Raw genomic sequence first — 54,374 nt, 5'->3', positions numbered from 1 at the left:
TGTCCGCCTCCGCCTCGGTGGACACCGGCTCGCTCAGCGGCTCCACCGCCTCCCTGGTGAGCTTCCTCAAGGCCCAGGTCGGCAAGGCGTACGTGAGCGGCGCGACCGGCCCGTCCGCGTACGACTGCTCCGGCCTCACCCAGGCCGCGTTCCGGCAGATCGGCATCGACCTGCCGCGCGTCTCCCAGGACCAGTCGACCGCCGGCACCCAGGTGGGCCTGGACAACCTCCAGGTGGGCGACATCCTCTACTGGGGCAGCGCGGGCAGCGCGTACCACGTCGGGGTCTACATCGGCGGCGGCCAGTTCATCGGTGCGCAGAACTCCAGCACCGGCGTCGTGCAGCGCGACATGAGCTACGACCAGCCGACGGGCGCCGTCCGCGTCCGCTGAGGCACTTCGGGCTCACCGGCCTCTCCCAGGGCCGCACACACGGCGAAAGGGCCGTCGTTCCCCCGCTCGGGAACGACGGCCCTTTCGCCGTACTCCGCACCTTACGGGCGGATTTGCGCGGCTACGCGCGCGGCGTGACCTCGGCCATCTCGCCCCAGCCGGTGCCCTCGGTCTCGACGTTGATGATCTCCGGGGTGCTCGCGACGAGGCCGGACATCAGCTCGATGGCGTCCTTGAAGTGGTCGGACTGCACGTGCGCGGCGCCCGCTTCCTGGCCGGCGAACGCCTCCAGCAGCACGAACTGGTGCGGGTTCTCGACGCTCCGGGACCACTCGAAGAAGATGTTGCCCGGCTCGGCGCGGGTGGCGAGCGTGAAGGGCTCGGTCAGCGACAGCCACTCGTCGCTCTTCTCCGGCCGGACGGTGAACTTCACAGCGATGAAAATCATGCGACCACTGTGCGCCGGAGCGGGCGTCACCGCGAGCCGGCACGGCCGCCATTCCACCGATGCCGGAAAACCCGCCGCCCGGCCCGCGCCCCGTGCCGGTACGGCCGCTCAGGCCCCGGCCGCCGCGCGGAGCAGCACGGACGCCAGCTCGCCCCGGCGCGCGGGGTAGTCGGCGGTCGGCAGCGAGACCGACAGCGCGCGGACGGAGCCGTCGGGGCCCTCGCCCGGGAGGCGTACGGCGAGGCAGGTGTGTGCCGGGTCGGTCTCCCCCACCGACACGGCGATCCCGTCCCGGCGCACCCGCGCCAGCTCCGCCTCGAAGCGCTCGGGCGAGGTGATCGTACGGTCCGTCAGCCGGGGCAGGCCGTGCGCGGCGACATAGCGGCGGCGCGCGGGCCGCTTCAGGGCGGCGAGCAGGACCTTGCCGTGCGCGGTGGCGTGCGCGCCGTGGTCGGGCCCCACCGCGAACGGGCCGCCGGCCGCCGACACCGGGAGCGTGCTGTCGACGACCGCGATCCGGCCGCGTCCCACCGCGCTGAGGTACGCGTGCGTGCCCGTGGCGCGCCGTACGCCCAGCAGCAGCTCGCGCGCGCCGTCCTCGATGCCCGTCTGCCGCTGGAAGGCCCGGTGCAGCGCGGGCACTCGGGGCCCCAGGGCGTAGCCGCCGCCCGTGCGCGTCAGATGGCCGCGCGCGGTCAGCGGCGCCAGCAGGTTGTAGACCGTGGACAGCGAACAGCCCAGCCGGCGGGCCAGCGCCTTGGCCGTCACCGGCCCCGCCGACCCGGCCACCGCGTCGAGCACGTCCAGCGCCCGGTCGACGGAGAGCGGTCCGCCGGTGGCGCCGCCCGCACCGGCACCGCCGGCGGCATCGGGTCCGTTGACGGGTGCGGCGGACATGACGGATCCCTTCGGACGTGCCGGACGGCGGCTGCTGTCCCTCCAGGATCCCTCACCTCGGCCGGAGCCTGCTCTGCCGGTTGGCCTCGCGCACCCTCGCGCGCAGCTCCGCGTTCCGGTCCGGTACGCCCTTCGCGTCCGCCGGCGGTGCCGCCGGTTCGGTGCGCTCCATGGCCTCGCCCCGTTCGTCGCCCTCCCGGACGTCACTCATGGCTCCCCCCTCAGCATCCGGCGCCATGCCCTCGGCATCCCCATGGTTCACGCTCCGTGGTCAGCTCGGGACTTTCCGTGCCACCAGCCTGACCGCAGGCACGGCGCGAAGACAGCAGGCACAATCCGCCAACTTGGCGTGTCAAGACGCATGCTCGGTCAAACATTCGATACGAGTACGCCCCGCACGCCCCGGAGCAGAGCGGCGTGGCGGCGCAGGGCGGCGGAGGCGAGCAGCACGAAGCCGCCACCGGCGGGGCCGATGGCGGCAGGTCGGGCGGGGTGCGCCCGGTGTCAGGCCTTCGGGGCGACCTTGCTCAGGCCGTTGATGATGCGGTCCATGGCGTCGCCGCCGGTGGGGTCCGTCAGGTTGGCCAGCATCTTCAGGGTGAACTTCATCAGCATCGGATGGGTCAGACCGCGCTGCGTGGCCATCTTCATCACCTTCGGGTTGCCGATGAGCTTCACGAAGGCGCGGCCGAGGGAGTAGTAGCCGCCGTAGGTGTCCTTGAGGACCTTCGGGTACCGCTGGAGAGCCAGCTCGCGCTGCGCGTACGTGGCGCGCGCGTGCGCCTGCACGATGACGTCGGCGGCGATCTGGCCGGACTCCATGGCGTACGCGATGCCCTCGCCGTTGAACGGGTTCACCAGACCGCCCGCGTCACCGACCAGCAGCAGACCCTTGGTGTAGTGCGGCTGCCGGTTGAATGCCATGGGGAGCGCGGCGCCGCGGATCGGGCCCGTCATGTTGTCCGGGGTGTAGCCCCAGTCCTCCGGCATCGAGGCGCACCAGGCCTTGAGGATCTCGCGCCAGTCCAGCTCCTTGAAGGAGCTGGAGGTGTTCAGCACGCCGAGGCCCACGTTGGAGGTGCCGTCGCCCATGCCGAAGATCCAGCCGTAGCCGGGCAGCAGACGGTCCTGCGGGCCGCTGCGGTCCCACAGCTCCAGCCAGGACTCCAGGTAGTCGTCGTCGTGGCGCGGCGACTCGAAGTACGTACGGACCGCGACGCCCATCGGCCGGTCCTCGCGCCGGTGCAGGCCCATGGCCAGCGACAGCCGGGTGGAGTTGCCGTCCGCGGCGACCACGAGCGGGGCGTGGAAGGAGACCGGGGTCTTCTCCTCGCCGAGCTTGGCGGTCACGCCCTCGATGCGGCCGGTGAGGTCGTTGATGATCGGCGCGCCGACGTTGCAGCGCTCGTACAGCCGGGCGCCGGCCTTCTGCGCCTGCCGGGCCAGCTGCTCGTCGAAGTCGTCGCGCTTACGGACGAGTCCGTAGTTCGGGTACGAGGCGAGGTCCGGCCAGTCCAGCTGCAGCCGTACGCCGCCGCCGATGATCCGCAGGCCCTTGTTGCGCAGCCAGCCGGCCTCTTCGGAGATGTCGATGCCCATCGACACGAGCTGCTTGGTGGCACGAGGAGTGAGGCCGTCGCCGCAGACCTTCTCGCGCGGGAAGGCCGTCTTCTCCAGCAGGAGGACGTCCAGGCCCGACTTGGCGAGGTGGTACGCGGTCGCCGAGCCGGCCGGACCGGCCCCCACGACGATCACATCGGCGGTGTGCTCGGAGCGGGCCTGGGTGGGCGCGTCGGCCTCGGTCACGTCGGTCACGGCGTAATCTCCCGGAACTCGATATCTGGGTGCCGACCGGCACTGGACCCGTGCAGTCTATGCAGGCCGATGTGATCCGAACCCGAAGGGTTGGCCCATGCAGCAGCCGCTTCCGCCCCTCCCCCCTGTCGAGCTGCGCGTCCCCACCGAGGAGGACGCGTGGAACTGGCACGGGGTGTTCGACGACCCGGAGGTCATGGAGTTCCACGGCGGCACGTCCGCCGAACTGTCGGTCTACGAGGAGCTGACCGCGCGCCAGCGCCGCCACCACGCCGAACGCGGCTACTGCTTCTACACGATGCTCGACCCGGCGGACGGCGCGGTGATCGGCTTCACCGGCGCGCAGCCGTGGCCGAGCACGGAGTGGGGTCCGGTCGGCGAGACGGAGATCGGCTGGCGGCTGGGCCGGAAGTACTGGGGCAGGGGCTACGCCACCGCCGCCGCCCGGCTCGCCCTGACGGAGGTACGGGCGGCCGGGGTACGGCACGTCGTGGCGATGGTGGACGCGCGCAACGCCCGCTCGATCGCGGTGACCCGGCGCCTCGGCATGCGGCAGGCGGAAACGTTCATCTCCCCGGTGTCGAAGGTGACGGGCCTCTGCCACCGGCTGGACCTCTGAGCACCCGCCGACGGGCCTAGGCCGCCGGCTTCGTCCCCCGGTGCAGCGCGACGATGCCGCCCGTGAGGTTGCGCCAGGCGACCTTCGACCAGCCGGCGCGCTGCAGCCGGGCGGCCAGCGCGGGCTGGTCGGGCCAGGCGCGGATGGAGTCGGCGAGGTAGACGTACGCGTCGGGGTTGGAGCTGACCGCGGTCGCGACCGGCGGCAGCGCGCGCATCAGGTACTCGGTGTAGACGGTCCGGAAGGGCGCCCACGTCGGGTGGCTGAACTCGCAGATGACGACCCGGCCGCCGGGCTTGGTCACGCGGTACAGCTCGGCCAGCGCGGCGTCCGTGTCCTGGACGTTCCGCAGCCCGAAGGAGATCGTCACGGCGTCGAACACGCCGTCCGCGAAGGGCAGCTTCATCGCGTCACCGGCGGTGAAGGGCAGCCACGGCTGCCGCTTCTTGCCCTCGCGGAGCATCCCGGTGGAGAAGTCGCACGGCACGACGTACGCGCCGGTGCGGGCGAACGGCACGGAGGAGGTGCCCGTACCGGCCGCGAGGTCCAGCACCCGTTCGGCCGGGCGCGCGGCCACCGCGCGGTCCACGGCCTTCCGCCACAGCCGCGTCTGCCCGAGGGACAGCACGTCGTTGGTGAGGTCGTACCGTTCCGCCACGTCGTCGAACATCGAGGCGACTTCGTGCGGCTGCTTGTCCAGGGATGCTCGGGTCACGCATGCCATTGTTCACCACGGGGTGCGGTGCCCTGCGGGCGGCACTTCAGAGCCCGACTACGCCAGCGAGGTCGATGGTGATCGGGAAGGGACGGTCGGTCTCCAGCTTGAGATTGTGCTGAGGGTGTTCTGGGGCAGAGATGTACGCACCCGTAGCAGTGTGCAGCCAGAACTCATGCACTTCGGGGATGTCGTCGCAGTCGCGTTCCACCCGCCAGTAAAACGGCACCCCTGCCGCCGCGTAGAGGGCCGGCTTCCGCGCTCGGTCATCAATCATCGAGTTGGGGGACACCACCTCGACCGCCAGCTTCACCCTCTCCGCCGGCGTGCAGTCCATGGTGAAGAGGTCCAGGTCGCGTACGTCGTACACGAGGACGTCAGGCTTGACGACGTTGTGCTCGTCGAGCTTGACGCAACGCTCGGCATTGACTCCGTAGTGTGCCTCCGGCAACGCCTGACTCAACCGGATGAGTAGCTGATCCCGCACCTGGTCATGCCACCACTTGGCCATCCCCCGCACCACGATTACTCCGTCCACAAGTTCCCAGTCGAAGGGCACCTCCAAGTCCTTCACCTGGTCATACGTCCAGCCTTCAGCAGGCGGGAACATCCAGGTTTCAGGAGTTGCCTTCACCATCCGGTCAGTGCTCATCACTGCTCCCATGGACGCGGGTGTGGACGCGGGTACGAGTCGCGGTCCTGTATATGACCGTACCGTCGCCCGAAGGGATGGGCCGGGATTCAGCGCCGCCGGTACACCAGGCGGCCACCGAGGGCCGTGGCCAGGCAGGTGCCGTCCGCCGCGAGGACCGTGAAGTCGGCGGGGGCGCCGGGGGCGAGGGTGGTCGGACGGTCCCGCAGGCCCGAGCGGGTCACCGCCGTGCGGACCGACGGGCGGGTGAAGGGGCCCGTGAGGGACGTCGTACCGGTGGACAGCAATCGCTGGAGGCCGCGGCGGGCGCTGCCGCCCCAGCGGGTGTCGGTCAGGTCGAGGGCGGCGAGGTCCGCGCCGCGGATCGGCTCGGTGCCCAGCTCGGCGGCCTCGCGCGGGTCGGGGTGGTAGGCCGCCTCCAGATACGCGGCGCCGTCGGGCTCGTGGCGGCCGGGGGTCAGTACGCCGTCCCACTCGCGCACCCGCGCCCGCTCGCCGTACTCGGCGGCCAGCTCCCCGTACGGTCCGATGGCCTCGATGCGGGAGCCGGAGACCAGCACCGCGTCCGCGCCGGGGGCCGGGCCACCGGGCGGGGTGCCGGCGGTCGAAGCGGCCTCGACCGCGCGGACGTGGTGCAGGGTCAGCATGGCGGGCGGCTCAGTTGGCTTCGACGAGCTTCAGCTCGGGGTGGGCCTTGGCCTTGTCGAACGCCGTGGAGGAGATGTGCGAGGTGACGCGGTCGTCGACCGGGTCGTTCGCCGGGTCGTCGTGGACGACGAGGTGCTCGTACGTCGTGGCGCGCTGCGCCGGGACGCGGCCCGCCTTGCGGATCAGGTCGATGATCTCCTGGCGGTTGGAGCGGTGCTTGGCACCGGCCGAGGAGACGACGTTCTCCTCCAGCATGATCGAGCCGAGGTCGTCCGCGCCGTAGTGCAGCGACAGCTGGCCGACCTCCTTGCCGGTGGTCAGCCAGGAGCCCTGGATGTGGGCGACGTTGTCGAGGAAGATCCGGGCGATCGCGATCATCCGCAGGTACTCGAAGAGCGTGGCCTGGGTGCGGCCCTTCAGCGCGTTGTTCTGCGGCTGGTAGGTGTACGGGATGAACGCGCGGAAGCCGCCCGTCCGGTCCTGTACGTCACGGATCATGCGGAGGTGCTCGATGCGCTCGGCGTTGGTCTCGCCCGTACCCATGAGCATGGTGGAGGTGGACTCGACGCCCAGGTTGTGGGCCTCCTCCATGATCTCCAGCCAGCGCTCGCCGGACTCCTTCAGCGGGGCGATGGCCTTGCGGGGGCGGGCCGGGAGCAGCTCGGCGCCGGCGCCCGCGAAGGAGTCGAGACCGGCGGCGTGGATGCGCTGGATCGCCTCCTTGGTGGAGACCTTGGAGATACGGGCCATGTGCTCGACCTCGGAGGCGCCGAGGGAGTGGATGACCAGCTGCGGGTACGCCTTCTTGATCGCCGCGAAGTGCTCTTCGTAGTACTCGACGCCGTAGTCCGGGTGGTGGCCGCCCTGGAACATGATCTGGGTGCCGCCCAGCTCCACGGTCTCCGCGCAGCGGCGCAGGATGTCGTCGAGGTCCCGCGTCCACACGTCGGGGCTCTTGGGCGCGGCGAAGAAGGCGCAGAACTTGCACGCCGTCACGCACGAGTTCGTGTAGTTGATGTTCCGCTCGATGATGTACGTCGCGATGTGCTCCGTGCCGGCGTAGCGACGGCGGCGCACGGCGTCGGCGGCCTTGCCGAGGGCGTGCAGCGGAGCGTCCCGGTACAGCTCGACGGCTTCCTCGGGGGTGATCCGCCCGCCTTCCGCGGCGCGGTCGAGTACGGACTGGAGGTCGGCGTTCTCGGTCACCGGGCGTCCCTTCGAGGTTCTTGAACGGGCATGCGTCACGCCCGATCCAGCGTACGCCAGGGGTCCGACGGGGCCGCTGGCGGTCGGCCGGTTCGTCCGGTACGCGCGGGCCCGGCGTCAGCCGGCCCGGGAGAGGCGGGCGGTCGGGCGGCCGCCCCGCTCGTCGTCGGAGGCGTAGGCGAGGCCGTCGCCGTCCCGGGTGAGGGTGACGGTCGCGGTCTGCCCCGTGCACAGCGCGCCCGCGTCGGCGTCCGCCGTCTCCTCGAGGGTGAGCCGGCGGGCGGTGGCCGCGCGCAGCTCGCCGGAGGCATGACACTTCGCGATCATCACGTCGTACGTCAGCTTCGCCACCTTCTCGCCCACGGCCCCCTTGCCGACGGTCACCAGGACCGAGCCGTTGGGCGAGCCGTCGTCCTGCCGGACGGTGCCGGTCCAGGTGCCGAGGAACTCCTTGGGCACGGCGCCCGCCGGGCCGGACGGGGTCGCGGCGGGCGGCGGCCCGGCCTGGTCCCCGCCGCCCTTCCCGCCGCCGCCCGGCAGCAGCTGGAAGACGAAGGCGGCGGTGGTCGCGGCGGCCAGCGCCCCGGCGACGGACAGCACCAGCGTGCAGCTCAGCCGGCGGGGCCGCACCCGGCCGCCGACCATGCCGGTCAGCGAGAGCCGGCGTTCCTTCCCGCCGGACGGACGCGAGGGGGCGGAGCCGGTGCCCGCTCCGGGGCCGCCGGCCGCGGGCGCCGGCCACTCCGGGCGCGGCGGAACCACGGCCCGGGAGTCGAAGGGCACGGGCCCGGAGGCGGGCCCGCCGGCCGCCCCGGGGCCGTACGCGGGACCGGCGGCGTACGGCAGGCCGGCCGCGTACGAGGGGTCCGGCGGGCCGAAGCCGGCGACGGGAGCGGCGGGGGCCGGCCCGAGAGGCGGCCCGCTCCCCGCCCCCGAAGGCGGGCCGTCCCGGCTCTCCGCCTCCAGGTTCAGCACCTCGACGGCGCGGCGGCTGACCTGTTCGACGACTCGCGGCGGCAGCCATCCCGCGCGCGCCAGGGCCGCCGCGCCCTGCTCCCCCGCCAGCCGCCGGGCCAGCGCGGCGGGCGACGGCCGGTCCCCGGCCCGCTTGAGCAGGCAGTCCGAGACCAGCGCGCGCAGGTCGCCGGTCAGCTCGGGGCCGAGGCGCGGCTCCTCGTGCACGACCTTGTAGAGCAGCGCGGCCGAGCTGTCCCCGGGGAACGGGCTCTCCCCGGTCGCCGCGTACGCCAGGACCGCGCCCAGCGAGAAGACGTCCGAGGCGTCGGTGACGCCGTCGCCGAGGATCTGCTCCGGCGCCATGTAGCCGGGCGAGCCGACCGAGACGCCGGTGGCGGTGAGCGAGGAGGTGCCGTCCGTGGCACGGGCGATCCCGAAGTCGATGAGCAGCGGGCCGTCCAGGGTGAGCAGCACGTTGGACGGCTTCACGTCCCGGTGGACCAGGCCCAGGCCGTGCACGGCGGCCAGCGCCTCGGCCAGGCCCGCGCCCAGGACCCGTACGGAGTGCTCGGGCAGCGGGCCGTGGCCGGTGACGGCGGCGTCCAGCGCGGGGGCCGCGACGTACGCGGTGGCGACCCAGGGGACGGCCGCTTCGGCGTCGGCGTCCAGGACGGGCGCGGTCCAGGTGCCGCCGACGCGGCGCGCGGACGCCACCTCGCGCCGGAACCTGGCCCGGAACTCGTCGTCGGCAGCGAACTGCGGGTGGACGGCCTTCACCGCGACCGTCCGGCCGCCGGGGCTGCGCCCCAGGTAGACCCGGCCCATGCCGCCCGCGCCGAGCCGGGCGAGCAGCTTGTACGTGCCGATCTCCGCCGGATCCTCCGCTGCCAGCGGCTGCATGGACTCCCGCCTCCCCCTCGCATCCCACCCGTTCGCCTCAGCTTAGGACGGCGGCGATCCGGCCACCGGAGGAATGGGGTCGGCCGGCGCCGGGCCGCCGCCCGGAATGCGGGGTGTTTTCCGGCCGCGGGCGGGGCGCACGCCCACCGGAAAATCGGCCCTCAATTCCGGGCGTCACCCATTCCGGGAAATGCCGCCGTGTCGTTCGCGCAGAGTTCACGAAGAATTCCCGGCGGCGGGAGAGCCGGGAAGCGGGATCGGAAGGGGCCGGGAGGGCGGGACCGGAAGGGCCGGAAGGAAGAGGGCGCGGGAAGAGAAGAACAGCAGAAAGGTGTATAGGGCATGAAAAATGCGAGGGCCCGGCGCCGCCCACCGGCGACCGGCCCCCGCATCCCGGACCGAGCGGCCCGGCCACCGGGCCCGCGAGGCCCGGTGATGGATCACACGTCCAGCAGGTCCACCCGGACGTCCGCGGGGAAGCCCGTGGTCGGGCCCGTGCGGCGGGCGAATTCGGTGACGCCGCGCAGCTGGTCGGGGCCGAAACGGAAGTCCAGCGTGGTGAAGTACTTCGCGAGGACGTCCTCGTCGAAGTGCTCCCAGCGGGCCGCCTGCTCGGCGACCTTGCCGACCTCCTCCAGGGACAGGTCACGGGAGGCCAGGAACGCCTCGTGCACCTTCTGCACGACGACCGGCTCGCGCTCCAGGTAGTCGCGCCGGGCCGCCCACACCGCGAAGACGAACGGCAGGCCGGTCCAGTCCTTCCACATCTGGCCGAGGTCGTGGACCTCCAGGCCGAGCCGGGGCGCCTCGTGCAGGTTGGCGCGCAGCGCGGCGTCGCCGATGAGGACGGCCGCGTCCGCCTCCTGCATCATCACGCCCAGGTCGGGCGGGCAGGTGTAGTAGTCCGGCGTGACACCGACCTTCTCCGCGAGCAGCAACTGCGCCAGCCGTACGGAGGTGCGCGAGGTCGAGCCGAGCGCGACCCGGGCACCGTCCAGCTGCTCCAGCGGCTTCTGCGAGACGATCACGCAGGACATCACCGGACCGTCGCAGCCCACCGCGATGTCGGGGAAGGCGACCAGCTGGTCGGCGTGCTTGAGGAACTCGACGAGGGTGATCGGACCCATGTCCAGCTCGCCCGCGACCAGCTTGTCGTTCAGCTGGTCGGGGGTGTCCTTGGTGAGCTCCAGATCGAGCAGGGTGCCCGTACGGGCCAGGCCCCAATAGAGGGGCAGGCAGTTCAGAAACTGGATGTGGCCCACCCGCGGCCGGGTCCGGCGGTGGCCGGCGGTCGGTGCGGGTGCGTCTCCTACGGTTGAATTGTCCACATGTGGAGGCTAGACCCGGGGAACACGCCACAAGGCGGCGGGGGCCTCCGTATGGCCTGAGAGCGCCACGCGCGCACATCCACAGCGCATCCCGACGCTTCGGATGCGGCGCTCCAGGAGTGGCCTGAACCCCGGCACGACGATAAACGTGATCTTTGGCTCTTCCGCCTTCTCAGCGCACCGTGCTAGGCTCAGCGCAAGTTGCAGTTTGGTTTCCCTTGCAGTACAGAGCCTGCGGATCATGTGACCCGCAGGCATTTGTAGTTTTCAGACTTGTTTGCAGGTTCTGGAGCAGGGCAACCCTTTGGCCCAAGGAGGGCTTATGGCTACCGGAACCGTCAAGTGGTTCAACGCCGAGAAGGGCTTCGGCTTCATCGCCCAGGACGGCGGCGGCCCCGATGTCTTCGTCCACTACTCCGCGATCAACGCCTCTGGCTTCCGCTCCCTTGAGGAGAACCAGCAGGTGAACTTCGACGTCACGCAGGGTCCGAAGGGCCCGCAGGCGGAGAACGTCACCCCGGTCTGAGTTGCCCGGGCCGGCCGGTCGCGGCCGTAAGTAGCAGTACCCAAGGAGCCCTGCTCCGCCACTCCGGTGGCGAGCGGGGCTCCTGCCTTTTTCCGGTGCCTTTCCGGCGCCTTCGCCGGCACCCGGCCCGTCCCGGCCGGGGGCGACCAGGGTCGACCGGCCCGACAAACCGGGCACAAAGGGTGGAGCCCCGCGCCGCCTCCCCCACAGAGGCGACACGGGACTCCAGTCTGACGCGCCCGGTTCGACGTACGACGGGCGGGGGTCGGTTCCGCGCTCAACTACTTTCGTACAGCGCCTCGATGTCTTTCGCATAGTCCCGTGCAATGGCCACTCGCTTCAGTTTCAACGAAGGAGTGAGGTGGCCGGCCTCCTCGGTGAAGTCGCCCGGCAGCACGGCGAAGCGCCGGACGGACTCGGCACGGGACACCAGCCGGTTGGCGTCGTCCACCGCGCGCTGCAGGTCGGCGAGGAGCCGTTCGTCGCGGACCAGCTCCGCCAGGGGCACGTCCTGCTTCTTCTGCATCCGGCGCCAGTGCGCCAGCCCGTCCGGCTCCAGGGTGATCAGCGCGGCGACGTACGGGCGGTTGTCGCCCACCACCAGGCACTGGCCGACCAGCGGATGCGCGCGCATCCGGTCCTCCAGGGGCGCCGGCGCGACGTTCTTGCCGCCGGAGGTCACGATGATCTCCTTCTTGCGGCCGGTGATGGACAGATAGCCGTCCGCGTCCAGCGCGCCGAGGTCGCCGGTGGCGAACCACGCCTGCGCGTCGGCGGCCGGCACGGCGGTCCCGCTCGCCGCGTCCCAGTAGCCGGTGAAGACCTGCCCGCCGCGCAGCAGCACCTCCCCGTCGTCGGCGATGCGGACCGCGCTGCCGGGCAGTGGCCAGCCCACGGTGCCCAGGCGCGGCTTGAGCGGCGGGGTGACGGTGGCGGCCGCCGTGGTCTCCGTCAGGCCGTAGCCCTCGAAGACCTGGATGCCGGCGCCCTCGTAGAAGGAGGCCAGCCGGCGGCCGAGCGGGGAGCCGCCGCAGATCGCGTACCGGACCCGGCCGCCGAGCGCCGCCCGTATGCGGCGGTAGACCAGCGGGTCGTACAGGCCGCGCGCCGCCTTCAGGCCGATCCCGGGGCCGGATCCGGTGCCGTGCTCGGCGGCCTCGACGGCCTGGCCGTACGCGCGGGCGATGCGTGCGGCGCGGTCGAAGGACGAGGCGCGGCCCATCTTCTCCGCGGTGGCCCGGCCGGTGTTGTAGACCTTCTCCAGCACGTACGGGATGGCCAGCAGGAACGTCGGGCGGAAGCCGGCCAGGTCGGCGAGCAGGTCCTCGGTCCGGATGCTGGGCGCGTGGCCGAGCTTCACCCGCGCCCGCAGACAGCCGACCGCGACCATCCGGCCGAAGACGTGCGAGAGCGGCAGGAAGAGCAGGGTCGAGGCGGGGTCCTTGCTGACCGACCGGAAGACCGGGTGCAGCAGCTCGATGGAGTTGTCGACCTCGGCGAAGAAGTTGCCGTGCGTCAGGACGCAGCCCTTGGGGCGCCCGGTGGTGCCGGAGGTGTAGATCAGGGTGGCGGGGTCGGCCGGGCCGCGGCCGGCGCGGCGCTTGGCCACCTCGTCGGGGAGCAGGTCGCGGCCGGCCGAGGTGATGTGCGAGACGGCTCCGGCGTCGAGCTGCCAGAGGTGGTTCAGGGCGGGGAGTTCGCCGCGTACGCCGCTGATCATGCGGGTCTGCTCGACGTGCTCCACGACGCAGGCGCGGGCCCCGGAGTCCTGCAGGATCCACTGGGCCTGGTGGGCCGAGGAGGTCGGGTACAGGGGCACGGTGACCAGGCCGGCCGCCCAGGACGCGAAGTCGAGCAGGGTCCACTCGTAGCTGGTCCTGGCCATGATGGCGAGGCGGTCGCCGGGGCGCAGGCCGTGCGCGATCAGGCCCTTGGCGAGGGCCAGCACCTGCTCGGCGAACTCGGCGGCGGTCACGTCGCGCCAGCTGCCGTCGTGCTGCTTGCGGCCGAGGACCACCTCGGTGGGGGCCTGGGCGGCGTTGTCGAAGGGGATGTCGCCGAGGGAGCCGGTGGGGACGGCGGGGGCGAGCGGGGGGACGGAGACCTCGCGCACGGTGCCGTCCTCGACGGTCATGTGCGGCGGTATCAGTACGGGTTTCGTGGGTGGTGCGGCTTCCTGGCGGGACACGAGCGGCTCCTCAGGCGGGCGGGCGCCCCGAGGGGGCGGGGCGCCCTGGACTGTCCGGCGGAACTTCCGTGGTGCTGGGGTGCTGCGGTGGTGCGTGGGGGGGGCTGGCGCAGCCGTACTACGGCCGGTGCGTGGGGTGGGCCGGTGCTTCGGTACCGCGGCCGGCCGGTGCGGGCGTCAGGCGCGTTCGAGGATCGCCGTGACGCCCAGACCGCCCGCGGCGCAGATCGAGATCAGGCCGCGTACGGGCGTGCCCTCGGCAGCGGGCTCGCGTGCGGCCAGCAGCTCGGCGAGGGTGGCGACGATGCGGGCGCCGGTCGCGGCGAAGGGGTGGCCGGTGGCGAGCGAGGACCCGGCGACGTTGAGCCGGTCGCGGTCCACGGGGGCCAGCCCCTGCTTCTCCCAGGCGGCGAGGGTGGCCAGTACCTGGGAGGCGAACGCCTCGTGGATCTCGACCAGGTCGAAGTCCTCGATGCCGAGCCCGGCCCGCTCCAGCATCCGCGGCACGGCGTACGCGGGCGCCATCAGCAGCCCGTCGTCCCCGTCCACGAAGTCCACCGCCGCCGTCTCGTACGCGGTGAGGTGGGCCAGCGGCTTCAGGCCGCGCGCGCTCGCCCACTCCTCGCTCGCCAGCAGCACGGTCGCCGCGCCGTCGGTCAGCGGGGTGGAGTTGCCCGCCGTCATGGTCGCGTCGCCGTCCCGGACCCCGAAGACGGGCGTGAGCCGGGCGAGCTTCTCCGCGGTCGAGTCCGGCCGGAGGTTCTGGTCCCGGTCCAGGCCGCGGAAGGGCACGACGAGGTCCTTGAGCAGGCCGCCGTCGTACGCGGCGGCCAGCCGCTGGTGGCTGGTGGCCGCCAGCGCGTCCTGGTCCTCGCGCCGGATGCCCCACTTCTTGGCCGTACGGGCCGCGTGCTCGCCCATGGAGAGGCCGGTGCGCGGCTCGGCGTTGCGCGGGATCTCGGGGACGAGGTGGCGCGGCCGGATGCGGGACAGCTCCTTGAGGCGGGCGCCGGCCGACTTCGCGCGGCGGGTGGCCAGCAGGATCCTGCGCAGCTCTTCGTTGACGCCGAGCGGGGCGTCGCTTGCGGTGTCGGAACCGGCGGCTATCGCGCTGTCGAGCTGACCGAGGGCGATCTTGTTGGCGGCGGCGATCACGGCCTGGAGGCCGGTGCCGCACGCCTGCTGGATGTCGTACGCGGGCGTGCGCGGGTCCAGCCCGGAGCCGAGCACGGTCTCGCGGGCGAGGTTGAAGTCGCGGCTGTGCTTGAGCACCGCGCCCGCGACGACCTCGCCGATCCGCTCGCCCTCCAGGTCGAACCGGCCGACCAGGCCGTCCAGCGCCGCGGTCAGCAGCTCCTGGTTGGAGGCGGTGGCGTACGGGCCGTCCGAGCGGGCGAAGGGGATGCGGCTGCCGCCGATCACCGCGACCCGCCGGATGCCCGCGGTGTTCTCCTGCGTACTCATCCTCGACCAGCTCCTGACCCTTGAGTAACCTTACTCGGAAGTAAATTTACGCGAGAACCAGGAGCCGGCCAATGCCCGATCGCTACCTTCGTTTCACGCAATCCGGTCCGGGCCGCTTCGTGACCCGGCGGCTGGGGCTGCCGCAGCCGGCCCCGCTGCACCGCTGGAGCGCGGAGCGGCCGGTACTGGAGGGCCCGCTCCTGCACGTCACGGCCGGGAAGAGCACGGCCGACCCCGCGGCCGTACTGGCCCGCACCGGACTGCCCGTGCACACCTCCCGCGAGGAAGGGGCGCGGTACGCGGCGGTCGTCGTCGACGCCACCGGCGCTGCGGACGTGGCCACGCTGCGCGAGGTGCACGACGGGCTGCATCCGGTGATGCGGTCGCTGACGGACGACGCCCGGCTGATCGTGCTCGGCTCGGCGCCCGACCCGGCGGACCACCACCAGGCCGCCGCGCAGCAGGCCCTCGAAGGGTTCGTACGGTCGCTGGGCAAGGAGGCGGGCCGCGGCCGCACGGCCCAGCTGCTGCGGCTGGCCCCGGATGCCGCCGAGGCGGCCGAGTCCACCCTCCGCTTCCTCCTCTCCCCCCGCTCCGCGTACGTGAGCGGCCAGGTCATCGGGGTCGAGGCCGCCGAGGTGACCGCTGCCGAAGACCGGGACCGGCCGCTGGAGGGGCGTACGGCGCTGGTGACCGGTGCCGCACGCGGGATCGGCGAGGCGGTCGCGGAGACGCTGGCCCGGTACGGCGCGCGGGTGGTCTGCCTGGACGTGCCGCAGGCCGAGGCGGAGGTACGGGCGGTCGCCGAGCGGCTGGGCGGGCAGGCCCTCGCGCTGGACATCACCGCGGCGGACGCGGGCGAGCGGATCGCCGCGGCCCTCCCCGACGGCCTGGACGTCCTCGTCCACAACGCGGGCATCACCCGCGACCGGCGGCTGGCCAACATGGCGGCCGACCGCTGGGACGCCGTACTGGACGTCAACCTCGCCGCGGTGCTCCGCACGACCGACCAGCTGCTGGCCGCGGGCACGCTGCGGCGCGGCACGGGGCGGATCGTCGCCACCGCGTCCATCGCCGGGATCGCGGGGAACACCGGCCAGACGAACTACGCGGCCAGCAAGGCCGGCATCATCGGCCTGGTCCGCTCGCTGGCGCCGCGCGCGGCGGAGGAACACGGCGTGACGGTCAACGCCGTGGCACCCGGCTTCATCGAGACGAAGATGACCGCCGCCGTCCCGCTCTTCATCCGGGAGGCCGGCCGCCGGATGAACTCGCTCGGGCAGGGCGGCCTGCCGGCCGATGTCGCCGAGACCATCGCCTGGCTCGCGGACCCGGCCTCCGGAGGCGTCAACGGCCAGGTCGTACGGGTCTGCGGGCAGAGCCTGCTGGGGGCGTGATGGCGGACACGAGGACGGACCTGACACTGGCGCGCGCGCCGCGCCTGATGCCGGCGCTGGGGAAGGGGGTGCTGACCGGGATCGGCAAGCGGCCCCGGCCGGACGCGCCGCTGCCCGCCGTACGGCTCACCCTGCCCGGCGTACGGGCCGACCCCGCGCGTACCGCCGCGTACGCCGAGGTCTGCGGCTTCGCCGCGCACGCCCCCGTACTGCCGGTCACCTACCCGCACATCCTCGGCTTCCCGCTGGCGGCACGGCTGATGAGCGCCCGCGCCTTCCCGCTCCCGATGCTCGGCCTGGTCCACACCACGATCGAGATCGTCCAGCACGCGCCGCTCCCCGCCGACGAACCGCTGGACCTCACGGTGTACGCGGCGGAACTCCGGCCGCACCGGCGGGGCACCGAGGCCGTCATGGTCACGGAGGCCCGGCGGGACGGCGAGCCGGTCTGGGAGGACCGCAGCACGTACCTGGCCCGGCACCGCACGGAAGCGGCGTCCGAGCCGGCCACTCCCCCGCCGGCGGCCACTCCCGCGCCGACCGCCCCTTCGCCGGCCGCCCCGGCGCTGCCGTCCCGTGCCGAATGGCGGCTGGCCGGCGACCTCGGCCGCCGCCACGCCGCCGTCTCCGGCGACTACAACCCGATCCATCTGCACCCGCTGACGGCCCGCCCCCTCGGCTTCCCCCGCGCCATCGCCCACGGCATGTGGACCTTCGCCCGCTGCGCGGCCGAGGCCGTGCCCGCGGACGCCCGCGCCGTGCGCATCGCCTCGGAGTTCCGCGCCCCGGTACTCCTCCCGGCAACGGTGACCTACGCCGCCGCAGGCCCCGCCTTCGAACTCCGCGCCGGCCCGGACCACGAGAACCGGCTGCACCTGACGGGGGAGGCGGAGATCAGCACCTGAGCGAGCCGCTGCCGCAGAACACGCACGCGTTCCCCTGCGGCAGCCCGCTCAGCGCCCGGTGCCGCAGACAACTCGCGCTCGCCGCCTCCTCAGGGGCGGGGAAATCGGCACAACCGGCCCGGCCTCAGGGGCGCGGGGAACTGCGCGAACAACCACGACGGCGCGGCAGCCGCCCGGCACACCGTGCCGGGCAGCACCGGGCGCTCCCCGCCCGCCGTGAAGACGTTGCCCGCCGGCTCACCCGCCCGGTGACCAGCGGACCCCCGACATCAGGGGGCCCAGGCCCGTCCAGGCGAAGTTCATGAGGGTGGCGGCGGTTTCCTTGGCGGTGGGGCGGGATTCGGCGGGGCGGGCGTTGGCCCACTCGGCGAGGGACTCGGCGGCGCCGACGAGGGCGTGGGAAAGGCCGGAGACCTCGCGCTCCGCCAGGTTCCCGTCGCAGCCCGCCTCCCGCGCGGCGGCGCCGATCAGACCGGTGACGAACTCGGTGATCTCGGTCCGCATCGCGGCCACTTCGAGGGCGAACGGCTCGCCGTGCGTGCGGGCCTGCTGGTGCAGTACCGCCCAGCCGTCCGGGTGCTCGGCGGTATGCGCGAAGAAGCCCTGTACCCCGCTCCACAGCTGCCGGTCGGCCGGCGCCCCGGCCTCCACAGCGGCCCGTACCGCGGCGACCAGGGCCGCGGCCTCGCGCCGGATGACCGCGCTGAACAGCTCTTCCTTGGAGTTCAGGTAGAGGTAGACCAGCGGCTTGGAGACGCCGGCGACCTCGGCGATCTCGTCCATGGAGGCGGCGCGGTAACCGCGCCGCGCGAAGGTCAGCACGGCCGCGTCCATCATCTGCTGCTCGCGCACCGCCCGCGGCACCCGCTTGCTTTTCACGTCACCCACACCGAACATCCTTCCGCCCCGCCCTCTTACCGCGAAGTAAGTTTACGGATCCGCCCGCACGGGGTCCGTCCTTCGCGGGCGATATTGCGTTGACGTGGCCGTCGACATTGCGAGACGGTACGGTTCGTTTTGCGAGACGTTGCGTCTCGCGGTGAAAGAAGGGGGTTGCCATGGATGGCGGACAGTACGTGGAGGTGGCGCCCGGCGTGCGCCTGTGGGCCGAGGAGCGCGGCCCGGCGGACGCCCCGCCGCTGCTGCTGATCATGGGCGCGCAGGCGTCCGGACTGGGCTGGCCCGACGAACTGGTCGACGCGCTCGCCGCCCGTCACCGGGTCATCCGCTACGACCACCGCGACACCGGGCGGTCCCCCTGGGCCTTCGACGAGCGGCCGTACCGGATCGCCGACCTGGCCGAGGACGCGATCGGCGTGCTCGACGGGCTGGGCGTGGCCCGGGCACACCTCGTCGGGATGTCGCTGGGCGGGATGCTCGCGCAGCTGCTGATCGCCGACCATCCGGACCGGGTGCTCAGCGCGACGCTGCTGGGGACCTGCGCGCTGAGCACGGCGGATCACGTACGGCCCGACGGCACCCGGGTGCCGGCCGCGGAGCTGCCGGGCATCGCGCCGGAGGTCCTGGCGGCCTGGGCGCAGCCCGTCGAGGACCACGGCCCGGAGGCCGAGCTGGACCGGCGGGTCGCGCACTGGCGGCTGCTCAGCGGCGGCGGCATCCCGTTCGATGCGGCGTACTTCCGCGCGCTGGAGCGGCGGATCATCGCGCACACGGGGCGGTACGGCACCAACAGCGCGCACGCCCGCGCCGACGACTCGGGGATGCTGCGGACGGCGGAGCTGGCCGGGACGGAGGTGCCCACGCTCGTCGTGCGCGCGAGCGCCGAGCCGGTGTTCCCACCGGCGCACGCGGAGCACCTGGCGCAGGTCATCGGACGTGGCACCACCCGGATCGTGGAGATCCCCGGGATGGGGCACGCGCTGCCCCGGGAGGTGCTCGGGCCGCTGGCCGACGCGGTGCTGGAGCACACCCTTCAGGTGCGTACGGCCCCCTGACGCACGGACGCCCCGGAGCCGGGTGGCTCCGGGGCGCTGTGCCGTACGGGGGGGGGCCGGTGCGGCCCGGAGGGGTCAGCCGGCGGCGGGTGCCGGGACGCTGACCTTCTGCTCCGCCTCTTCGGCCGCCGCGGCCGTCCCGGCGTCGCCGTCCAGGCCGACGCCGGTGGCCGAGGCGTACGCGTCGCGGTCCAGGATCTTCTCCTTGGCGGAGACCAGGATCGGGACGACGACCTGGCCGGCCACATTGGTGGCGGTACGCATCATGTCCAGGATCGGGTCTATCGCCATGAGGAGGCCGACACCGGCCAGCGGCAGGCCGAGCGTGGACAGGGTCAGGGTCAGCATGACCGTGGCGCCGGTGAGGCCGGCGGTGGCGGCCGAACCGATGACCGAGACGAACGCGATCAGGACGTAGTCGGCGATGCCGAGGTGCACGTCGAAGATCTGCGCGATGAAGATCGCGGCGAGCGCCGGGTAGATGGAGGCGCAGCCGTCCATCTTGGTGGTCGAGCCGAAGGGCACGGCGAAGGACGCGTACTCCTTCGGGACGCCGAGGCGCTCGGTGACCTTCTGGGTGACCGGCATCGTGCCGACCGAGGAGCGGGACACGAAGGCCAGCTGGATCGCGGGCCAGGCACCGCGGAAGAACTGCAGCGGGTTGACCTTGGCGACCGTGGCGAGCAGCAGCGGGTAGACGCCGAACATCACCAGCGCGCAGCCGACGTAGATGTCGACGGTGAAGGTCGCGTACTTGCCGATGAGGTTCCAGCCGTACGTGGCGATCGCGTTGCCGATGAGGCCGACGGTGCCCAGCGGGGCCAGCCGGATGACCCACCACAGGGCCTTCTGCAGCAGCTCCAGCGCCGAGCGGCTGAGCTTGAGGACCGGCTCGGCCTTCTCGCCCAGCTGGAGCGCGGCGATGCCGACGACGGCGGCCATGAACACGATCTGCAGGACCTGCAGCTCGGTGAACGGCGTGATGATGTCGGTCGGGATGATCCCGGTCAGGAAGTCGATCCAGGTGCCGGCGTGGTCGGGCTTGGAGCCGTCGGCGGGCGTGAGGCCGGTGCCGGCGCCGGGGTTGGTGACCAGGCCGATGGCCATGCCGATCGCGACCGCGATCAGCGAGGTGACCATGAACCACAGCAGGGTGCGGGTGGCGAGCCGGGCGGCGTTGTTGACCTGCCGCAGGTTGGTGATCGACACCACGATGGCGAAGAAGACCAGCGGGGCCACGGCCAGCTTCAGCAGCTGGACGAAGAGCTCACCGATCTTGCCGAGGGTGGTGACCAGCCAGCCGATGTCGCCGCTCTTGGCGATCCAGCCGAGGAGCACACCGAGGACGAGACCCAGCAGGATCTGCGCCCAGAAGGGGACTCTCGGTATGCGGGAGGTCTTGGGAGAGGTCTCGGAAGACGTGGACAACGGGCACACTCCGGGTGCGTACAGGCTTCGGGAAGAGGGCGTGGAGCGCCAGGAGGTCCGTTTGCGGGATCTCCGGCCGCTGGGCTGGACGTCCGGGGACGTCAGCGGCGGCAACAGGCCGCGGACACACAGCGGCAAAGATCGACGTGCAGGCGCGCCACGAGCGTGATGCTCATGGGGAACTGGTGCGCTACTGCTGTCTTCATGTCCATTACGTTAACACTTGAACTTTGGGGTACTCAAAGAAAATCTTTGGCACCCGTCGGCCCTCGGCCGGACGGTAAACGTCAACGCCCGCCCGTGGAGCGGAAACTCCACGGGCGGGCGTGAACGGTGTGTGAGCTGTCTTACAGGCCGTCGGGCCGGCCGGGCGGCACCCTCAGATGCCGTCCTCCTGGCTGCGGCTGGCGGCGAGCCGGGCCTTCTGGCGGTCCACCTTGGCCACGATCTGCTGGGACATGGCGTCCCGCTGCTTGCGCAGCAGCACGAAGCTGAGCGGCGCGGAGATCACGATGGCGAGCAGCAGCATCCAGACGGTGTTCGAGGCGCCCACGGCCAGCGGGATGACGTGGAGGTACGCGAGGGCCCAGACGACCGCGAAGCACACGACGAAGATGCCCACGCGGGAAGCGGTGTACAGGAGTGCGGCGTGCTTCTGGCTGCTCACGGTCGGACCTTCTTCTCAACGACAACCGAAAGGGTCTGCATCCAGTCAAGCACAGCGCTCCGGACGATCTTCCGCGCCCCCGGCGTCGGGGGCGTCAGGCCACTTCGCGCCACATCGTGATGTCGTCGCGGTAGTCGTCGTCGGCGACCTTGATCGCGTCGGGGACCCGGCCGACCTCCTTGTATCCGCAGGAGGCGTAGAAGCGGTCGGCTCCGGTGCCGCCGCGGCAGGTGAGCCGGAGTCCGCGTATCGCCTCGGTGTCCCGCGCGGCGTCCTCGACCGCCGCCATCAGGTCGCGCCCCACGCCCTGCCCCTGGAGCGAGGGGTGCACCATCACGCTGTACACCCACAGCCAGTGCTTCATGAGCCGGTGGGTGTTCACGTACACGAAGGCGGTGGCCAGCGGGGTGCCCGACGCGTCCCGGCCGACGACCAGCCGGGCCCGGCCCTCGGCCATCGCGGCCAGGTGCTTGATCAGCTCGGGGCGGATGTCCTCGCGGGTGACGGGCGGCACGAAGCCGACCGCTCCGCCGGCGTTGGAGACATCGGCCCACAGCGCGCAGATCCCGTCACGCAGTTCAGGGGTGACAGAAGGGTCCAGGTCGAAGCGCACGCTCATGACCTGGACCCTAATCCGTCACTCCGGTGACCGGAAAGCTCGTTCCGTCACACCCGCATCGGCTGCGGCGCCTCGCGGCGGTTGGCGTCCGGGCCCGGGTACTCGCGGATGATCTCGTACCGGGTGTTGCGCTCGACCGGCGTGAAGCCCGCGTCCGTGATGAGGTCCAGCAGGTCCTCGCGGGTGAGCTTGTTCGGCGTGCCGTAGTTGTCGGCGTCGTGCGTGATCTTGTACTCGACGACCGAGCCGTCCATGTCGTCCGCGCCGTGCTGGAGCGCCAGCTGCGTGGTCTGCAGACCGTGCATCACCCAGAAGCACTTCACGTGCGGCACGTTGTCGAAGAGCAGCCGGGAGACCGCGAAGGTCTTCAGCGCCTCGGCGCCGGTGGCCATCGTGGTGCGCGCCTGGAGCTTGTTGCGGATCTTGCCGTCCTGCATGTCCACGAAGTCGTGCTGGTAGCGCAGCGGGATGAAGACCTGGAAGCCGCCGGTCTCGTCCTGCAGCTCGCGCAGCCGCAGCACGTGGTCGACGCGGTGGCGCGGCTCCTCGATGTGCCCGTACAGCATCGTGGAGGGCGTCTTGAGGCCCTTCTGGTGCGCCAGGCGGTGGATGCGCGACCAGTCCTCCCAGTGGGTGCGGTGGTCCACGATGTGCTGCCGGACCTCCCAGTCGAAGATCTCGGCGCCGCCGCCGGTCAGCGACTCCAGGCCCGCGTCGATCAGCTCGTCGAGGATGTCCGAGGCGTCCAGGCCCGAGATGGACTCGAAGTGGTGGATCTCGGTCGCGGTGAAGGCCTTCAGCCCGACGTCGGGCAGCGCCTCCTTGAGGGCCTTCAGGGAGCGGGGGTAGTAACGCCAGGGCAGATTCGGGTGCAGCCCGTTGACGATGTGCAGCTCGGTGAGGTTCTCGTTCTCCATGGCCTTGGCCAGGCGGACGGCCTCCTCGATGCGCATCGTGTAGGCGTCCTTCTCACCCGGCTTGCGCTGGAAGGAGCAGTACGCGCAGGAGGCGGTGCACACGTTCGTCATGTTGAGGTGCCGGTTGACGTTGAAGTGCACCAGGTCGCCGTTCATACGGGTACGTACCTCGTGCGCGAGTCCGCCGAGCCATGCCAGGTCGTCGGACTCGTAGAGGGCGATGCCGTCCTCACGGGTCAGCCGCTCACCGGCATGGACCTTCTCCTCCAGCTCGCGCTTGAGCCCAGCGTCCATTCCGGTCCGCCTCCATTGTTCTGCCGAATAACAAGCCTCATCGACCTTACTCCCCCGGTTTTCGCCCGGGCGGCGCCCCCGTGTGCGGCCACAACGGGCCGCTAGACCTCCTCGGGAAGCTCCCCGACGCGGTTCTCCCACTTCGTGGAGAGCACGACGGTGGTGCGCGTCCGGGACACGCCCTTCGTGCCGGACAGCCGGCGGATGGTCCGCTCCAGACCGTCCACGTCGCCGACCCGCACCTTGAGCATGTACGAGTCGTCGCCCGCGATGAACCAGCAGTCCTCGATCTCGGCGAGGTCGCGCAGCCGGTGGGCGAGTTCCTCGTGGTCGGTGGCGTCCGTCAGGGAGATGCCGACCAGGGCCGTGACGCCCAGGCCCAGCGAGGCGGCGTCGACGGTGGCGCGATAGCCGGTGATCACGCCGGCCGACTCCAGCCGGTTGATGCGGTCCGTGACGCTGGGGCCGGAAAGACCCACGAGCCGGCCGAGCTCCGCGTACGAGGCCCTGCCGTTCTCGCGCAGTGCCTGAATGAGCTGCCTGTCCACCGCGTCCATTGCGTCCCCGACCTTTCAATCTTTCCGCACTGCCACTACTGATTACGAAATCTAAGGCATGCAGGGCGATTTAGCCTGCAATCCCAGGTAACAAACGGAGTTCGATCACCGATTTCTGCTCGGGCGGCTCGCTTCGCCGCCCTCGTCACGCGTGGCCCCGCCACCGTCCCCGCCGCCGCGCGACGCGCCGCCGAGCTCGCCCTCCCAGCGCCGGTACAGGCCGTGCGGCACCTCCGCCGCGTCCAGCGCCCGGCCGGCCACGAAGTCCACCAGGTCCTGGATGTGCGTCGCCCCCGCGTAGAACGCGGGCGAGGCCGGCAGCACCACGGCGCCCGCCTCGTCCAGGGCGACCAGGTGCTTGAGGGTCTGCCCGTTCAGCGGCGTCTCGCGCACCGCGACGACCAGCTTCCTGCGCTCCTTCAGCGTCACGCTCGCCGTCCGCTGCAGCAGGTCCTTCGACAGCCCCAGCGCCACCCCGGCCACACACGCCGTGCTGGCCGGCACGATCAGCATGCCCTTGGCCGGGTACGAGCCCGACGACGGGCCCGCCGCCAGATCACCGGCCGGCCAGTGCCGTACGTCCGCCAGGTCCGCCTCGGTGACCGGAAAGGTGTCCGGCTTGCCGTCGGCGCCCCGCGCCAGCCACTCGCGCAGGTCCGTGCGCCAGTGCGCGTCCCGGAAGGAGATCCCGGTCTCGTCCAGCAGCGTCAGCCGCGAGGCACGGCTCACCACCAGATCCACGGCCTCCCCGGCGGCCAGCAGCCCGCGCAGCACCGACGCGGCGTACGGGGTTCCGGACGCGCCGGAGACCCCGACGACCCACGGCCTGCGGCCGGTGCCGGCGTGCTGACTGGTGACGTTGTGCGGCGGCTCCACGGCACCGAGCCTATCCGGCGGAACCAGAAGCACCGTCACAGCCGTTGTTGCTTGTGAGCTCGTGCGGCCTCGCCGGCCGCACGGACTCGGCGCACACCCCGGTGCACAGGTGAGGAGGGCCGACATGGGAGCACGCGCCAAGCCCGCCGCGCTGCTGGTGCTGGCCTGGGCCGGACTGCTGTGGGTCCTGGAGGTGGTGGACGTCGCGAGCGGGCACGCCCTGGACACCTTCGGCATCCGGCCCCGCGAGCTGAGCGAACTGATCGACGTGGTCCCCGCGACCGCCGTCCACTTCGGCTTCGCCCATCTGATGGCCAACACCCTCCCGCTGCTCGTGCTCGGCTTCCTGGCGGGGCTCCGCACCGGGGTCCGCAGACTGGCCGGCGTCGTGCTGCTCATCGCCGTCGTCAGCGGCCTGGGCGTCTGGCTGATATCGCCACCGGGGAGCAACACCGCGGGCGTCTCCGGCGTGATCTTCGGGCTCTTCGGCTACCTCGTCGTGCGCGGCTTCATCGAGCGCAAGGCCCTGGACATCGCCATCGGCCTGCTCGTCGCGGTGCTCTACGGCTCGCTCCTGTGGGGCGCGCTCCCGGCCGCCGACGGCATCAGCTGGCAGGCGCACCTCTTCGGACTCGCCGGCGGGGTGCTGGCCGCCCATGCCTTCCGGGCCCGGACTCCGGCCCTCCGCTCGTCCGGCGGCGTCCCGTAGTCTCGCCTGCAGGCGGACGCGCCGGTCCTACGACGCACGCCGCCCGTGTCCAGCGCCTCGCGCGCGAGAGTTACGTCATCGGGGGGATCAGCCCATGGTCGAATTCGACAAGTCCGCGTCCGAGCCGCCGGCCGAGGGACAGCCGCAGCAGGGCGGGCAGCCGCAGCAGCCCCCGCAGAGCGGCCAGCAGCCGCCGCAGGGTGGCCAGCCGTACGGCCAGCAGCCCCCGCCGCAGCAGCCCCAGGGTGGCGCGCCGGGTGCCGCGCCCGGATACGGCCAGCCGTACGGCGCCGCGCCCGGCGGCCCCCAGTACGGCTACCCGCAGCAGGGTGGCCCGCAGTACGGCGGCCAGCAGTACGGCGCGTACGTCCCCGGCGGGGAGCAGCCGCAGCAGCCGTACGGCGCGCCCGGCGGCCCCGGCTGGGGTGGACAGCCCGGGTACGGCTACGCCCCGCAGCGCCCCTCGACCTCCCCCGCGATGTGGGCGCACCTCGGCGCGGTGCTCACCGTCTTCGTCGGCACGGGCATGTGCTGCATCGGCATGCTCTGCGGCTGGATCGCCCCGCTCTCCATCCGCGGCAACGGCCAGAACGAGCACGACCCCTACATCCGCCACCACACCGCCCAGGGCATGAACTACGGCATCACCCAGGCGATCATGTCGGTGATCACCGCGGTGCTGTACTTCGTCGTCGTGGTCGGCGGCGCCATGACCGCCGACTCCGGCACGGGCGACCCCGGGGCGATGTTCTTCATCCCGCTGATCGCCTACCTCGTGATCTTCGGCGCGTACTGGATCACCACGCTGGTCTTCGGGATCATCGGCACGGTGAAGGCCAACAGCGGGCAGCTGTGGTCCTACCCCACGCTCGTGGCCTGGCGCTTCGTCAAGAACTGAGCCGGTGCGCCGGCGCACGGCCCGCGCGACGCACGAGGGGCCGGTACCCACCCGGGTACCGGCCCCTTTGCCGTACTCGCCCGCGGTCAGGGCGGCGCCGGCCCCGCGGTCAGGGCGTCAGCCCCCGCACCACCAGGTCCAGCAGCGCGCAGACGAACAGCGCCATGCCGATGAAGCCGTTGACGCTGAAGAACGCCCGGTTCAGGCGCGACAGGTCGTGCGGCCGGACGATCGTGTGCTCGTACAGGAACGCGCCCGCGACGATCACGAGGCCGACCCAGAAGAACACCCCGGCGCCGGTGGCCAGCGCGTACCAGACCAGCAGCGCCATCGTGACCGCGTGGCAGGCCCGGGCGCCGTGCAGCGCGGCGGGGATACCGAAGCGGGCCGGTACCGACTTCACGCCGTGCGCACGGTCGGCCCGCACGTCCTGGCAGGCGAAGATCAGGTCGAAGCCGCCGATCCAGATGCCCACCGCGAGACCGAGGATCACCGCGTCCCACGACCAGCTGCCGGTGATCGCGAGCCAGGCGCCGACCGGCCCGATGGCCTGGGCCAGGCCCAGGATGGCGTGCGGGAAGTTCGTGAACCGCTTGCCGTACGGATAGACCACCATCGGCACCACCGCGACCGGCGCGAGCGCCAGGCACAGCGGGTTGAGCAGCGCGGCGGCGCCCAGGAAGACGACGACGGCGACCAGCGCGCCGGTCCAGGCGGAGCGGACGGACACCGCTCCGGTGACCAGCTCGCGGCTCGCGGTGCGCGGATTACGGGCGTCGATCTCGCGGTCGATGATGCGGTTCGCGGCCATCGCGAAGGTCCGCAGGCCGACCATGCAGACCGTCACCAGCAGCAGCGGCCACCAGTGGATGGTCCGGTCCTGCTGGTACATCGCGGTGAAGGCGGCGATGTAGGCGAAGGGCAGCGCGAAGACCGAGTGCTCGATCATGACGAGGCGCAGGAACGCCTTGATCTTGCCGGGCTGCGCGGGCTCCGGCCCGACGAGGTCCGAGGTTGCTGAATCTGCACTCATACGTGGCTACCGGCCGGCCTCAGAGGCCGTACTCCTTCCATCGGCGGGACACCTTGTCCGCGGTCGCGGGGTCCGAATCGACCATCTCCGGCCATCCGCCGTCCCGCGTGTACCCCTCCCCGGGCAGCTTCGCGGTCGCGTCGATGCCGGCCTTGCCGCCCCAGAACTGCTGGTACGAGGCATGGTCGAGGTGGTCGACCGGGCCTTCGACGACGGTCAGGTCGCGGGCGTAGTCGGTGTTGCCCAGCGCCCGCCAGGCGACCTCGTGATAGTTGTGCACGTCGCAGTCGGAGTCCACCACCACGATCAGCTTGGTGAGGGACATCATGTGCGCGCCCCAGATGGCGTGCATGACCTTCTGCGCGTGCTTGGGGTACTTCTTGTCGATCGAGACGATCGCACAGTTGTGGAAGCCCCCGGACTCCGGCAGGTGGTAGTCCACGATGTCCGGGATGATGATCTTGAGCAGCGGGAGGAAGAACCGCTCCGTGGCCCGGCCCAGCGGCCCGTCCTCCGTCGGCGGCCGGCCGACCACGATCGACTGCAGCAGCGGACGCTTGCGCATCGTGACGCAGTCGATCTTCAGCGCCGGGAAGTCCTCCTGCGGCGTGTAGAAGCCGGTGTGGTCGCCGAAGGGGCCCTCGGGCAGCGTCTCGCCCGGCTCCAGCCAGCCCTCGATCACGACCTCGGCGTTGGCCGGGACCTGGAGCGGCACGGTCTTGCAGTCGACCATCTCGATCCGCTTGCCCTGCACGAAGCCCGCGAAGAGGTACTCGTCGATGTCACCGGGCAGCGGCGCGGTCGAGGCGTACGTCACGGCCGGCGGGCAGCCGAAGGCGATCGCGACCGGCAGCTTCTCGCCGCGCTTGGCGGCGACCTGGTAGTGGTTCCGGCTGTCCTTGTGGATCTGCCAGTGCATGCCGATGGTGCGCTTGTCGTGGCGCTGGAGGCGGTACAGGCCCAGATTGCGGACGCCGGTCTCGGGGTGCTTGGTGTGGGTCAGGCCCAGGTTGAAGAACGAGCCGCCGTCCTCGGGCCAGGTGAACAGGGCCGGCAGCCGGTCCAGGTCCACCTCGTCGCCCTTGAGGACGACCTCCTGCACGGGCGCGTCGTCGGCCTTCACCTTGCGCGGCGGGACGTGCGTCATGTTCGCGAGCTTGCCGAACGCCTCGCGGATGCCGACGAAGCCCTGCGGCAGCTCGGGCTTGAGCAGGCCGCCGATCGCGTTGCTGATCTCGTCGTAGGACTTCAGCCCGAGCGCCTTCAGCAGGCGGCGGTCGGTGCCGTAGACGTTCATGGCCAGCGGCATCGCCGAGCCCTTGACGTTCTCGAAGAGGAGCGCGGGGCCGCCGGCCTTCTGCACCCGGTCGACGATCTCCCCCACTTCCAGGTACGGGTCGACCTCGGCCTTGATGCGCTTCAGGTCGCCTTCGCGGTCGAGCGCCCGCAGGAACGAGCGAAGATCGTCATAAGCCATGCATCCCAGTATCCGGTACGCACTACCCTGGACTGGTCACTGGGGCCGCGCTCACCGGCCCGCCCGGCCACTCCCAGGGGGAGCGACACATGCTGCGGGTGCTGATGATCCTGGTGCCGCTGGCACTGAGCATCTATGCGTTCATCGACTGCGTCACCACCGATGAGAAGCATGTGCGCCACATGCCCAAACCACTCTGGGCGATCCTCGTGCTCCTCTTTCCGCTCGTCGGTTCGGTCTCCTGGCTGATCGCCGGGAAGGACCGGGCCGCGCTCGCCGCCCAGGACGGCGGCCCTCGGCGCGGGGGCGGCCGGGGCGGCTGGGTCGCGCCGGACGACAATCCCGAGTTCCTGGAGAAGCTGGGTACGCAGGAGCGGGCGCAGCGGCGGGACGAGGACGAGGCGCTGCTCAAGGACTGGGAGGCGGACCTGAAGCGCCGCGAGGAGGAGCTGCGCCGCCGCGAGACCGGCGAGCAGCGGGAATCCGGGGAGCCCCGCGAGGCCGGGGACCGCCGTGAGTCCGGGGACCGGCGCGAGTCGGGGGAGCGGGACGAATGAGCGGCCACGACGTGTCCGGCGCGCCCGGCGCGGCCGCGATGCTGGCCACCGCGGTGGCCGAGGCCCGCGCCGGTCTCGCCTCGGGCGGCATCCCGATCGGCGCGGCGCTGTACGGCGCTGACGGGACCCTGCTCGGCCGCGGCCACAACCGCCGGGTGCAGGACGGCGACCCGTCGGTGCACGCGGAGACCGCGGCGTTCAGGGCCGCGGGGCGGCAGCGCTCCTACAAGGGCACGACGATGGTGACCACGCTCTCGCCCTGCTGGTACTGCAGCGGCCTGGTGCGCCAGTTCGGGATCTCCCGGGTGGTGGTCGGCGAGGCGGAGACCTTCCACGGCGGCCACGACTGGCTGGCCGAGCACGGCGTGGAGATCGTGGTGCTGGACGATCCGGAGTGCGTGGCGATGATGCGCGACTTCATCGCCGAGCGGCCCGAGCTGTGGCACGAGGACATCGGCGAGGACTGACCGCGCCCCTGCCCGCTGCCCGCTGCCCGCTGCCCGCGTGACCTTTCCCTGAGCCTCCGTCAGGAAACGGCGCCCCCGCCCTAGGCTGCCCACGATGATCGACTTCGGTGGACGGTCCCGGTCCGGAGGTTGCCCCCGGCACATGACCCGGCGCAGGCTGCTCGGCTCCGCCGCGGGCGCGCTGGGCGGCGCCGCCGCGCTGTCGGTGCTGCCGCCGAGCGTGCGGAGGGCGGCCGCCGCCGGGCCGCCCCGGTACGGCTCGCCGGCCGACATCGAGCACGTCGTGCTGCTGATGCAGGAGAACCGTTCGTTCGACCATTACTTCGGCACGCTGCGGGGCGTACGCGGCTTCGCCGACCCGGACGCGCTCACCCTGTCCACGGGGCGCTCGGTCTTTCACCAGCCGGACGACGCCAACCCGGACGGCTACCTGCTGCCGTTCCACCTGGACACCCGCGGCTCCAGCGCCCAGGCCATCCCCTCCACCAGCCACGTCCGGTCCGTGCAGCACGAGGCGTGGCACGGCGGCCGGATGGACCGGTGGCTGCCCGCGCACCGCAAGGCGGACGGCCGGAACGGCCCGTACGTGATGGGCTACCACACCCGCGCCGACATCCCCTTCCACTTCGCCCTCGCCGAGGCGTTCACCCTCTGCGACCACTACTTCTGCTCGGTGCTGGGGCCGACCTGGCCGAACCGGCTGTACTGGATGACCGGCACCATCGACCCCGGCGGCACCCGGGGCGGCCCGGTCGTGCGCAACGCCGCCCCGCGGCCGTACCGCTGGACCTCCTACGCCGAGCGGCTGGAGGCGGCCGGGGTGAGCTGGCGGGTCTACCAGCAGGACGACGACTACGGCTGCAACCTGCTGGAGCACTTCCAGACCTTCCGGGACGCCCGGCCCGGGGACCCGCTGTACGAGCACGGGCTGCGGCCGCGGCCCGCCGGCACCTTCGAGGACGACGCCCGGAACGACCGGCTGCCGGCCGTCTCCTGGATCATCCCGACGGCGGCGGAGTCGGAGCACCCGGACTTCCTGCCGGCCGCCGGTGCCGCCTTCGTCGCGCGGACGGTCGAGGCCCTCGCCGCCAACCCGAAGGTGTGGCGGAAGACCGCGTTCATCATGAACTACGACGAGAACGACGGGCTCTTCGACCATGTGCCGCCGCCGGTGCCGCCCGCCGGGACCGCGGACGAGTTCGTCGACGGGCTGCCCATCGGCGGCGGCTTCCGCGTCCCGTGCCTGATCGTCTCGCCGTGGACGGTGGGCGGCTGGGCAGCGGGCGAGCGCTTCGACCACACCTCCGTCCTGCAGTTCCTGGAGCGCTTCACCGGCGTCGAGGAACCGAACATCTCCGACTGGCGCCGCGCCACCTTCGGCGACCTGACCTCGGCCTTCGGCTTCACGCCCGCACGCCCGCCACGGCTGCCGCGGGACACCGCCGCCCGGCTGGCTGCGGCCAAGAAGCAGGTCGCGTCCCTGCCCAAGCCCGTCCTCCCGGGCGCTGACCAGTCCCCGCCCCGCCAGGAGCCCGGCGACCGCAAGCGCCGCTGAGCCGCCGGCCGACCGCGACGGCGGCGGAGCCGCGACAGCCTCGGACTCACCGGAAATCCGGTGGCACCCCGCTGCGGCATGGCGCACGCTGATCCCTCATGAACGACCGTCAGACCCCGCCGGCCCGCCAGATCAGGGCTGCCTGCACCGACACCACCGTCACCGTCTACCAGGCCTACGACCCCGCGCTCGGCGTCCCGGCCGCCCGCACCGGGCGCTTCCCCGCCACGTGGAAGCGGGACCGGATGACGTGGATCAAGCCCTCGTTCCTGTGGATGATGTACCGCTGCGGCTGGGCCACCAAGCCCGGCCAGGAGTGCGTGCTGGCCGTGGAGATCGACCGGACCGGCTTCGACCGGGCGCTGGAACGCGCCTGCCTCTCGCACTACGACCCGGCCGAGCACACCGACCGCGCCGCCTGGAAGCGGTCGCTGCGCGATTCCCCCGTCCGCATCCAATGGGACCCGGAACGCGACCTCCACCTGCGTCCCCTCCCCCACCGCTCCCTCCAGCTCGGCCTCTCCGGTGACGCGAGCCGCAGCTACGCGGACGAGTGGATCACCTCCATCACCGACGTCACCCCGCTCGCCCACCGGGTCCACGCACTCGTACAGGACGGTGACCTGTCGGCGGCGCGGGCCCTGCTGCCGCGCGAACTCCCTTACCCGGCCCCGGAATCCACGCCGTCCGTCAGTCCCCTCGCTTAATCTTTGACCGGCGCAGCGGACCCGCTCCCGGCAACGGCGGCGCGAGCCCGTCCCCCCATTCGCCCTCCTCGCGGCCGGGCCCTCCGGCCGTTGATGCAACGCGTCTCGACCGAGTGAGGATGAAGCAACGTGCGGATACGAAGACTCGTCGGTACCGCGGCCCTCGCGGCCATGGTGGGTGCCACGTCCCTCTTGGGGGCCGGAACCGCGGCGGCGGCCGACTCCACCGCTCCGCTGCCGCTCACCGGAGGCCACGGGGACATCGTCGTGGACGGCGTCCACGACCGGGTGTTCCTCAGTGATCCGGTCGGCAGCGCCGTCGTGGTGACCGATTACGACGGCACGCTCGTCAAGCGGATCGAGGGCGAGCCGGGCGCCGCCGGGCTCGCGCTGTCGGAGGACTCCGGCACCCTCTTCGTCGCCCTGCCGGACGGTGACGCGATCTCCGCCGTCGACACCGGCACGCTGACGGAGAAGGCCCGGTACCGGCTCGGCGCCGGCAACCGCCCGCTGAGCCCGGCCGTCACCGGCGACACGGTGTGGTTCGGGTACGACGCCGCCGACTCCTTCGGCGACGTCGGCTCCCTCGACCTGTCCGGCCCCGAGCCGGTCGTCTCGCTGAAGCAGGTGGGGTACGGCCCCTTCTACTCCGCGCCGACCCTGGTCTCCTCTCCCGCGGCGCCCGGCAGGATCGTCGCGACCGTCGAGGGTTCGAGCCCCGCGACCCTCACGGTGTACGACGTCTCCGCCGGCACCCCGAAGCAGCAGGCCTCGGTCCGGGACCCCGGCGGGTCCACCTCCAACATGCAGGACATGGCGATCACCCCGGACGGCGAGCACGTCGTCACGGCCAGCGGCTCCCCGTACTACCACCAGGTGTTCCGGCTGGAGGACCTGTCGGCGGACGGCCGCTATGCCACGAACACCTACCCGAACTCCGTGGCCGTCGCCCCGGACGGCACCGTCGCGGCCGGCATCTCCAGCTGGACCCCGGCGCTGTCCCTCTTCAAGCCCGGCCGGGGGACCGCGTACCGCACCTACGACTTCCAGGGCACCGGCACGCCCGACCTGCGGTCCGCCGGGCTGGCCTGGGCGCCCGAGGGCGACCGGCTCTTCGCCGTCACGGAGGGCACGGACAACGGCGGGGCGGCCTACGCCCTCAAGGTCTTCACCGACGCCACGAAGGCCGTCTCGGCGCTCGCGGTCACCGCTCCCGGCACCTCGGCCCCCAACAAGCCGCTGACCGTGTCGGGCAAGCTCACCGCACGGCCGGCCCACCCGGACGGCACGACGGTCGAGGTCACGCGCGCCGGCCCCGGCGGGAAGCGGGCCTCCCTGGGCGAGGTCGCCGTGGCCGCCGACGGCACCTTCGCCGTCACCGACCGGCCCAAGGGCAAGGGCGAGGCGGTCTACACCGTCACGTACCGGGGCGACGGTGAGCACACCGCGGCGACGGCCACGGCCACCGTCACGCTGACCCGCTGAGACCGGCCGGTCCCACTGAAACGCGAACCGGGACCGTGCGGCGCTCGGCGCGCACGGTCCCGGTACGGAAAGCCGCCGGTCAGACCCCCGCGTAGGAGTGCAGGCCGGTGACGAAGATGTTCACGCCGTAGTAGTTGAAAAGGTAGCAGGCGAAGGCGATCAGGGCCAGGTAGGCGGCCTTGCGGCCCTTCCAGCCGGCGGTGGCGCGGGCGTGCAGGTAGCAGGCGTAGGCGACCCAGGTGATGAAGGACCAGACCTCCTTGGGGTCCCAGCCCCAGTAGCGGCCCCAGGCGGCCTCGGCCCAGATCGCGCCCGCGATGATCGTGAAGGTCCAGAGCGGGAAGACGGTCGCGTTGATGCGGTACGCGAACTTGTCCAGCGAGGCGGCCGCGGGCAGCCGCTCCAGCACGGACTTGGCGAAGGCGCCGGGCTGCTTGCCCGCGGGGTCCGCGAGCTTGGCCTCGTACCGGTCGCGGAAGAGGTACAGGAGCGTGGCGACCGCGCCCATGTAGAGCACGGCGCCGGAGATGATCGCGCAGCTGACGTGGATCCACAGCCAGTACGAGTGCAGCGCCGGGACGAGCTGGTCGCTGGCGGTGTAGAGGACCGAGACGGCCAGGCCGAGGTCCAGCAGGACCGTGGTGATCAGCGGCAGGCCGATCCAGCGCACGTTCTTCTTCGCGACCAGCAGGATCAGGTACACGGCCACCGCGACCGCGGCGAAGGTCGTGGAGAACTCGTACATGTTGCCCCAGGGGGCACGCTCCACCGACAGGGCGCGGGAGACCACGCCGCCGACGTGGATCAGCCAGGCCAGGGTGGTCAGCGAGATGGCGATCCGGCCGTACAGGTCGCCCTTCTCGGTGCCGCCGTGCGCGCCGGGGCCGTCGGGCACGTCCCGGCTGCCGGCCGCGGAGCGGGTGACGACCTTGGGGCGGTCCAGGACGGCGGTGCCGCCGGCCCGGTCCTTGGACTGCACCGTCACGGCGGGCGTCGCTGATTTCTCCGCGGTGAGCGCGGCGGCCGTACGGGCCACCTTGCTGCGGCTGCCGAACACCCATTCCGCCATGTGCGCGAGGAACGCCAGGGTGTAGATCGCCATCGCCGAATAGATCAGCGTGTTGCTGGTACTGGCCAGGTTCTCGTTGGCCGCGGCCGCGAGGTTCACGCGCGCGCTCCTTCGGAGGGATCAGCGTTACCGGCGGAGTCGGACGGCTCCGCGGAGTCTTCTGCTTCGGGGTCGGGGGCCTCTGCCGCGGAGTCCTCGGATGCGGACTCCGCGGGCTCTTCGGACGCCGGCTCGGGCGCCTGCGGCGCTGCCGGCTGGAGGGCGTACGCGAGGTCGGCCAGCTCCTCGGGGAGCTTCGGGGACTCGCTGCGGCCGAGCCCGGCGATCTCCACGACGGTGACGCCGTCGGGACCCGGCTCGGCACGGACCCACACCCGGCGGCGCTGGATGAACAGCGAGCCGGCCAGGCCCAGCAGGGCCGCGACGGCGCCGCCCAGCGCGATCTCGTTGCCGGGCTGGTGGGAGATGGTGAAGCTGGCCCACTGCTTGACGCCGTCGAACTTGATGCTGCCGTCACCGTTCGGCAGCTTCATCGTCTGGCCCGGCGCCATCATCTGGGCGACCGCCCGGCCGTCCTGCTTGTACTGCTTCAGGTTCTTGGTCTCCAGCTGGTACACGTTCTGCGGCAGGCCGGAGTCCACGCCCAGGTCACCGTGGTACGCGGTGAGGGTCAGCCGGGGATTGTCCAGCGCCGGGAACACCGAGAACATCGAGCCGGAGCCCTTGCCGCCGAAGGTCGGGACGAAGAAACCCTGGAAGCCCAGCTGGTTCCTCTTGCCGTCCTTGGTCTTTGCCCCGGGGACCTTCACCACGCCGCTGGAGGTGAAGTTCTTCTGGTCCTGCGGGAGGAAGGGGACCGCGCCCTCGTAGACGACCTTGCCGGTGCCGTCCTTGACGGTGACCTCGGGGGCGTAGCCGTGCGAGAGCAGGTAGACCCGGTCGCCGCCGATGTCCAGCGGCTCGTTGACCTTGATCGAGGTCTTGCGCTCCTTGCCGTCGGCGCCGTCGAAGTAGGTGACGTCGGCGCGGAAGATGCGCGGGGTGCCGTTCTGCGGTCCGCCGCGCTCGTACGTGGCGACGAACTTGTCGAGCTGGAAGCCGAACGGCGCCAGGTCGTCGGTGTCGAAGAACGACCCGGACTTGAAGTCGTCGAACTGGGTCAGGCTGTTGGAGAAGCCGTCGCCCTCGGCGATCAGCTTGCCGCCCTCGGACTTCCACAGGTTGCCGACGGCGAAGGCGACCAGCATCACGATCAGCGCGATGTGGAAGACCAGGTTGCCGGCCTCGCGGAGGTAGCCCTTCTCGGAGGCGACGGCGCTGCCCACGATGTGGGTACGGAAGCGGCGTTTCTTCAGCGTCCGGCGGGCGGCGTCGAGCACCTGCTCGGGCTCGGCGGTGGTGCGCCAGGTGGCGTACGCGGGGAGCCGGGTCAGGCGGCGCGGGGCGCCCGGCGGACGGCCGCGCAGCTGGCCGACGAACTGCCAGGTGCGCGGGATGATGCAGCCGATCAGCGAGATGAACAGCAGCAGGTAGATCGCGGAGAACCACACCGAGCTGTAGACGTGGAACATCCCGAGCTTGTCGTACAGCGGCCCGAGCACGTCGTGCTGCTTCTTGAACTCGTCGACCTTGACCGGGTTGATGCTGGTCTGCGGGATCAGCGAACCGGGCACGGCGCCGAGCGAGAGCAGGAACAGCAGGATCAGCGCCACCCGCATCGAGGTCAGCTGGCGCCAGAACCAGCGGGCCCAGCCGAGGGGCCCGAGGGACGGCAGGCTGATCTCTTCCTTGGGCGCGGTGGAGAGCTGGGACCCGGCCGCGCCCAGTTCGGGCTCGGACTCGCGGGTGTCGGTCTTGGCGGTCATCGATCAGATCCCAACGGTGAAGCCTGTGGTCCAGCTCTGCAGTGCGGACATCATGCTGTCCCAGATTCCTGTGACGAGCAGGACGCCGATCACGACGAGCAGGCCGCCACCGGTCCGCATCACCCACACATAGTGGCGCTTGACCCAGCCGAACGCGCCGAGCGCCTTGCGGAAGGCCAGCGCGACCAGGATGAAGGGCAGGCCGAGGCCGATGCAGTACGCGATGGTCAGCAGCGCGCCGCGGCCCGCGCTGGCCTCGTTGAACGACAGGGCGTTCACGGCGGTCAGCGTGGGGCCGAGGCACGGCGTCCAGCCGACGCCGAAGAGCACGCCGAGCACGGGCGCGCCCACCAGCCCCATCGCGGGCCGCTTGTGCAGCATCCGGAACTCGCGCTGCCCGAAGCGGCCCAGCACCCCCATGAAGGTGAGGCCGAGCAGGATGGTCAGGGCGCCGAGCACCCGCGAGATGACGTCCTTGTAGTCCTGGAGCGTCTGCCCGAAGTACCCGAAGAGGGCACCTCCGGAGACGAAGACGACGGTGAAGCCGAGGACGAAGAGGGAGGCGCCGGTGAGCATCCGGCCGCGCCGGGCCTCGCCGAGGTCGGTGCCGGTGACGCCGGTCACGTACGACATGTAGCCGGGTACGAGCGGCAGCACGCACGGCGAGAAGAAGGACACCAGGCCGCCGAGGAGGGCGACCGGCAGGGCGACCAGCAGGGCACCGGTGAGCACCGTGTGGTTCGGTGCGGTGCCGGCTACGGCGAGCACGCTCACGGGATCACTTCTCCGCGATCAGCGGGTCGATCATCTTGCGCAGCTCGCTCTCGCTGAGCGGGGTGAGCGCGCGGGCCGCGATCCGGCCCTTGCGGTCGATCGCGATGGTGCTGGGGATGGCCTGCGGGTTCAGGCTGCCCTTGGGGAAGCGCAGCATGAGCTTGCCCATCGGGTCGTACAGGCTGGGGTACGGGATCTTGTGCTGTTCCTCGAAGCTGACCGCCTGGGTCTTCTTGGAGTCCCGGGTGTTGATCCCGAGGAACTGCACGCCCTTGTCCTTGGTCTCGTTGGCGACCTTGGCGAAGTTCGGGGCCTCGGCGATGCAGGGCGCGCACCAGGATCCCCAGATGTTGAGGACGACGACCTTGCCCTTGTAGTCGGCGGCGTCGAGCTGCTTGCCCTCGGTGGACTCGCCGGAGATGTCGGGGGCCTGCTGCCGGTCCGCCGGCTTGACGGTGTCCACGCCGCCCTTGCCCTGGACGAACTTGGTCTGCTGCGAGCCTCCTGAGGTACCCCCTGTCCCGCAGGCGCTCAGCAGCACGGCGGCGGCCGCGGCGCCGGCGGCCGGCAGGAGCAGGCGGCGGGTGACGCGGCGGGGGACGCGGCAGGCACTCATGTGAAAAGTTTCGCATGGGCCTTTTGTGGATCTTCCGCACCCCCCTCGTCGGCGCGGTTCAGGCCCCGGCGAGGTACCGCCGCCAGCCGCCGGCCGGCCGTTCGCCGACGCCCAGCCGCTGGAGCCGGGCCAGCACCTTCGGGTCCTGGACGTCCAGCCAGTCGGTGAACTGTTTGAAGGAGACCAGCCGCACGTCCCGGTGGCCGTCGTCCGCGATGTGCTTCAGAGCTTCCTCGACGGCGTCCATGTAGATCCCGCCGTTCCACTCCTCGAAGTGGTTGCCGATGAAGAAGGGGGCGCGGTTGGACTCGTAGGCGCGCCGAAAACCGGATATGTAGGCGTCCGCGGCCTGCCGGCGCCAGCCGGGGTAGTTGTGGCGCGGGGCCCGGGTGGAGTTCCCGGACTGGTTGGCGAGGATGTTGTAGTCCATCGAGAGGACCTCGAAGGAGTGGCCGGGGAACGGTATCTGCTGGAGCGGGAAGTCCCAGATGCCGCGCTTCTTCGTGGGCCAGGTCTGGCGGCCGCCGGGCGAGCTGGCGTCGTAGCGCCAGCCGAGGCCGCGGGCCGTGGGCAGCAGGTTGTCCTGGCCGAGCAGGCAGGGGGTACGGCCGCCGACGAGCTCCTTCTCGTAGTCGAAGGGGAGCGGTTCGACGTCGGTGAAGCCGGTGTGGGTGCGCCACTTCGTGACGAAGTCGACGGCCTGGTCGATCTCGGAGCGCCACTGCTCGGGCGTCCAGCGGGCGACCGAGCCGGAGCCGGCGCAGAAGTGCCCGTTGAAGTGGGTGCCTATCTCGTGGCCCTCCAGCCAGGCGGCCCGGACGTTGCGCAGCGTCTCCTTGATGTGCGCGTCGGTGAGGTAGCCGATGTCCGAGGCGCCGACCGCGTTGTTCGGCGGGCGGTACAGGGACTTCTTGGACTCCGGGAGGCAGTACAGGCCGGAGAGGAAGAAGGTCATCTTCGCGCCGTGGTCCTCGGCGAGGCGGCGGAAGCGCGGGAAGAGCCCGTTGCCGACCTCGCCGGCGCCGTCCCAGGAGAAGACGACGAACTGCGGCGGGACCCGGCCCGGCTCCAGCGGCTCGGGCTTCGGGGGCTGGTGCGGCTGCGGTCCGGTCTCGGCGGTGGAGCCGTCGCCTATCGGCTTCGGACGTGCCTGGACGGTCTTCCTCCCGGCGGCGTCGCCGGGCCGTTCGGTACCGCAGCCCGCGAGCCCGATCGCGGCGGCCGCCCCCGCTCCGATGCCCAGCAGGTTCCGCCGACTGATCGCGCTCATACCGTTCCCGTCCGCATTTGCCATGATTCGCCGTACTCAACGCCCGTAAATACGGACATCGGGTAAGAGGGCGGAGCGGGTTCCGGGGTTCCGGGGTAATCGCATATATCTACGGCGGTACGTACGGACGACTGTCCACACGTACCGCCGCAGGGCCGGGCTCAGGCGCCGGCGGCCTTGGCCTGGCCCTTCACGGAGCCCTTGCCGAACCGCGGCTGCGCTCCGGCGCGCAGATGCTCCGGCACCAGGTCGAGCGCGGGCTCGGTGTAGCCGACCGAGACGATCCGGTCGCCGTGGAAGGTGAAGGACGTCAGCGAGGCGAGGGTGCACTGCCGCTTGCGCGGGTCGTGCCACAGCCGGCGCCGCTCGGCGAAGCTGCGCACGATCCAGATCGGCAGCTGGTGGCTGACCGCGACCGCCTCGTGGCCGCGGGCCGCGTCCCGGGCCGTACCGAGCGCGGCCATCATCCGGACGACCTGCTCGATGTACGGCTCGCCCCAGGAGGGCCGGAACGGGTTGGTGAGGTACCTCCAGTTGCCCGGCCGCTTGAGCGCGCCGTCGCCGACGCCGAAGGTCTTGCCCTCGAAGATGTTCCCGGCCTCGATGAGCCGCGGGTCGCTGTCGACGTCCAGCCCGTGCGCCTTGCCGATCGGCGCGGCCGTCTCCTGCGCCCGCTCCAGCGGGGAGGCCACGACATGGGTGATGTCGCGGTCCGCGAGGTGCTCGGCGACCCGGTCGGCCATCTGCCGGCCCAGCTCGGAGAGGTGGTACCCGGGGCGCCGCCCGTAGAGGACGCCCTCGGGGTTGTGCACCTCGCCGTGGCGCATCAGGTGGACGACGGTGATCTCGTCGCCGCTGCCCTTGCCGCCGGTCGTGCCGCTCATGCGGTGGCCTCGGCGGCGGCCCGCGCGGCGGCCGGCAGCGCCGCCGCGATCCGCTCGACGGCCCGCGCGTCGTGGGCGGTGGAGACGAACCACGACTCGAAGGCGGACGGCGGGAGGTAGACGCCCTGGGAGAGCATCGAGTGGAAGAAGGGCGTGAAGCGGAAGGACTCCTGCGCCTTGGCCTTCTCGTAGTCGGTGACGTCCACGTCGGAGAAGAAGACCGAGAACATGTTGCCCGCGACCTGCACGCGGTGCGCCACGCCCTCCTTGGACAGCGCCTCGGAGACCAGCCCGCGCAGCTCGGCGGAGACCGCGTCGACCTTCTCGTACGCGGCGTCGTCCAGCAGCCGCAGCTGCGTGACGCCGGCGGCGGTGGCGACCGGGTTACCGGAGAGGGTGCCCGCCTGGTAGACCGGGCCGGCCGGGGCGAGGTGGGCCATCACGTCGGCGCGGCCGCCGAACGCCGCGGCCGGGAAGCCGCCGCCCATGACCTTGCCGAAGGTCATCAGGTCCGGGCGCACGCCGTCGATGCCGTACCAGCCGGCCTTGCTGACCCGGAAGCCGGTCATGACCTCGTCGGAGATGTAGAGCGCGCCGTTGGCGGAGCAGAGGTCCTTCAGGCCCTGGTTGAAGCCGGGCAGCGGCGGGACGACGCCCATGTTGCCGGCCGACGCCTCGGTGATCACACAGGCGATCTGGCCCTCGTGCGCGGCGAACGCGGCGCGCACGGCCTCGATGTCGTTGTACGGGAGCACGATCGTGTCGCCGGCCTGCGCGCCGGTGACGCCCGGCGTGTCGGGCAGCCCGAAGGTCGCCACGCCGGAGCCGGCCGCGGCCAGCAGCGCGTCGACGTGACCGTGGTAGCAGCCGGCGAACTTGATCACCTTGGGCCGCCCCGTGAAACCGCGGGCCAGCCGGATCGCCGACATGGTCGCCTCGGTGCCGGAGGAGACCAGGCGTACCTGCTCGACCGGCTCGATGCGGGCCACGATCTCCTCGGCGAGCTCGACCTCGCCGGCGCCCGGCGTACCGAACGACAGGCCGTGCGCGACGGCGTCCTGGACGGCCTGGACGACCTGGGGGTGCGAATGACCGAGGATCATCGGCCCCCACGAGCACACGAGGTCGACGTACTCACGGCCGTCGGCGTCCGTGAGGTACGGACCGGTACCGGACACCATGAACCGGGGCGTACCGCCCACGGCGCCGAACGCGCGCACGGGAGAGTTCACGCCGCCGGGCGTCACGACGGCCGCGCGGTCGAAGAGCGTCTGCGAAACTGGGGCATCGTACGAGTGAGTCACGCAAGCAATGGTCTCAGAGGCGCACGGGGGCGCGCGGCCGGGCGTTTCACACGCCGGTGACGGGGGAGGTCTCTGAGACGATGATCGGGTTGCGCGGCTGAGGCTGCGAGTGGTCGGGTGGAGATATGCATCGCGGTGGCGAACTGGGCGAAGGGACCGATGACCGGGGCCCGGAGCGCGCCCGGCGCGGCCGCCACCGCCGAGCGGAGTACAGCGGCGAGCAGGACCGTGCGGAGCAGAGCGGCGCCCCTACCAGCGGCGCGGAGAACAACAGCGGGACCAGCAGCAGAGGCGGGCGCATGGGGGTGACCTACAAGTACTTCGGCGCTCCCGACGGCGCCACGGCGGCCCGGGTGCCCATCTCGATGCGTCCCGAGGAGCTGGGCGGCGACGAGCTCGGCATGGGCGGGATGTTCACCAAGATCAAGCCGGAGACCATGGCGGCGATGGTGCTGACCGGCATCGAGGGCATACCGCTGTCGAAGGTCCCGCCGCTCGAACTGGTCGTCCTGCACCCCGACTACGCCGTGGTCAAGCTCCCCATGACGGTCGTCGACCCGCTGCGCGGCGTCGGCGAGGAGTCGGTGGGTGCCGCCGCCTTCATATGGTCCACCGTGCCCGACCGCGGCGGCCCGCGCGACGCCTTCGCCGTCTACCGCCTCCTCCACGAATGGCAGGACTTCTCGCACCGCCTGCACGAGGCCGGGCATCAGGCGTACTGCCTGGTGTGGCCCTGAGGGACGGCGTACGGCGGGCCGCGCGGCAGGGCCTGACCGGCGCGGTACCGCGCCCGAAGCGCACTGGAGAGTCCCTCGCCTCCGCCGACGTCGGGGACTAGGCTCATGGTGTGACCGCAGAAGAGTCCACGGCGGACCACTTCGCCATCGTCGCGGTCGCCTCATCGGCCGGCGGCATCCACGCGCTGAACACCTTCCTGGAACAGCTGGACGGCGAGCTGCCCGTTCCTGTGCTCATCATCCAGCACCTCGATCCCCGGCACAGAACCGTCATCGCCGACGTGCTCGCCCGCCGTACGAACCTGATGGTCAAGCTCGCGGAGAGCGATGAGCAGGTCCGGCCGGGCGTCGTCTACGTGGCGCCGCCCGACCACCACCTCCTCGTCAACGCCGACGGCGTCCTCTCGCTCTCCCGCAGCAGCCTGGTGCACTTCGTACGGCCCTCGGCCGACCTCCTCTTCGAGTCGCTGGCCGGCGCGTACGGCCCGCGCGCCATCGCCTGCGTCCTGACCGGCTCCGGCCGCGACGGGGCCATGGGCGTGGACGCGGTGAAGTCCTGCGGCGGCACCGTCATCTGCGAGGATCCGCGCACGGCAGAATTCAGGGGAATGCCGGAGGCGGCCATCGGAACGGGTGCGGTGGATTTCGTGCTACCTCTGGAAGAAATCGCCGCGGTGGTCCGTGGCCTGGTCGACGTCAAGAGGCAGTGATGAGCAAGACGCAGGACGCCGAAACCGACGAGGAGCTGGAAGGACTGCTCGTCTTCCTCAGAGACGCACGCGGCTTCGACTTCACCGGTTACAAGCGCTCCTCGCTGACGCGCCGCATCCGCAAGCGGATGTCGGACGTGGGGGTGGACTCCTACGCCGACTACCGGGACCTGCTGGAGGCCAGCGCCGAGGAATTCAGCGCGCTGTTCAACACCATCCTGATCAACGTCACCTCCTTCTTCCGCGACACGGAAGCCTGGTCCTTCCTCCAGCGCGAAGTGCTGCCCGACCTCCTCTCCCGGGCCGCTCCCGACGAGGAGATCCGGGTGTGGAGCGCGGGCTGTTCCAGCGGCGAGGAGGCGTACTCGCTCGCGATCATGCTCGCCGAGGCGCTGGGGCTCCAGGAGACCCTGGAACGCGTCAAGATCTACGCCACCGACGTCGACGACGAGGCGCTGCGCGACGCACGCGCCGGCCTGTACCCGGCCAAGGCCCTGGAGCCCCTGTCGACGGAGCTGCGCGACAGATACTTCACCCAGAACGGCGCGCAGTACAGCCTCCGTTCCGACCTGCGCCGCCGGGTGATCTTCGGCCGCCACGACATCACCCGTGACGCGCCCATCTCCCGCCTGAGCCTGCTGGTCTGCCGCAACACGCTGATGTACTTCAACGTCGAGGCGCAGACCCAGATCGTCGACCGCTTCCACTTCGCGCTCCGCGAGGGCGGCTTCCTCTTCCTCGGCAAGGCCGAGATGCTGCTCAACGACGGCGACCGCTTCGAAGTACTGAGCATGCGGCAGCGCGTCTTCCGGCGCCGGCCGGGCGACGCGGGGTTGCCGTACGCCCCTACACCGCTCAGGATCGGTACGAACACCGGCCAGGAGCTGAACTCGCTCGCCCGCAACCGACAGTTGCGCGACATGATCCTCGACGCGGCACCCGCCTCCTCCCTCGCCATCGACCTCGACGGCACCGTAGTCATGATCAACAGCCACGCGCGCGCACAGTTCGCGCTCACCTCCAACGACATCGGGCGTCCCTTCCAGGACCTGGAGATCTCCTACCGCCCGGTCGAGCTGCGCTCCCTGATCGAGCAGGCCACCCACGAGCGCCGGACGCTGCGCGTCAACGGCGCCGAACGCCGGGTCGGCGACGAGACGCAGTTCTTCGACATCCTGATCCAGCCATTGGTGGCCTCCAACGGGCTGCCGGCCGCCACGAACATCACGTTCACCGACGTCACCGTCTCCACGCAGCTGAAGTCCGAGGTCAAGCGGGTACGCGAGGAGCTGGAGACCGCTTACGAAGAGCTCCAGTCCACCAACGAGGAGCTGGAGACCACCAACGAGGAACTCCAGTCCAGCATCGAGGAGCTGGAGACGACGAACGAGGAACTCCAGTCCACCAACGAGGAACTGGAGACCACCAACGAGGAACTCCAGTCGGGCAACGAGGAACTGGAGACGATGAACGAGGAGATGCGCATCCGCAGCGCGGAGCTGGACGAGGCCCGCGCGTTCCTCGAAGGCGTCCTCACCAGCGTCGCCGCCGGCGTGGTGGTCCTGGACAGCGAGGCGCGGGTCAAGAGCTGGAACCGCGGCGCCGCCGAGCTGTGGGGGCTGCGCCCCGACGAGGTCGAGAACGAGGAGTTCTTCGCCCTGGACTTCGGGCTGCCGGCGGAACAGCTGCGGAACGCCGTCCAGAAGTGTCTGGAGACCGGTCGCCGCACGGGCCCCGTCGAACTCCCCGCGGTGAACCGGATCGGCCGGACCATCGACTGCACCGTCGTGTGTTCCCCCTTCGACGGATACAACGGAGGCGTGGTTCTGTTGATGGAAGAACAGCGTCCCGATTCGGCCGATTGACGCCCGAGTCGGCGTAAGGTGAGGGCATGGACACCGGCAGCCCGCCCGGAACCTCGGTGGTCGCCTGGAAGCGCGCGATCCGGGCGCTGGAACGCGCTGCCCGCGCGGAGTCGTTAGCCGAGCGGTACGAACGGCTCGCCGCCGAGACCGGCGATCCCCGCCACGCCGAACTGGCCGCACATCACCGCCGGTCGGCCGCCTGCCACCGTTCTTCGGCGCAGCTGCAGAATTCGTTCGCCCAACGGCTGATGGCCCGGTCCGGTCCGCAGGACACCCCGCCGCTCTTCATGAGCGTGGTCGCGGAGGCCTGCGGCACGGACAGCGCCGCTCTCACCCTGGTCGGATCCGATCAGAGCCAGCTCGCGGTGGCCGCGTCCGACGAGGGGTCCCGTGCCGCCCAGGACCTGGAGTACGTCCTGGGCGAGGGGCCGAGCACGGACGCCGCCGCCGGCCGCCGTCGCGTGGCCGCCGCGGGCCCCTCCATCGAGCGCTGCTGGCCCGTCTACGGCCCGGCCGTCACGGCACTCGGCTTCGGCGAGGTGATCGCCGTACCCTTGAAGACGCCTGACGGGTGCCTGGGTTCGCTGGCGGTCTTCGACCCCCGGCCCGGCGCCGCCACGACCACGGCCTTCGCCGAGATCACCGAGGCGCTGGTGGGGACGATGCTCCTCGGCCCGGACGCCGACCCGGAGCTCTACGGCGGGACGGACCACCGGGACACCGTGCACCAGGCGGCGGGCATGGTGTCCGTACAGGAACACTGCCCCGTCGGCGACGCTCTCGCGCTCATCAAGGCACGGGCCTACGCGGACGGGGTACCCGTCAACGAGATGGCGGGCCGGATCGTGGGTGGGGAGTTCCGTCTTGCCTGAGGGGCAAGGATGGCGCAAAGTTCGCAGGACGCTGCGGTTCGCCTGAAGGGGGCGTCATGACGACACCGGCACAGCAGATCGCCGACGTGTTCGTGGAACTGTCCGGAGGAAGCGCGGGCACGCCCTTGGAGGCCCCTGAGCTGCTGGCCGCGCTCGTACGGTGCGGCCCGGAGCTCCTCGGTGTGCACGCGGTCGGCACGGTGGCCGCCGTGGACGCGCGCGCCGAGCCGCAGATCGCCGGCTCCGAGGACGGCGCGCAGCTGCTGAAGCGGGAGGCCCTGAAGTGGGCCGAGGGCCCCGGTACGGAGGTCCGCCGCAGCGGTCGCGCGCTCCCCTGCATCGCGCTCGACAGCCAGGCGGCCAGGCGGCGTTGGCCGCGGTACGCCCCGCGGGCGCTGGAGCTGGGGTACACCAGCGCCGCCGCCTTTCCGCTGCGGACGCGTGAGCGGTCCCTGGGCGCACTGGTCCTGCTGGGCTCCCCGGCGGACGCCCCGATGTCCGAGGAGACCGCGGCGCTCGCCCAGTCGCTGGCGGACTTCACCGCGCTGTCGCTGATACGGGACCACGAGTTGCAGGAGAGCCGGATGCTGTCCGGGCAGCTGGAACACGCGCTGATGAGCCGCGTGATCATCGAGCAGGCCAAGGGCGTGCTCGCCAACAGCTGCGGGCTCACGATGGACGGCGCCTTCGCGCTGCTGCGCGGCCACGCCCGCGCCCACCGCCGGCTGCTCGCCGACGTCGCGCACGACGTGGTCGAGGGCCGCCTCCGGTTCGACGGCGACGCGGACGGCCCCGCCGCCACCCGCTGACGGGGACGGCTGCTCGTCCCGGGCACCTTTCGCCTCACAGGCACGTTGAGCATCACGACGGACATCACCGCTCCGGCTCCGGGGCGGGGGACCGCCGGCCCTCCGGGGCGGCTCGCGCCGTCAACTTCTACACCCGTGTAGATTTCAGCTCTGCGCAGCCGTGCGCAACGGACGAGGGATGACGAGGAGATTCAGATGGCTCTGTGGGACCGGATCAAGGATTCCGCGCAGACGATGCAGACTCAGCTGGTCGCGAAGAAGAACGACCTCAAGAGCGGCGCCTTCCGGGACGCGAGCATGGCGATGTGCGCGCTGGTGGCCGCGGCGGACGGCACCGTCGACGCGGCCGAGCGCCGCCGGGTGGCCCAGCTGATCATGTCGAACGAGGTGCTGCAGAACTTCCCCGCCGACGACCTCCAGCGCCGCTTCGACGGCTACCTCGACAAGCTCGTCGCCGACTTCGACTTCGGCAAGGTGAGCGTCATGCAGGAGATCGGCAAGGTGAAGAAGAAGCCGACCGAGGGGCGGGCCGTCATCCAGATCGGCATCGTCATCGGCGGCGCCGACGGCGACTTCGACAAGACCGAGCAGGCCGTCGTGCGCGACGTCTGCTTCGCGCTGGACATCCCGCCGGCCGAGTTCGACCTGTGACCCGGCGCCGGGCGCGGCCCGCCGCGGTCAGCTGCGGGCCCCCGGCTCACCGGGCGTACGGGGCGCCTCGCCGTCCGTGCGGGAGCCGAGCACGTCGCCGGGCCGGGCGCGGATCGTGCGCGGCGGCGGGCCGTCGTCGTCCGGGTGGACGCCGTCCTTCATCGCCCGGGTCTCGCTCTTCAGGATGCGGGTCGCCTTGCCGGCGGACCGTACGAGGTCGGGCAGCCGCTTGGCCGCGAGCAGCACGATGACAACGATGAGGAGCAGTGCGATCTCACTGATCCCGAACATCCCCGGTCCTCTTTTCTCCCTCCGCGCGGAGGGCATCACGAGCGTACTGGTCAGTGCCGCGGCCCGGAATCGGGACCGCTGAAGTCGGGGCCCGCGTAATCCGGGCTCGCGAAATCCCCGCTCGCGTACCGCCCGCTCGCGTAGTCGGGTGCCGCGAAGTCCGGGCTGCTGTAGCCGGGCCGGGTCCGGGAGCCGACGTCCCGGGCGGGTGCGGACGGCGGCCCCGACCGGAGCTGCCGCTCCAGGTGCGGCACGATCCCGCGCTCCAGCAGCGCCAGCTGCCAGGCCTCGCGCGCCCGCCGCAGCCGCTCGCCCGGCGCGTCGGCGCCGGACGCCCGGTGCCGGGCCGCGGTGCCCAGCAGCCCGGCGATGCCGCAGGCCAGGGACGCCGCGGTGAGCACCACGGAGACCTGCCCCGCGGTGATCAGGGCGTCCCCCAGCGCGCGTTGCGAAGCGACCGGGCGCAGCAGGTAGCCCAGCAGGAAGAAGACGACGGCCGCCACGGCGGCCAGGCTCGGCACCAGCACACCGAGCAGCGGCAGCAGCCCGCGCCACCTACCGGCCTCGCGCGCACCGTCCCCGCTCCCGGCCCCGCCCGTACCCTCGGCAGCGCCGCCGGCCGCGCCCTCCCGGAGCCCGAGGTACGTCCGGTACTCCGGCTCGGCCGCCTCCGCGAGCAGGGCGGCCTCGGCGAGCGCGCCGGTCCGCAGCCGTCCGCCGAGCTCTCCGGTGCGGTCGGCCCGTACGGCCCGCGCGATGTCACCGGTGCTCAGCGCCCGGTCCACCAGCCGCTCGAAGTCCGCCGCGTCCCGCGCCCGCAGACCTTCCCCCGGTAACCGCGCCATCGCTTCCCCCGTTTCCGCTCCGTGCCTCGACCATTGAATCTACAGCACTGTAGAAACAAGGCGGGCGGTCCGGGCGGCCGCTGCGGGCTTCCCTCAGTACGATGGCCGCCCCACGGACGTACGAGCACACGTGCGGGCGGGCAGCGGAGGGAGTCGGCGGAGTGGACCGCGGAGCGGGCAGGCGAGCGGGCGAGGGACGGCACGAGCGCGATCCCCGCGGGCGCCGGCGCGGCCAGGGCGAACTGGAGGCCCAGGTCCTGTCGGTGCTGCGACTGTCCTCGGGACCGGCGACGGCGGCCTGGGTGCAGGAACGTCTCGACGGCGACCTCGCCTACACCACCGTCATGACCATCCTCTCCCGGCTGCTGGCCAAGGGGGTGGTCACCCGCGAGCGGCTGGGCCGCGCCTTCGTGTGGCAGGCCGCGTCCGACGAGGCCGGGCTCGCCGCGCTGCGCATGCGCCGGGTGCTGGACGGGGAGGCCGACCGGGAAGCGGTACTGGCCAGCTTCGTCACGGCCCTCTCCGCCGACGACGAGCGGCTGTTGCGCGGCCTGCTCCACGAGGCGTCGGACACCCCGGCGGGGCCCGACGGGACCGGCGCGCCGGAACAGACGCCGGAGGGCTGACCCGTGGGCGTGTTCGTCTTCCTGCCCCTGGTCCTCCCCCTCACCGCCTGGCCGGTCGCGCGCCTGGCCGAGCAGCACCTGCACCCCCGCAGCGCCACCAGGCTGCTGGCCGGGGTCGCCGCCGTGCTGGCCGTGTGCAGCACGCTCTGCCTGGCCCTGATCATGGTCGTCGGCACCGCCCAGCTCCCCGGCAACCCGCTGCCGGACGGCTGGTCCGACCCGGAGGTCCGCGCGGCGGTCCCGTACGACGAGGTCGCGGGCAAGGCGGCGATCCCCGCGCTGCTCGCGGTGGCCGTGGCGGGCGGCCGCACGCTCCGGCGCCATCTGCGCGTCCGCCGCCGGGCGGCCCGCGCGCTGGCGGGCCTGCCCGGCTCGCCGGTGGCGGTCCTGCCGGACACCGCCGCGTACGCGTACGCGCTGCCGGCCCGGCGCCCCGGACGCGACCGGATCGTGGTCTCGACGGCGATGCTGGCGCGGCTCGACTCGCGCGAGCGGCGGGCCCTGTTCGCGCACGAGCGGGCGCACCTGACAGGCCGTCACCATCGCTATCTGCTGGCCGTGCAGCTCGCGGCCCGGGCCAATCCCTTCCTGCTGCCGCTGCGTACGGCGACGGAGTTCTGCACCGAACGCTGGGCGGACGAGGAGGCCGCGCGGGCGGTCGGCGACCGCCGGGCCACGGCCCGTGCGGTGGGCAAGGCGGCGCTGGTCACCGGCGGTTCCCCGCTCGCGGGGCTGGCGTCGTTCGCCGCGCCGGGCCCCGTGCCGCGACGGGTGGCCGCGCTGCTCGGCCCCGGCCCGCCGGCCCGCAGCCTGCCTCCGGCGCTCACCCCCGCCGGGCTGGCCACCCTGGTCGCCGCGGCCGGCACCCTCGCCTCGGCCCTCTCCTCCGTCAACGCCACGGTCGCGCTCTTCCTCGTCCTCCAGGCGGCCACACCGCTGTGAGCGCGCCCGGCGCCGGGCCGCTCTCAGGGGCGGGCCGCCCTCAGGGCCGCTCCGCCGTGAGGTACCGCTGCACCGTCGGCGCCAGCCAGGCCACGACCTCGTCGTGGCCGAGCCCGACGGCGGGCGGCACCCGCACGACGTAGCGGGCCAGCGCCATGCCGACGATCTGCGAGCCGATCAGCACGGCCCGGACCGGCGCCTCGTCCGGCACCGGGCAGACCGCCGCGATCACCGGCCCCAGCTGGTCGCGGAAGATCGACCGCAGCCGCTCGGCGCCCGCGTCCACCGTGACGCCGACCCGCACCATCCCGGTCAGCCGCTCGTCGCTCTCCCAGACGGCCAGGAAGTGGCGCACCAGCCGCTCCCCCAGCTCGGCGCGGTCCACCGCCGACAGGTCCGGCATCCGCAGGTCGATCTCGGTGGCGGCGAGGAACAGCCCCTCCTTGTTGCCGTAGTAGCGCATGACCATGGACGGGTCGATGGCCGCGTCCCGGGCGATGGCGCGGATGGTCGCGCGTTCGTACCCCTCGGCGGCGAAGCGGTCGCGCGCCGCGGTGAGGATCGCGGCCCGGGTCGCGTCGGAGCGGCGGGGGCGCGCTGAGGGCTCGGGAGCGGAGGGCTCGATGTCAGCCATGTCAACAAGCGTAGGCCAACAGCTGTTGACACGCCAGGGCCGCCGCCGTACGTTGCCAACAAGCGTTGACCAACGACCGTTGGCACAGGAGGCGGCCATGCCCCGCGAATCCGGCACCACCACCCGCACCACAGCCCCGCACCCCACCTCCGGCGTCCTGGTCGTCGGTGCCGGCCCCACCGGCCTGCTGCTGGCCGGCGACCTCGCCGAGGCCGGCATCGACGTCACCCTGCTGGAGCGTCGCGCCCCGGGCATCAGCAACCTCACCCGCTCCCTGGTCGTGCACGCCCGCACCCTGGAGCAGTTCGACTCCCGCGGCCTGGCCGAGGACGTGATCGCCACCGGGCATCCGGTGACCTCGCTCCAGCTCTTCGGCGACGTGCGGATGGACCCGACCGTGCTGCGCACGCGGTACCCGTACGTCCTGGTCACCCCGCAGTTCGAGGTCGAGCGGGTGCTGGAGGAGCAGGCCCGCAAGGCCGGCGTGACCTTCGCGTACGGCAACGAGGTCACCGCGGTGCGCCAGGACGCGGACAGCGTCACGGCCACGGTCCGCACCGCGGACGGCGCCACCGGCGAGTACCGCGCGTCCTACCTGGTGGGCACCGACGGCGTGCACAGCGGCGTGCGCCGGGCACTCGGCCTGCCGTTCCCCGGCAAGGCCGTCATCCGGTCGGTCGTGCTCGCCGACGTACGGCTCGCCGAGCCGCCGTCCGAGCCGCTCGTCGCCGGCGCGTACGGCGACGCCTTCGCCCTCATCGCGGGCTTCGGCGACGGCTGGTTCCGGATCGTCGCCTGGCACCGCCGCCGGCAGGCCGACGACCGCGCGCCGGTCGGCCTGGCCGAGGTCCGCGAGCTGACCCGGCTCGCGCACGGCACCGACTACGGCATCCAGGAGGCCCGCTGGATGTCCCGCTTCCACAGCGACGAGAGGCAGGTCCCCGAGTACCGCGTCGGCCGGGCCTTCCTCGCGGGCGACGCGGCCCACGTCCACTCCCCGGCCGGCGGCCAGGGCATGAACACCGGCCTCCAGGACGCCGCCAACCTCAGCTGGAAGCTCATCGAGGCGCTGCGCGGCCGGGCCACCGACGAGCTGCTGGACACGTACCACGCCGAGCGCCACCCGGTGGGCCGCGCGGTCCTGCGCTCCAGCGGCGCGCTCATCCGGTTCGCGCTGCTCCAGACCCGCGCGCAGCGCGTCGCCGGCGTGCTGGTGGGGCAGGTCGTCAAGCGGCTGCCGCCGGTGACGCGCCGCGCCGTCGCGCAGGTCTCCGGCATCGGCATCGCGTACCGGCGCGGCCGCGGCGACCACCCGCTCACCGGCCGGCGCGCGCCCGACATCCGGCTCGCCGACGGCAGCCGCCTCTACGAAGCGCTGCGCGGCAACCGCTTCGTGCTCATCACCCCGGCGTACGAGACGCCGGAGCTGGGTGGCCGGGACGCGAGCCGCGTCGCGCACGGCACCTGGCGCGGCGACCGGCGCACCGCGCTGCTGGTCCGTCCCGACGGCTACATCGCGTGGGCCACGGACACCATGGACCGCGCGGCCCGCGCGGACGCCCTGGCGACGGCCCTGCTGCGCTGGACGGGCCCGGCCGAGCAGCAGCCGGCCGCCGCGGCACCGGCCCGGGGCTGAGCGCCCGCGGCCGTACCGGTCCGGGCGGCCATCCGGTCCGGGCGGCCCTGGCGGTCCGGGCGGCCTTGGCGACCCGCATACCCTGCCGGTATGCCGATCTTCCGCTCCGCCGTGCTCTTCGTCCTCGCCGCGCTCCTGGAGATCGGCGGCGCCTGGCTGGTCTGGCAGGGCGTGCGGGAGAACCGCGGCTGGGTGTGGGCGGGCGCCGGCGTACTGGCCCTGGGCGCGTACGGGTTCGTCGCCACGCTCCAGCCGGACGCCGACTTCGGCCGCATCCTGGCCGCGTACGGCGGCGTCTTCGTCGCCGGGTCGCTGGTATGGGGCATGGTCGCGGACGGCTACCGGCCCGACCGCTGGGACATCACCGGAGCGCTGGTCTGCCTGGCCGGCATGGCCCTGATCATGTACGCGCCGCGCGGGCGGTGACGGCCCGGCGGACCTCCCCGGGCCCCGGCCGGCTGGGCATATTCTGATCGCGTACCGCCCACTCGTACATCCGTACGTCCGTACGCCGAGGAGCACGTATGACCGCCGCCCGTACCGCCGTTGTCACCGGAGCGAGCAGCGGCATCGGTGCCGCGACCGCCCGGAAGCTCGCCGAGGCCGGATACCGCGTGATCCTCGCCGCGCGCCGCAAGGACCGCATCGAAGAGCTGGCCGCCGAACTGCCGCACGCCGAGGCGTACGCCCTGGACGTCACCGACCGCGCCGCCGTCGACGCCTTCGCGGCCTCCCTGGACCGCTGCGACGTCCTGGTCGACAACGCGGGCGGCGCGCTCGGCACCGACCCGGTGGCCACCGCCGACCCGGCCGACTGGCGCGCGATGTACGAGGTCAACGTTCTCGGCGTGCTGAACGTGACGCAGGCGCTGCTGCCCGCGCTGACCGCCTCCGGCGACGGCACGGTCGTGGTCCTCTCCTCCACCGCGGGGCACGGCACGTACGAGGGCGGCGGTGGCTACGTGGCCGCCAAGCACGGCGCGCACGTCCTCGCCGAGACGCTCCGCCTGGAGCTGTGCGGACAGCCCGTACGCGTCATCGAGGTGGCGCCCGGCATGGTCCGCACCGACGAGTTCGCGCTCACCCGCTTCCGCGGCGACGAGGCGAAGGCCGCCAAGGTGTACGAGGGCGTCGCCGAGCCGCTGACCGCGGACGACGTGGCCGACACGATCGCGTGGGCGGTCACCCGGCCCGCCCACGTCAACATCGACCTCCTCGTCGTCCGCCCCCGCGCGCAGGCCTCCAACACCAAGGTCCACCGCCAGTCCTGACGGACATGCCAGGGGCCTAGGACCATCGGCCCGGGCCGCCCGTCCCCCGGGGAGGCCGAACGGCCGATGCACGGACCGCCGCTCCGCCGCTACGGTCCCGGTGTCCGCATCCCAGCGAAGGAGCCACCATGCGCGCCGTTCCCGCTCCCGTGACCGTCACCGCCTTCGACCACCTGGTCCTCAACGTCGCCGACGTCGAACGCGCGCTGGACTTCTACTGCGGGCCGCTCGGCCTCGAACCGGTCCGGGCGGACGAATGGCGGGCCGGCGAGGTGCCGTTCCCCTCGGTCCGGGTGAGCCCGACGACCATCATCGACCTGGTGCGGGCCCCGGACGCGGCCGGCGAGGAGGGCGTCCGGGACCGCGCCAACGTCGACCACCTCTGCCTGGTCGTCGCGCCGCTGGACTGGCAGCAGGTCGTCGACTCCGGCGTGTTCACCGTCGTCGACGGCCCCGGCAAACGCTTCGGCGCCCGCGGCACGGCCGAGTCCCTCTACGTACGGGACCCGGACGGCAACACCGTCGAGCTGCGCTGGTACCCGGTGGACGCATGACCGCCGAGCCGCGCCGGTACCCGGCGGACGCATGGGGCACACCACCGGCGACGGACCTTCACAAGATCCACAACGGTCACGCCACATGATTTTCCACCTGCCGGGCACGGGACCCGCGTGAGCACTTTCCGTATCCCCACCCCCCGTTTCCGCAGGCCCGGCAGGGCCCTCAAGCGCGCGGCCGTGCTGGCCGCGGGCGCGGGCCTGTTGACCACCGGCCTGCTCGCCACCCCCGCCTCCGCCGCCATGGGCGACAACGTCGTGCACGGCCCGGCGGCGTGCGCCTTCTCCGAGGACCGCGGCGCCGTGGCCCTCGGCGAGGCCGGCGACCAGGTCTCCCAGATCCAGTGCCTGCTGGCCAACCGCCAGTACCTGGGCTGGAACAACCTCAGCGGCACCTTCGACGCCAACACCCTGGCGGCCGTGGCCCACTTCCAGGCCGACCACGGTCTCGTCCCCGACGGCGTCGTCTCCCCGACGACCTGGGACGCCCTGTACAAGGCGGGCCTGCCGGCCGGCCCCGTGCAGTCCCCGGGCCAGCCCGAGGCGCAGCCGGCGGTCTGACCCGCGCACCCGACGTCCGAGAGGGCCGGACCCCACCGGGGTCCGGCCCTCTCGCCGTCCCGCCCGCGCCTCATTCGGCGGACGGCGCCTCCGTGCTGTCCCGGCGGGCGATGATGTCGCGGGCCACCTCCAGGATCGGCCGGCCGCTGCTGAACGCCTCGGTACGGATCGCCAGCAGCGCCTCGTCCAGGGAGATCCCGAGCCGGACGGAGAGCATTCCGGTGGCCTGATGGACCTCCGCGCGGTGCAGCGTGGCGAGGTCCGCCAGCGGGTCGCGCCGGCCGCCGGCGCCGGGTACGCCCCCCAGGAGCAGGTACGTCACGGAGT

Annotated in this window: 57 protein-coding genes and 1 pseudogene (2 of these 58 running past the window's edge); 26 read left to right on the top strand and 32 right to left on the bottom strand. The window is 72.2% G+C overall.

All coding sequences use genetic code 11. From position 1 onward, the window contains the following. On the top strand, window positions 1-392 hold the 3' portion of the coding sequence (locus ACZ6WH_RS25250) for a C40 family peptidase (RefSeq protein ID WP_399709880.1). The gene continues 424 nt to the left of window position 1, outside the view; 392 of the gene's 816 nt are visible here — the last part of the coding sequence; the start codon falls outside the window, past its left edge; it ends in the stop codon at window positions 390-392. Window positions 393-513: 121 nt separating this feature from the next. On the opposite strand, the gene ACZ6WH_RS25245 is transcribed toward ACZ6WH_RS25250, so the two are convergent. The 4 genes and pseudogenes from ACZ6WH_RS25245 to ACZ6WH_RS25230 all read right to left on the bottom strand — a co-directional run. Further along, window positions 514-840, bottom strand: a complete 327-nt coding sequence (locus ACZ6WH_RS25245; protein WP_361558033.1) for a putative quinol monooxygenase — start codon at window positions 838-840, stop codon at window positions 514-516. Window positions 841-948: 108 nt separating this feature from the next. Further along, window positions 949-1,737, bottom strand: coding sequence for an IclR family transcriptional regulator (locus tag ACZ6WH_RS25240; RefSeq protein WP_361558030.1), 789 nt, complete (start codon window positions 1,735-1,737; stop codon window positions 949-951). 52 nt (window positions 1,738-1,789) lie between these two features. After that, window positions 1,790-1,948: a hypothetical protein gene (locus ACZ6WH_RS25235; protein WP_469730871.1), complete on the bottom strand. Its 159-nt coding sequence runs from the start codon at window positions 1,946-1,948 to the stop codon at window positions 1,790-1,792. Between the two features lie 293 nt (window positions 1,949-2,241). Continuing rightward, a pseudogene (locus tag ACZ6WH_RS25230) lies at window positions 2,242-3,594 on the bottom strand (geranylgeranyl reductase family protein); the annotation flags it as partial. A gap of 55 nt (window positions 3,595-3,649) precedes the next feature. On the opposite strand from ACZ6WH_RS25230, the gene ACZ6WH_RS25225 reads away from it, so the two are divergent. After that, entirely contained in the window at window positions 3,650-4,171 is a 522-nt protein-coding gene (locus ACZ6WH_RS25225) for a GNAT family N-acetyltransferase (protein ID WP_469730869.1), read from the top strand. Window positions 4,172-4,187: 16 nt separating this feature from the next. Here the strand turns inward: ACZ6WH_RS25225 and ACZ6WH_RS25220 are convergent, their stop codons facing one another. From ACZ6WH_RS25220 to ACZ6WH_RS25195, 6 genes are all read right to left on the bottom strand, one after another. Then, entirely contained in the window at window positions 4,188-4,886 is a 699-nt protein-coding gene (locus ACZ6WH_RS25220) for a demethylmenaquinone methyltransferase (RefSeq protein ID WP_469730867.1), read from the bottom strand. 46 nt (window positions 4,887-4,932) lie between these two features. Next, complete coding sequence (locus tag ACZ6WH_RS25215; RefSeq protein WP_469730866.1) at window positions 4,933-5,538, bottom strand: Uma2 family endonuclease; 606 nt, start codon at window positions 5,536-5,538, stop codon at window positions 4,933-4,935. 89 nt (window positions 5,539-5,627) lie between these two features. After that, a complete protein-coding gene (locus tag ACZ6WH_RS25210; protein WP_469730864.1) occupies window positions 5,628-6,185 on the bottom strand; it encodes an imidazolonepropionase-like domain-containing protein in 558 nt (185 codons plus the stop codon). Window positions 6,186-6,195: 10 nt separating this feature from the next. Continuing rightward, complete coding sequence (mqnC, locus tag ACZ6WH_RS25205) at window positions 6,196-7,392, bottom strand: cyclic dehypoxanthinyl futalosine synthase (protein WP_432856195.1); 1,197 nt, start codon at window positions 7,390-7,392, stop codon at window positions 6,196-6,198. Between the two features lie 117 nt (window positions 7,393-7,509). After that, window positions 7,510-9,249 carry a serine/threonine-protein kinase gene (locus ACZ6WH_RS25200; RefSeq protein ID WP_469730862.1) on the bottom strand — a complete coding sequence of 580 codons (1,740 nt, stop codon included), beginning with the start codon at window positions 9,247-9,249 and terminating at the stop codon, window positions 7,510-7,512. 440 nt (window positions 9,250-9,689) lie between these two features. After that, on the bottom strand, window positions 9,690-10,577 hold the full coding sequence (locus tag ACZ6WH_RS25195; RefSeq protein ID WP_432856201.1) for a menaquinone biosynthetic enzyme MqnA/MqnD family protein: 888 nt from the start codon (window positions 10,575-10,577) through the stop codon (window positions 9,690-9,692). Between the two features lie 322 nt (window positions 10,578-10,899). Here ACZ6WH_RS25195 and ACZ6WH_RS25190 point away from each other — a divergent pair, with 322 nt between their 5' ends. Beyond that, window positions 10,900-11,103, top strand: coding sequence for a cold-shock protein (locus ACZ6WH_RS25190; protein ID WP_003984261.1), 204 nt, complete (start codon window positions 10,900-10,902; stop codon window positions 11,101-11,103). A 277-nt stretch (window positions 11,104-11,380) separates the two neighbouring features. Here the strand turns inward: ACZ6WH_RS25190 and ACZ6WH_RS25185 are convergent, their stop codons facing one another. Then, window positions 11,381-13,237 carry an AMP-dependent synthetase/ligase gene (locus ACZ6WH_RS25185; protein ID WP_469731373.1) on the bottom strand — a complete coding sequence of 619 codons (1,857 nt, stop codon included), beginning with the start codon at window positions 13,235-13,237 and terminating at the stop codon, window positions 11,381-11,383. A 231-nt stretch (window positions 13,238-13,468) separates the two neighbouring features. Further along, window positions 13,469-14,755: an acetyl-CoA C-acetyltransferase gene (locus ACZ6WH_RS25180; RefSeq protein ID WP_469730859.1), complete on the bottom strand. Its 1,287-nt coding sequence runs from the start codon at window positions 14,753-14,755 to the stop codon at window positions 13,469-13,471. 71 nt (window positions 14,756-14,826) lie between these two features. Here ACZ6WH_RS25180 and ACZ6WH_RS25175 point away from each other — a divergent pair, with 71 nt between their 5' ends. After that, window positions 14,827-16,152, top strand: a complete 1,326-nt coding sequence (locus ACZ6WH_RS25175) for a 3-oxoacyl-ACP reductase (protein ID WP_469730857.1) — start codon at window positions 14,827-14,829, stop codon at window positions 16,150-16,152. Beyond that, window positions 16,152-17,057, top strand: a complete 906-nt coding sequence (locus ACZ6WH_RS25170; RefSeq protein WP_469730855.1) for a MaoC family dehydratase — start codon at window positions 16,152-16,154, stop codon at window positions 17,055-17,057. The genes ACZ6WH_RS25175 and ACZ6WH_RS25170 overlap by 1 nt, the downstream gene beginning before the upstream one ends. A gap of 237 nt (window positions 17,058-17,294) precedes the next feature. On the opposite strand, the gene ACZ6WH_RS25165 is transcribed toward ACZ6WH_RS25170, so the two are convergent. Continuing rightward, complete coding sequence (locus ACZ6WH_RS25165) at window positions 17,295-17,945, bottom strand: TetR/AcrR family transcriptional regulator (RefSeq protein ID WP_469730853.1); 651 nt, start codon at window positions 17,943-17,945, stop codon at window positions 17,295-17,297. 170 nt (window positions 17,946-18,115) lie between these two features. Here ACZ6WH_RS25165 and ACZ6WH_RS25160 point away from each other — a divergent pair, with 170 nt between their 5' ends. Further along, window positions 18,116-19,012, top strand: a complete 897-nt coding sequence (locus ACZ6WH_RS25160; RefSeq protein ID WP_469730851.1) for an alpha/beta fold hydrolase — start codon at window positions 18,116-18,118, stop codon at window positions 19,010-19,012. A gap of 75 nt (window positions 19,013-19,087) precedes the next feature. On the opposite strand, the gene ACZ6WH_RS25155 is transcribed toward ACZ6WH_RS25160, so the two are convergent. The 6 genes from ACZ6WH_RS25155 to ACZ6WH_RS25130 form a co-directional block, all read right to left on the bottom strand. Beyond that, window positions 19,088-20,440, bottom strand: coding sequence for a dicarboxylate/amino acid:cation symporter (locus ACZ6WH_RS25155; RefSeq protein ID WP_469730849.1), 1,353 nt, complete (start codon window positions 20,438-20,440; stop codon window positions 19,088-19,090). 379 nt (window positions 20,441-20,819) lie between these two features. Next, complete coding sequence (locus tag ACZ6WH_RS25150) at window positions 20,820-21,107, bottom strand: DUF4229 domain-containing protein (protein ID WP_469730847.1); 288 nt, start codon at window positions 21,105-21,107, stop codon at window positions 20,820-20,822. A gap of 94 nt (window positions 21,108-21,201) precedes the next feature. Next, window positions 21,202-21,726, bottom strand: a complete 525-nt coding sequence (locus ACZ6WH_RS25145) for a GNAT family N-acetyltransferase (protein ID WP_469730845.1) — start codon at window positions 21,724-21,726, stop codon at window positions 21,202-21,204. Window positions 21,727-21,773: 47 nt separating this feature from the next. Beyond that, window positions 21,774-22,937, bottom strand: coding sequence for an aminofutalosine synthase MqnE (gene mqnE, locus ACZ6WH_RS25140; protein ID WP_361557979.1), 1,164 nt, complete (start codon window positions 22,935-22,937; stop codon window positions 21,774-21,776). A 101-nt stretch (window positions 22,938-23,038) separates the two neighbouring features. After that, a complete protein-coding gene (locus tag ACZ6WH_RS25135) occupies window positions 23,039-23,494 on the bottom strand; it encodes an Lrp/AsnC family transcriptional regulator (protein ID WP_361557976.1) in 456 nt (151 codons plus the stop codon). Window positions 23,495-23,599: 105 nt separating this feature from the next. Continuing rightward, a complete protein-coding gene (locus ACZ6WH_RS25130) occupies window positions 23,600-24,370 on the bottom strand; it encodes a UbiX family flavin prenyltransferase (protein WP_469730843.1) in 771 nt (256 codons plus the stop codon). 124 nt (window positions 24,371-24,494) lie between these two features. On the opposite strand from ACZ6WH_RS25130, the gene ACZ6WH_RS25125 reads away from it, so the two are divergent. Then, window positions 24,495-25,079 carry a rhomboid family intramembrane serine protease gene (locus ACZ6WH_RS25125; protein WP_469730841.1) on the top strand — a complete coding sequence of 195 codons (585 nt, stop codon included), beginning with the start codon at window positions 24,495-24,497 and terminating at the stop codon, window positions 25,077-25,079. A 94-nt stretch (window positions 25,080-25,173) separates the two neighbouring features. Next, window positions 25,174-25,977 carry a DUF4870 domain-containing protein gene (locus tag ACZ6WH_RS25120; RefSeq protein ID WP_469730839.1) on the top strand — a complete coding sequence of 268 codons (804 nt, stop codon included), beginning with the start codon at window positions 25,174-25,176 and terminating at the stop codon, window positions 25,975-25,977. 109 nt (window positions 25,978-26,086) lie between these two features. Here the strand turns inward: ACZ6WH_RS25120 and mqnP are convergent, their stop codons facing one another. Together mqnP and ACZ6WH_RS25110 are read right to left on the bottom strand one after the other, a co-directional pair. Continuing rightward, window positions 26,087-27,010, bottom strand: coding sequence for a menaquinone biosynthesis prenyltransferase MqnP (mqnP, locus tag ACZ6WH_RS25115; protein WP_469730837.1), 924 nt, complete (start codon window positions 27,008-27,010; stop codon window positions 26,087-26,089). A gap of 19 nt (window positions 27,011-27,029) precedes the next feature. Continuing rightward, entirely contained in the window at window positions 27,030-28,487 is a 1,458-nt protein-coding gene (locus tag ACZ6WH_RS25110) for a menaquinone biosynthesis decarboxylase (RefSeq protein ID WP_432856238.1), read from the bottom strand. A gap of 89 nt (window positions 28,488-28,576) precedes the next feature. Here ACZ6WH_RS25110 and ACZ6WH_RS25105 point away from each other — a divergent pair, with 89 nt between their 5' ends. The 5 genes from ACZ6WH_RS25105 (at window position 28,577) to ACZ6WH_RS25085 (ending at window position 33,258) form a co-directional block, all read left to right on the top strand. Beyond that, complete coding sequence (locus ACZ6WH_RS25105; RefSeq protein ID WP_469730835.1) at window positions 28,577-29,044, top strand: PLD nuclease N-terminal domain-containing protein; 468 nt, start codon at window positions 28,577-28,579, stop codon at window positions 29,042-29,044. Next, window positions 29,041-29,511 (top strand): nucleoside deaminase, encoded by a 471-nt coding sequence (locus ACZ6WH_RS25100; protein ID WP_469730834.1) that lies wholly within the window; start codon window positions 29,041-29,043, stop codon window positions 29,509-29,511. Before ACZ6WH_RS25105 ends, ACZ6WH_RS25100 begins: the two co-directional genes overlap by 4 nt. 142 nt (window positions 29,512-29,653) lie before the next feature. Further along, window positions 29,654-31,066 (top strand): alkaline phosphatase family protein, encoded by a 1,413-nt coding sequence (locus ACZ6WH_RS25095; protein ID WP_469730832.1) that lies wholly within the window; start codon window positions 29,654-29,656, stop codon window positions 31,064-31,066. A 98-nt stretch (window positions 31,067-31,164) separates the two neighbouring features. Further along, entirely contained in the window at window positions 31,165-31,773 is a 609-nt protein-coding gene (locus tag ACZ6WH_RS25090) for a DUF4291 domain-containing protein (RefSeq protein ID WP_469730830.1), read from the top strand. 129 nt (window positions 31,774-31,902) lie between these two features. Beyond that, entirely contained in the window at window positions 31,903-33,258 is a 1,356-nt protein-coding gene (locus ACZ6WH_RS25085) for a hypothetical protein (protein ID WP_469730828.1), read from the top strand. A 79-nt stretch (window positions 33,259-33,337) separates the two neighbouring features. Here ACZ6WH_RS25085 and ccsB read toward each other — a convergent pair whose 3' ends face one another. From ccsB to hemL, 7 genes are all read right to left on the bottom strand, one after another. Further along, window positions 33,338-34,426, bottom strand: a complete 1,089-nt coding sequence (gene ccsB / locus ACZ6WH_RS25080) for a c-type cytochrome biogenesis protein CcsB (protein ID WP_469730827.1) — start codon at window positions 34,424-34,426, stop codon at window positions 33,338-33,340. Beyond that, window positions 34,423-36,192 carry a cytochrome c biogenesis protein ResB gene (gene resB / locus ACZ6WH_RS25075; protein ID WP_469730825.1) on the bottom strand — a complete coding sequence of 590 codons (1,770 nt, stop codon included), beginning with the start codon at window positions 36,190-36,192 and terminating at the stop codon, window positions 34,423-34,425. Before resB ends, ccsB begins: the two co-directional genes overlap by 4 nt. A gap of 3 nt (window positions 36,193-36,195) precedes the next feature. Beyond that, on the bottom strand, window positions 36,196-36,960 hold the full coding sequence (locus ACZ6WH_RS25070; protein ID WP_361558790.1) for a cytochrome c biogenesis CcdA family protein: 765 nt from the start codon (window positions 36,958-36,960) through the stop codon (window positions 36,196-36,198). Between the two features lie 10 nt (window positions 36,961-36,970). Further along, window positions 36,971-37,582, bottom strand: a complete 612-nt coding sequence (locus ACZ6WH_RS25065) for a TlpA family protein disulfide reductase (RefSeq protein ID WP_469730823.1) — start codon at window positions 37,580-37,582, stop codon at window positions 36,971-36,973. Between the two features lie 58 nt (window positions 37,583-37,640). Further along, on the bottom strand, window positions 37,641-38,852 hold the full coding sequence (locus ACZ6WH_RS25060) for a polysaccharide deacetylase family protein (RefSeq protein WP_469730821.1): 1,212 nt from the start codon (window positions 38,850-38,852) through the stop codon (window positions 37,641-37,643). A gap of 161 nt (window positions 38,853-39,013) precedes the next feature. After that, entirely contained in the window at window positions 39,014-39,736 is a 723-nt protein-coding gene (locus ACZ6WH_RS25055) for a histidine phosphatase family protein (RefSeq protein ID WP_469730819.1), read from the bottom strand. After that, the gene (gene hemL / locus ACZ6WH_RS25050; RefSeq protein WP_469730817.1) at window positions 39,733-41,040 is read right to left on the bottom strand and encodes a glutamate-1-semialdehyde 2,1-aminomutase; all 1,308 of its coding nucleotides are present in this window, start codon (window positions 41,038-41,040) and stop codon (window positions 39,733-39,735) included. The genes ACZ6WH_RS25055 and hemL overlap by 4 nt, the downstream gene beginning before the upstream one ends. 125 nt (window positions 41,041-41,165) lie before the next feature. Between hemL and ACZ6WH_RS25045 the strand changes: the two genes are divergently transcribed. The 6 genes from ACZ6WH_RS25045 to ACZ6WH_RS25020 all read left to right on the top strand — a co-directional run bounded on the left by ACZ6WH_RS25045 (window position 41,166) and on the right by ACZ6WH_RS25020 (window position 46,684). Then, window positions 41,166-41,777, top strand: coding sequence for a hypothetical protein (locus ACZ6WH_RS25045; protein WP_432856270.1), 612 nt, complete (start codon window positions 41,166-41,168; stop codon window positions 41,775-41,777). A 110-nt stretch (window positions 41,778-41,887) separates the two neighbouring features. Beyond that, window positions 41,888-42,487, top strand: a complete 600-nt coding sequence (locus ACZ6WH_RS25040; RefSeq protein WP_469730815.1) for a chemotaxis protein CheB — start codon at window positions 41,888-41,890, stop codon at window positions 42,485-42,487. Further along, complete coding sequence (locus ACZ6WH_RS25035) at window positions 42,487-44,352, top strand: CheR family methyltransferase (protein WP_469730813.1); 1,866 nt, start codon at window positions 42,487-42,489, stop codon at window positions 44,350-44,352. Before ACZ6WH_RS25040 ends, ACZ6WH_RS25035 begins: the two co-directional genes overlap by 1 nt. Window positions 44,353-44,378: 26 nt before the next feature. Further along, complete coding sequence (locus ACZ6WH_RS25030; RefSeq protein ID WP_469730811.1) at window positions 44,379-45,224, top strand: ANTAR domain-containing protein; 846 nt, start codon at window positions 44,379-44,381, stop codon at window positions 45,222-45,224. Between the two features lie 56 nt (window positions 45,225-45,280). Continuing rightward, a complete protein-coding gene (locus ACZ6WH_RS25025) occupies window positions 45,281-46,033 on the top strand; it encodes a GAF and ANTAR domain-containing protein (protein ID WP_469730809.1) in 753 nt (250 codons plus the stop codon). Between the two features lie 195 nt (window positions 46,034-46,228). Further along, complete coding sequence (locus ACZ6WH_RS25020; protein WP_469730807.1) at window positions 46,229-46,684, top strand: tellurite resistance TerB family protein; 456 nt, start codon at window positions 46,229-46,231, stop codon at window positions 46,682-46,684. A 27-nt stretch (window positions 46,685-46,711) separates the two neighbouring features. On the opposite strand, the gene ACZ6WH_RS25015 is transcribed toward ACZ6WH_RS25020, so the two are convergent. Together ACZ6WH_RS25015 and ACZ6WH_RS25010 are read right to left on the bottom strand one after the other, a co-directional pair. Continuing rightward, entirely contained in the window at window positions 46,712-46,975 is a 264-nt protein-coding gene (locus ACZ6WH_RS25015; protein WP_469730805.1) for a twin-arginine translocase TatA/TatE family subunit, read from the bottom strand. A 50-nt stretch (window positions 46,976-47,025) separates the two neighbouring features. Then, complete coding sequence (locus ACZ6WH_RS25010) at window positions 47,026-47,820, bottom strand: hypothetical protein (RefSeq protein ID WP_469730803.1); 795 nt, start codon at window positions 47,818-47,820, stop codon at window positions 47,026-47,028. A gap of 161 nt (window positions 47,821-47,981) precedes the next feature. Here ACZ6WH_RS25010 and ACZ6WH_RS25005 point away from each other — a divergent pair, with 161 nt between their 5' ends. Then, window positions 47,982-48,446 carry a BlaI/MecI/CopY family transcriptional regulator gene (locus ACZ6WH_RS25005; RefSeq protein WP_469730801.1) on the top strand — a complete coding sequence of 155 codons (465 nt, stop codon included), beginning with the start codon at window positions 47,982-47,984 and terminating at the stop codon, window positions 48,444-48,446. Between the two features lie 3 nt (window positions 48,447-48,449). Beyond that, window positions 48,450-49,388, top strand: a complete 939-nt coding sequence (locus ACZ6WH_RS25000) for a M56 family metallopeptidase (protein ID WP_469730799.1) — start codon at window positions 48,450-48,452, stop codon at window positions 49,386-49,388. A gap of 40 nt (window positions 49,389-49,428) precedes the next feature. Here the strand turns inward: ACZ6WH_RS25000 and ACZ6WH_RS24995 are convergent, their stop codons facing one another. After that, the gene (locus tag ACZ6WH_RS24995; protein ID WP_469730797.1) at window positions 49,429-50,022 is read right to left on the bottom strand and encodes a TetR/AcrR family transcriptional regulator; all 594 of its coding nucleotides are present in this window, start codon (window positions 50,020-50,022) and stop codon (window positions 49,429-49,431) included. Between the two features lie 97 nt (window positions 50,023-50,119). On the opposite strand from ACZ6WH_RS24995, the gene ACZ6WH_RS24990 reads away from it, so the two are divergent. The 5 genes from ACZ6WH_RS24990 (at window position 50,120) to ACZ6WH_RS24970 (ending at window position 54,047) form a co-directional block, all read left to right on the top strand. Then, a complete protein-coding gene (locus ACZ6WH_RS24990; protein WP_469730795.1) occupies window positions 50,120-51,658 on the top strand; it encodes an FAD-dependent monooxygenase in 1,539 nt (512 codons plus the stop codon). Between the two features lie 90 nt (window positions 51,659-51,748). Further along, window positions 51,749-52,084 (top strand): YnfA family protein, encoded by a 336-nt coding sequence (locus ACZ6WH_RS24985; RefSeq protein WP_469730793.1) that lies wholly within the window; start codon window positions 51,749-51,751, stop codon window positions 52,082-52,084. Window positions 52,085-52,182: 98 nt separating this feature from the next. Next, window positions 52,183-52,929, top strand: a complete 747-nt coding sequence (locus ACZ6WH_RS24980; protein WP_469730791.1) for an SDR family NAD(P)-dependent oxidoreductase — start codon at window positions 52,183-52,185, stop codon at window positions 52,927-52,929. Window positions 52,930-53,078: 149 nt separating this feature from the next. Next, a complete protein-coding gene (locus tag ACZ6WH_RS24975; RefSeq protein ID WP_432864478.1) occupies window positions 53,079-53,483 on the top strand; it encodes a VOC family protein in 405 nt (134 codons plus the stop codon). A gap of 117 nt (window positions 53,484-53,600) precedes the next feature. Next, complete coding sequence (locus tag ACZ6WH_RS24970; RefSeq protein WP_362212716.1) at window positions 53,601-54,047, top strand: peptidoglycan-binding domain-containing protein; 447 nt, start codon at window positions 53,601-53,603, stop codon at window positions 54,045-54,047. A 70-nt stretch (window positions 54,048-54,117) separates the two neighbouring features. Here the strand turns inward: ACZ6WH_RS24970 and ACZ6WH_RS24965 are convergent, their stop codons facing one another. Next, window positions 54,118-54,374, bottom strand: the 3' end of a protein-coding gene (locus ACZ6WH_RS24965; RefSeq protein WP_469730789.1) for an ANTAR domain-containing protein. Its footprint extends 472 nt past the window's final position; 257 of the gene's 729 nt are visible here — the last part of the coding sequence; the start codon falls outside the window, past its right edge; it ends in the stop codon at window positions 54,118-54,120.

The sequence above is a fragment of the Streptomyces sp. NPDC050806 genome, assembly GCF_055586425.1.
This window is presented reverse-complemented; position numbering and strand designations above follow the sequence as displayed.

What these genes read in the sequence shown, in the direction of transcription:
- ACZ6WH_RS25120 (WP_469730839.1), top strand. Translation starts at nt 25,174, where the DNA reads ATGGTCGAATTCGACAAGTCCGCGTCCGAGCCGCCGGCCGAGGGACAG.
- ACZ6WH_RS25210 (WP_469730864.1), bottom strand. Translation starts at nt 6,185, where the DNA reads ATGCTGACCCTGCACCACGTCCGCGCGGTCGAGGCCGCTTCGACCGCC.
- resB (WP_469730825.1), bottom strand. Translation starts at nt 36,192, where the DNA reads ATGACCGCCAAGACCGACACCCGCGAGTCCGAGCCCGAACTGGGCGCG.
- ACZ6WH_RS25240 (WP_361558030.1), bottom strand. Translation starts at nt 1,737, where the DNA reads ATGTCCGCCGCACCCGTCAACGGACCCGATGCCGCCGGCGGTGCCGGT.
- ACZ6WH_RS25190 (WP_003984261.1), top strand. Translation starts at nt 10,900, where the DNA reads ATGGCTACCGGAACCGTCAAGTGGTTCAACGCCGAGAAGGGCTTCGGC.
- ACZ6WH_RS25020 (WP_469730807.1), top strand. Translation starts at nt 46,229, where the DNA reads ATGGCTCTGTGGGACCGGATCAAGGATTCCGCGCAGACGATGCAGACT.
- mqnP (WP_469730837.1), bottom strand. Translation starts at nt 27,010, where the DNA reads ATGAGTGCAGATTCAGCAACCTCGGACCTCGTCGGGCCGGAGCCCGCG.
- ACZ6WH_RS25180 (WP_469730859.1), bottom strand. Translation starts at nt 14,755, where the DNA reads ATGAGTACGCAGGAGAACACCGCGGGCATCCGGCGGGTCGCGGTGATC.
- ACZ6WH_RS25135 (WP_361557976.1), bottom strand. Translation starts at nt 23,494, where the DNA reads ATGGACGCGGTGGACAGGCAGCTCATTCAGGCACTGCGCGAGAACGGC.
- ACZ6WH_RS25175 (WP_469730857.1), top strand. Translation starts at nt 14,827, where the DNA reads ATGCCCGATCGCTACCTTCGTTTCACGCAATCCGGTCCGGGCCGCTTC.
- ACZ6WH_RS25090 (WP_469730830.1), top strand. Translation starts at nt 31,165, where the DNA reads ATGAACGACCGTCAGACCCCGCCGGCCCGCCAGATCAGGGCTGCCTGC.
- mqnE (WP_361557979.1), bottom strand. Translation starts at nt 22,937, where the DNA reads ATGGACGCTGGGCTCAAGCGCGAGCTGGAGGAGAAGGTCCATGCCGGT.
- ACZ6WH_RS25100 (WP_469730834.1), top strand. Translation starts at nt 29,041, where the DNA reads ATGAGCGGCCACGACGTGTCCGGCGCGCCCGGCGCGGCCGCGATGCTG.
- ACZ6WH_RS24995 (WP_469730797.1), bottom strand. Translation starts at nt 50,022, where the DNA reads ATGGCTGACATCGAGCCCTCCGCTCCCGAGCCCTCAGCGCGCCCCCGC.
- ACZ6WH_RS25200 (WP_469730862.1), bottom strand. Translation starts at nt 9,249, where the DNA reads ATGCAGCCGCTGGCAGCGGAGGATCCGGCGGAGATCGGCACGTACAAG.
- ACZ6WH_RS25145 (WP_469730845.1), bottom strand. Translation starts at nt 21,726, where the DNA reads ATGAGCGTGCGCTTCGACCTGGACCCTTCTGTCACCCCTGAACTGCGT.
- ACZ6WH_RS25010 (WP_469730803.1), bottom strand. Translation starts at nt 47,820, where the DNA reads ATGGCGCGGTTACCGGGGGAAGGTCTGCGGGCGCGGGACGCGGCGGAC.
- ACZ6WH_RS25110 (WP_432856238.1), bottom strand. Translation starts at nt 28,487, where the DNA reads ATGGCTTATGACGATCTTCGCTCGTTCCTGCGGGCGCTCGACCGCGAA.
- ACZ6WH_RS25225 (WP_469730869.1), top strand. Translation starts at nt 3,650, where the DNA reads ATGCAGCAGCCGCTTCCGCCCCTCCCCCCTGTCGAGCTGCGCGTCCCC.
- ACZ6WH_RS25055 (WP_469730819.1), bottom strand. Translation starts at nt 39,736, where the DNA reads ATGAGCGGCACGACCGGCGGCAAGGGCAGCGGCGACGAGATCACCGTC.
- ACZ6WH_RS25105 (WP_469730835.1), top strand. Translation starts at nt 28,577, where the DNA reads ATGCTGCGGGTGCTGATGATCCTGGTGCCGCTGGCACTGAGCATCTAT.
- ACZ6WH_RS25035 (WP_469730813.1), top strand. Translation starts at nt 42,487, where the DNA reads ATGAGCAAGACGCAGGACGCCGAAACCGACGAGGAGCTGGAAGGACTG.
- ACZ6WH_RS24990 (WP_469730795.1), top strand. Translation starts at nt 50,120, where the DNA reads ATGCCCCGCGAATCCGGCACCACCACCCGCACCACAGCCCCGCACCCC.
- ACZ6WH_RS25095 (WP_469730832.1), top strand. Translation starts at nt 29,654, where the DNA reads ATGACCCGGCGCAGGCTGCTCGGCTCCGCCGCGGGCGCGCTGGGCGGC.
- ACZ6WH_RS25065 (WP_469730823.1), bottom strand. Translation starts at nt 37,582, where the DNA reads ATGAGTGCCTGCCGCGTCCCCCGCCGCGTCACCCGCCGCCTGCTCCTG.
- ACZ6WH_RS25030 (WP_469730811.1), top strand. Translation starts at nt 44,379, where the DNA reads ATGGACACCGGCAGCCCGCCCGGAACCTCGGTGGTCGCCTGGAAGCGC.
- ACZ6WH_RS25045 (WP_432856270.1), top strand. Translation starts at nt 41,166, where the DNA reads ATGCATCGCGGTGGCGAACTGGGCGAAGGGACCGATGACCGGGGCCCG.
- ACZ6WH_RS25015 (WP_469730805.1), bottom strand. Translation starts at nt 46,975, where the DNA reads ATGTTCGGGATCAGTGAGATCGCACTGCTCCTCATCGTTGTCATCGTG.
- ACZ6WH_RS25170 (WP_469730855.1), top strand. Translation starts at nt 16,152, where the DNA reads ATGGCGGACACGAGGACGGACCTGACACTGGCGCGCGCGCCGCGCCTG.
- ACZ6WH_RS25060 (WP_469730821.1), bottom strand. Translation starts at nt 38,852, where the DNA reads ATGAGCGCGATCAGTCGGCGGAACCTGCTGGGCATCGGAGCGGGGGCG.
- ACZ6WH_RS24980 (WP_469730791.1), top strand. Translation starts at nt 52,183, where the DNA reads ATGACCGCCGCCCGTACCGCCGTTGTCACCGGAGCGAGCAGCGGCATC.
- ACZ6WH_RS25235 (WP_469730871.1), bottom strand. Translation starts at nt 1,948, where the DNA reads ATGAGTGACGTCCGGGAGGGCGACGAACGGGGCGAGGCCATGGAGCGC.
- ACZ6WH_RS25185 (WP_469731373.1), bottom strand. Translation starts at nt 13,237, where the DNA reads ATGACCGTCGAGGACGGCACCGTGCGCGAGGTCTCCGTCCCCCCGCTC.
- ACZ6WH_RS25160 (WP_469730851.1), top strand. Translation starts at nt 18,116, where the DNA reads ATGGATGGCGGACAGTACGTGGAGGTGGCGCCCGGCGTGCGCCTGTGG.
- ACZ6WH_RS25125 (WP_469730841.1), top strand. Translation starts at nt 24,495, where the DNA reads ATGGGAGCACGCGCCAAGCCCGCCGCGCTGCTGGTGCTGGCCTGGGCC.
- ACZ6WH_RS25025 (WP_469730809.1), top strand. Translation starts at nt 45,281, where the DNA reads ATGACGACACCGGCACAGCAGATCGCCGACGTGTTCGTGGAACTGTCC.
- ACZ6WH_RS25245 (WP_361558033.1), bottom strand. Translation starts at nt 840, where the DNA reads ATGATTTTCATCGCTGTGAAGTTCACCGTCCGGCCGGAGAAGAGCGAC.
- ACZ6WH_RS25215 (WP_469730866.1), bottom strand. Translation starts at nt 5,538, where the DNA reads ATGAGCACTGACCGGATGGTGAAGGCAACTCCTGAAACCTGGATGTTC.
- ACZ6WH_RS24985 (WP_469730793.1), top strand. Translation starts at nt 51,749, where the DNA reads ATGCCGATCTTCCGCTCCGCCGTGCTCTTCGTCCTCGCCGCGCTCCTG.